Genomic DNA, 57671 nt, shown 5'->3' with positions numbered 1-57671 from the left:
GCGGAGCAGTTGCGGCATCACCTTGGCACCGCCGATCACTGTGATGAAGTTGGCGTCACCACCCCACCGCGGCACGATGTGCTGGTGCAGGTGCTCGGCCAGCGAACCGCCTGCAGCCGCCCCGAGGTTGAGGCCGACATTGAAACCGTGCGGGCTCGACACTCGCTTGATCACGCGAATCATCTTCTGCGTGAACGCCATCAGCTCCGAGCTCTCGGCGGGCGTGAGATCCTCGAGCGCCGCGACACGTCGGTACGGCACGATCATCGTGTGGCCGGGGTTGTACGGGTACAGGTTGAGTACGGCATACACCGATTCGCCGCGCGCGACGACCAGTCCGTCCTCGTCCGTCATCTTCGGGATGTCGGAGAACGGCTCGGTCGACTTCGCCGAACCCTCCGCCGAACCCTGTGGGGCCTCGGCGATGTACGACATCCGATGGGGAGTCCACAATCGCTGCAGCCGATCCGGTTCACCGGCACCGGTGGCGACGATCGACTCGTCGTGTTCTTCCATGTCAGCTCACTCCGGCGGTACTGGTCTGCACGAGTTCGGCGGTCGGTGATGCGTTGTTTCGCGCGGCGATCCACTCGGTGATCACGGTCACGGCCTCCGCCACCGGAACCCCGTTGACCTGAGTGCCGTCCCGGAATCGGAAGCTGACGGCACCTGCTTCGACGTCGCGCTCGCCGGCCAGCAGCATGAACGGGACCTTCTGCGCTGTCTGATTGAAGATCTTCTTCTGCATTCGGTCGTCGCTCGCGTCGACCTCGGCCCTGACTCCGCGCTTCTTCAGTTCCTTCACCACCGCGAAGAGGTGGTCCTGATGCACCTCGGCCACCGGAATTCCGACGACCTGCACGGGCGCCAGCCAGGCCGGGAAAGCACCGGCGTAGTGCTCGGTCAGCACACCGAAGAACCGCTCGATGGATCCGAACAGGGCACGGTGAATCATCACCGGGCGCTCCTTGGTACCACCGGAACCGGTGTACTCGAGCTCGAAACGCTCGGGCAGGTTGAAGTCGAGCTGAATGGTCGACATCTGCCAGGTGCGGCCGAGCGCATCCTTCGCCTGCACCGAGATCTTCGGACCGTAGAACGCGGCACCGCCCGGGTCGGGCACCAGATCGAGACCCGACGCCTCGGCCACCTCGGCGAGGGTGGTGGTCGCCTCCTCCCAAACTTCGTCGCTGCCGACGGACTTCGCCGGATTGCGAGTCGACAGTTCGAGGTAGAAGTCGTCGAGTCCGTAGTCCTTGAGCAGTCCGAGAACGAATTCCAGAGCACGAGTCAGCTCGTCGCGCATCTGGTCGCGAGTGCAGAAGATGTGCGCGTCGTCCTGAGTCATGCCGCGTACTCGGGTCAGACCGTGGATGACGCCGGACTTCTCGTAGCGGTACACCGTTCCGAACTCGAACAGACGCAGCGGCAGTTCGCGGTACGAGCGCCCTCGGGAGCGGAAGATCAGATTGTGCATCGGGCAGTTCATCGGCTTGAGGTAGTAGTCCTGGCCGGGCTTGCGCACGTCGCCGTTCTCGTCGAGTTCGGCGTCCAGGTGCATCGCCGGGAACATGCCGTCCCGGTACCAATCGAGGTGACCGGACACCTCGTACAGATGGCCCTTGGTGATGTGCGGGGTGTTGACGAACTCGTAGCCCTCTTCGATGTGGCGCTGACGTGAGTAGTTCTCGAGTTCGTTGCGGATCACGCCGCCCTTGGGGTGGAACACCGGAAGACCGGAACCCAGTTCGTCGGGAAAGCTGAACAGGTCCAACTCGGAACCGAGCTTGCGGTGATCACGACGTTCGGCTTCGGCGAGCAACTCGAGATGCGCATCGAGCGCCTCGGTGGACTCCCACGCGGTGCCGTAGATGCGTTGCAGATCGGCGTTGTCCTGGTTGCCCCGCCAGTACGCAGCCGAGCTGCGGGTGAGCTTGAACGCCGGCACGTACTTGGTGGTGGGGATGTGCGGGCCGCGGCACAGATCGCCCCAGATGCGTTCACCGGTACGGGGATTGAGGTTGTCGTACGCGGTGAGCTCTCCCCCGCCGACTTCCATGACCTCGGGATCGTCGATCCCGGACTTGTCGTCGATCAGTTCGAGTTTGTAGGGCTCGTTCGCCAACTCTTCACGGGCCTGATCCACCGATTCGTACACCCGACGCGAGAACCGCTGCCCGGCCTTGACGATCTGCTTCATCTTCTTCTCGAGCGCAGTCAGATCCTCTGGGGTGAACGGCTGCTTCACGTCGAAGTCGTAGTAGAAGCCGTCCTTGATGAACGGTCCGATGCCCAGCTTGGCATCGGGGAAGAGTTCCTGAACGGCCTGAGCAAGAACGTGCGCAGCCGAGTGCCTGATGACGCTTCGCCCGTCCTCGGTGTTCGCCGGGACCGGCTCGACCTCGGTATCGCAGTCGGGAGCCCACGACAGGTCACGGAGCTTGCCCTCCGGATCTCGCACGACGACGATCGCGTCGGGACCCTTGTTCGGCAGACCGGTGTCGCGTAGCGCCGTACCTGCGGTCGTTCCTGCCTGCACCGAGATGCGGGCGGGCGAGACGGCGGCGACAACGGGCATGCTCACAGCGATGTACTCCTCGATCGGTTCATCTGGCCAGGAAGGCCTCCGACAGCCTATCGGCAACGGGCCACCGCGCGGCCCTCAGCGCGGCGCGTGCGTCACAAGGGACTCTCGAGCCACGTCCAGTCGAGGCCGAGCCAACCTCCGACCAGCGCGAAAGTACCCAGAAGCCACAGTGTTGCGAGCACGACGACCGTCGTGAACAACACGCCGAGTCCCTTGACGACGATCGACTGCTTCGAGAACCAGGCCATGAACGCGTCGTACCTCTTGCGGACGAAGCGCAGCGCGCCCTTGGCCCACTCGAACTCCGAGGCCAGGATGCCCAGTCCTGCGAACACGATCAGCCAGCCGGGGCCGGGGTACGGAATGGCCAGCACACCCAACGCCAACACCAGAGCTCCGACGACACCGACAGTGATCCGGTAGGCGAGATCGAGCGACTTGTTCTCGGCGATGCGAGACCGAAACCGTCGATGCTTCTTCGCCAGCTGCTCTGCCGGACCACTCGAGTCCGCTGTGCTGGTCTTGCCGTCCGCCTCGCGGGACGTGGATCCGTCGGTGCTCACCGGGTCAGATTACCGGGACAGAACACGAAAAAGCCCGCACCGACAAGCGGTGCGGGCTTTCTTCGTCTGTGGTCCCGGCTGGGATCGAACCAGCGACCTTCCGCGTGTGAAGCGGACGCTCTTCCACTGAGCCACGGGACCGAACGAGGCAAAACATTAACACGAGGTGTCGCAGTGGATCGAATCGCCTGCTCCGACTCGTTCATGTCGCATTCGACGCCTGTGTCGAGCGCAGACCTCACTCCCCCGGACTCGGTCCGACCCCATCTTTCACACGGTTCACAGCCGCCAGAGACCCGAATTCTGGGGCTGACCACGAGATTTGTGAGTTTCACTCCCGTTGGGTTAATGTTTTCCCCGCACCACGGAGACAGCAACTGCCCAGCAGTGATTGCCTCCGGGGTATGCGGATGTGGCGCAGTGGTAGCGCATCACCTTGCCAAGGTGAGGGTCGCGGGTTCGAATCCCGTCATCCGCTCGAGGGTCTCGACCCATGGTGGAGTGGCCGAGTGGTGAGGCAACGGCCTGCAAAGCCGTGCACACGGGTTCGATTCCCGTCTCCACCTCGCTAGTGCATCGGTTGTGAAGGCCGATGCGAGGACATGCGCGATTAGCTCAGCGGGAGAGCGCTTCCCTGACACGGAAGAGGTCACTGGTTCAATCCCAGTATCGCGCACCACAGTCAGATCAAAGGACCCCCTTTCGAGGGGGTCCTTTTTTGTGTCTTACCCAGTCTCGGTGGTGATTCACGCCATAGAAGTGCACAGTGGAGACGACGCACACACTTCGATGGAAGGACACTCACGTGTCGGACGATGCTCGCAGTGCACCCACGGACGAAACACCCACCGACACGGCCGGCCCCGGCAACGCGACCGACAGCGAAGAGCCTCAGGTCGACGACGCCACACTCGAAGAAGCGAAGAAATCGGTCGAGGGACTCGACGACCGATACCGACCCGGCGCTCGGCCCACTGTGGCGCTCCCCGGAACCAACGGCACCGTCGCGGGTACAGCCTTTGCCGACATGGTCGACGACAACGGTGAGATGGTGGATGCCGACGATCAGGATGCATCCGACAGCTCCGAAACAGACAGCACGGACACCGATCACGCTGGCAGCGACGAAAAGGTAACGTCCTCGACCGATGGCTGAACACGACGTTCCCGACGCCCCCGCCGACATCGAACTCGGCGGGGGCGTCGCGTTTCTTCACACGCCGCCGATCCCGTCGCGCGGAGGGCTCGCTCTCACTCACGGTGCGGGCGGCAACTGCGGGTCGGTGCTCCTACAGAACATTGCGTCGGTGTGGGCGGCGGCCGGCTTCACGGTGTTGCGGTTCGACCTCCCGTTCCGAGTCCGCAAGGCCAAGGGTCCTCCGCATCCCTCCCGTTCCGAGGAGGACCGGATGGGGATCGCCGCGGCCGTCGATCGACTACGTGCAGAAACCGACGGGTTCGTCGTGTTCGGCGGGCATTCGTACGGCGGCAGGCAGGGATCGATGATCGCGTCGGAGCAGCCGGGTCTCGTGGACGGTCTGGTGCTGACGTCCTATCCCCTGCACCCACCGGGAAAGCCCGACAAGCTTCGGACCCACCATCTGCCCGACCTATGTACCCCCACTGTTGTGCTGCACGGCACCAAGGATCCGTTCGCTACCACCGAAGAACTCGGGGCGGCGTTCGCTCTGGTTCCCGCGCCCACACTGCTGATCGACATCGACGGTGCAGGCCACGATCTCGCACCGGCGAAGTACGACGCAGCGCAGCGGACTCTCGATGCTGCTGTCTCACTGTTCGAGTCGCTGCCCGCCGATCCGTCGGGCGTCGTCCCGCTCTTCGACCCGTCACGCTGAAGTGGTGTACTGACGTTATGCCGACCTGGGGATGGTTCATCGTTGCGCTGGTCCTCGTCGATACCGCGGTGCTCGCGGCCTGGTTCCTCGCGCGTCGAAAGCCGGACAGATCGCGTGCCACGTCCCAGAGCCTGAAGCTGGTAGGACTGGACGACGGTGCGCGAGCAGAAATTCACCGATTGTTGGCCGCCGACAAGAAGATTCAGGCCATCAAGGTTTTCCGTGATCGAACCGGTGCCGGATTGCTCGATGCCAAGAACGCAATCGAGACGATGCAACGCGGAGCACCGTTTCCTCCCCCGTCGACCATTCTCGATGCAGCGAGTTCGGGTCCCGTGCGATGGGACGACCTCCTCCCCCGACTGACGGCACTCAAATCGGAAGGCAAAGCGATTGCGGCGATCAAGCTGCTGCGCGATCGAACAGGACTGTCGTTGCGGGACGCGAAGAATGCCGTCGATCAGCTGTGAGCGTTCGTGAGGCGGGCCCGGCGGATGCGCACCGAGTCGCCGATCTGGCCGCACTGACCTTCCCCTTGGCCTGCCCACCGGGAACGCAACCCGGCGATATCGAGACTTTCATCTCGAACGTGTTGTCGGCCAAGCACTTCGAGACGTACATCGCCGACCCGAACCGGACCGTACTGCTCGACGAGTCGGCCGAGGCACAGGTACTCGGATACGCGATGCTGGTGTTCGGCACTCCCACCGACTCCGGCATCCGCTCGGCGCTGTCCCACGAGCCGACGGTAGAGATCAGCAAGCTGTACGTCCGACCCACCGAACACGGCGGCGGAGTCGCAGCGCGCCTGATGACGTCGGCGCTGGACAGTGCTCGTCGGCACGGCTGCCGAGGGGCGTGGCTGGGCGTCAACCAACAGAACGTCCGCGCCCAGAAGTTCTATGCCAAGCACGGATTCGAGATAGCCGGCACCAAGACGTTCGTCGTCGGCGACCGGACGCACGACGACTACGTCATGCAGGTGCAGCTCTGAGCCTGCCGCGACCGAAGCAGGTCAGCCGACGGCAGCAAAACGAGACAGCGCGAGCAGACGGGACGTCGCACGGAGGTACTTCTTCCGATAACCACCCGCGAGCATCTCCTCGGTGAAGATCTCGTCGAGCTTGCCACCCGAGGCCGTCACCGGAATACCCGCGTCGTACAGGCGGTCGGCGAGGACGACCAGTCGCAACGCAATTGCCTGATCGGAAGCCGGGTGCACGTTCTTCAGGAACACCGCGGGAATACCGTCCAACAATTTGCCGTAGCGCGACGGGTGCAGCGTGCTCAGGTGCGCCAGCAGGTCGTCGAAGTCGTCCAGGGTCGCGCCCTCGATACCGTCGGCACGCTCGATGAGCTCGCCCTCCGACGTCGGCTCCGGGGCCGGCGGCAGATCGCGGTGCCGGTAATCGGGACCGTCGACGCGGACGGACTCGAAGATCGAACCGAGCTTCTTGATCTCCCGCAGGAAGTCCTCGGCTGCGAAGCGGCCTTCGCCGAGCTGGCCGGGCAGGGTGTTCGACGTCGCCACGATGGACACGCCGCGCTGCGAGAGCTCCGACAGCAGTCGCGAGACCAACATCGTGTCGCCCGGATCGTCGAGCTCGAACTCGTCGATGCACAGAACACTGTGGTTCGAGAGCTCTTCGAGAGCCTTGTTGAAGCCCAATGCACCGACGACGTGCGTCAACTCCACGAACGTGCCGAACGCCTTCGGTTCGGGGACGCTGTGATAGATCGAGGCCAGCAAGTGGGTCTTACCGACGCCGAAGCCGCCGTCGAGGTAGAGCCCCGCACCGGTGGCCGGGGTCTTCTTACCGAACAGTCCGCGCTTGCCCTTGCCGCGAATCTTCTGCACCTTGTTCGCGAATTCCTCGGCTTTCGCGACTGCAGCGGCCTGCGTCGGCTCCTTGGGATCGGGAATGTACGAGGAGAAGCTGACGTCGTCGAACATCGCCGGCGGAACCATCTGCGCGATCAGCTGATCGGAGGGGACCACGGGATTTCGATCGACAAGGCGTGCGGGCATTGATCGAGCGTAACGACGTGGTCTCATGTGACTCATGCAGCTTCTCGATATTGGGACCTACTTCACATCGGAGCAGGCCGCCGCAGCGCTCCCCGCCGTCGGAACCGAAGTGGACGACGACGGTCTGCGATCCCTGTATGCCTACCCGACCGATGTGGGCCGCCCGTGGATCCGTACCAACTTCGTCTCCAGTATCGACGGGTCCGTCACCTCCGACGGTGCCTCTGCCGGGCTGGGTACCCCGGCAGACACACTGTTGTTCGGCATCCTGCGTGAGCTGTGCGATGCGGTGCTCGTCGGTGCCGGCACCGTGCGCGGAGAGAACTACGGCGGGGTCGCCCTGTCTCCCGATGTCATCGCTCGCCGGCAGGCGAACGGTCAGGAATCGGTGCCGACCATCGTGGTCGTCACCGCCTCCGGCTCCATCGATGCGCGGTCTCGCCTACTGACGGACACAGCGGTGATGCCGGTGGTGCTCACGTCCGCCGCGGCGGACCGCTCTGCGGTAGGCGAACTCCGGACGGCCGGGGCGACGGTGCTCGAGGTGTCCGGCGAATCGGTGTCGACCACCGACATTGTCGAGTCTCTGTCCCAGCTCGGGTTCGGTCGCGTGCTGTGCGAGGGCGGACCAGGACTGTTCGGTCAGCTGGTGACCGACGGGGCGGCGGACGACGTGTGCCTGACGATCTCACCGAAGGTGATCAGTGGGCCTGCCGGCCGCATCGCCCATGCCGCACACGCCGCCGATACGTCCATGCAGCGCGCACTCGTGCTCGGCGACACCGACGGCACGCTGTTGACCCGCTGGGTGCGGCCGTGACGAGAGACGCGGGCGCGGCAGCGAAGCAAAAGTAGATAGCCTCGCACCGTGACGCAGAAACGTTCGTTGCTCGCCGCAGTACTCCTCGTCGCCACGGTCTGCGCGGCCTGTGGAGGCGGCCCGTCGATCCGTCCCGAAGTGGCGGTGGAGCAGCGCTCGCCCGGTCAGCCCGCCGAGTCGTCGCCCGCAACCCCGCCCGAACCGGCTGCACTCGATGTTCCGACCACCGACCTCGATTGGTCCGAGTGCACCTCGGCCACTCTCGGGATGTTCGGGCTCACCGCCACCACGCCGGGCCTGATACTCGAATGCGGTGAGTACGAGGCCGATGTCGACGCCAGCGGTCAGATGTTCGGCACCTTCGCCGTCGGGGCGCTTCGGGCCAAACTCGACCGGACACCCGTCGATGCCGGGCCCCTGGTGTTCACGTCCGGTTCGGATCGTTCGTCGATCGCAACCTTGGCCACGATGGCCGCCGGCCCACTCGCCACGCTGCTCGAGGCACATCCGATCGTTGCCGTGGATCGCCGCGGCATCGGACGCTCGACGGCCGTGGACTGCATCGACGACACCCCCCAGGCGCCTACCAAGGCTGCCGTCGATGCCCTGGGACAGTTCACCAGATCCGACTCGGACTCCGTCGACCGCGCGGTCGACGCCGGACGAGACGCCACCATCGAATGCACCGACACCCTGCAGCCGCAGGAACTCGCCTTCGGCACCGGGTACGCCGCGGACGATCTCGATCGGCTTCGACAGCTGTGGGGCGTGGACCGGATCGGCCTGATCGGAGCGGGAAACGGTTCTCTTACCGCCATGGCCTACGCCGCGAAGTTTCCCGACAACGTCGCGCGTCTGATCCTCGATTCGCCGACGGGCGTCAACGCCGACCAGGCTACGCTCGCCGAGCAGCGAACTCAGGGCAAGGAAGCGGCGTTCGCTGCCTTCGCACAGCGTTGCGTCGCGCTGAACTGCTCGCTCGGAAGTGACCCGACGGCCGCAGTGGCACAGTTGATCAAGCGCGCCGCCGGCGGCGAATTCGCACCGCTGTCCACACACGAAATTCTCGACGCGATCACCTTTGCGCTGGCCTCGACCGCGGGAGACGCGTCGACGCGGGCGAGAGATCTGTCCTCGACGCTCTCCGCTGCCGCCGCCTCCGACACGACTGCGCTCGCAGCGCTCGCCGAACGAGGCCGGGCGGCGTACAGCACCGACGGCCAGTTCGTCGCCCGCTGCACGGACGGGCAGCAGTGGCCTTCTCCGCAGGGCGTCCGCGACCTGGCAACGGGGTGGACCGACCGCTACCCGATCTACGGAACCGACGCTGCCCTGACGGCATTGCTGTGCTCGTCCTGGCCGACGGCTCCCTCCGTCCCACTACCCACCTCGCTGGACGTTCCGGTCCTGGTTCTGTCCAACGCCGGCGACCCGATCGTCGGCAACGGCGGCCTGTCCTCGGTCACCGGCCTGATCGGTGCGACGGGTGCCGCCGTCGCCTCCGCCGCCTGGCAGGGCAGCGGGCATCCGAGCATCGGCGGGTCGCAGTGCCTGCAGAGTGCTGCTGTCACTTACGCGCGAGACACGACGCTTCCGACCGACGGCACCGTCTGTCCGGCCTGACTCGACTCCTCGGAGGGCCGCGAAAGACACGGGCCCCGCGGGGTGTCCTGAACGGGCGCACCGACCGTCTCGGGTACCGTTCGCGGGTGTCACTTAGCTTTCTGGAGCCGCGTACCGGGCGGACCACCGCCGAAGTAATCAAGTACGCGCTCTGGCCGATCGCCATCATGACCGTCGTGCATCGGGTGGTGATCAGGGCGGTCAACGGCGATGTCACCAACGACTTCAACCCGGTGTACAACGCAGCTCTCGCGTTCCTCAACCGGCAGCCGGTGTACACCGCGAACTTCGATTCGGTCGATCCTCATTACCTGTACCAGCCGAGCGCGACGATGCTGCTCTCCCCCATCGCCATCATCGACCCGGAGCGCTCTCGCTGGCTGTTCATCCTTGCCAGCACCGTGGCCATCCTCGTCGCGCTGTACATCCTGCTGCGCATCTTCGGCTTCCGGTTGGACTCGGTGGCTGCACCCGCCCTGCTCCTGGCTGCCTTCGTCAGCGAGACGGTGACGAACACACTGGTGTTCACCAACTTCAACGGTTTCGTACTCCTCGGCGAAGTGGCGTTTCTCGGATTCCTGTTGCAGCGCAAGGATTTGTCCGCCGGTGTCGCGATGGGCTTGACCCTGGCGATCAAGCCGATGCTCGCACCACTGCTGCTGCTCCCCCTGATGACGAGACAGTGGAAGGTGTTCATCACCTCGATCGCCATCCCGGTGGTGATGATGGCCATTGCCTGGCCGTTGTCCGTCGATCCCAAAAATTTCATCGATCGGACGCTGCCGTACCTGCTGCAGACGCGTGACTACTTCAACAGCGCTGTCGTTGGCAACGGCCGTTACTACGGAGTGCCCGAGTTCCTGACCCTCGGCATCCGCGCCGTCCTGGGCATCATGGTGTTGGTCTCGCTGTGGTTGCTCTACCGGTACTGCCGAGAAGATCGACTGTTCTTCTTCGCCACCACCTCCGGCCTGATCCTCACCGCGCACTGGCTGCTGGGCTCACTGGGCCAGATGTACTACTCGATGATGCTGTTCCCCTTGCTCATGACGGTCGTGCTCAGGAACTCGCTACTCCGGAACTGGCCGGCCTGGCTCGCGATCTACGGGTTCATGAACGCCGATCGTTGGTTGTCCGGACGGTGGATCGAAACCGGACGGGCCCTCGACTATCTCCGCACCACCTTCGGTTGGGCGCTGCTGATCGTCGTGATCTTCGGAGTGCTCGTCGGACGCTGGTTCGCCGCGAGAACAGAGGGACGGCTCGACGAGGGAATCGAGCCCAACTACCTGTTACCGACCGCGTCACCAGCGAAAACGGCATAACCCGGCAAATCGTATTAGCGTGTCAGCATGAGTTCAGCAACAGACAACAATGCCGCTCCGGCCGTCCAGCTCACCGACGCGCAGTGGCGGGAGAAGCTGACACCCGAGGAGTACGCGGTTCTGCGTCAGGCCGGTACCGAGCGCCCGGGCGTCGGCGAATACACCGACACCACCACCGAAGGCATCTACGAGTGCCGCGCCTGCGGAGCCGAACTGTTCCGCAGCACCGAGAAGTTCGAATCGCATTGCGGATGGCCGTCTTTCTTCGACCCGGCCGACAGCGACGCCGTCATCCTGAAAGAGGACACCACCCTCGGTATGCGCCGCGTCGAGGTCGTCTGCCGCAACTGCCACAGCCACCTCGGCCACGTCTTCGAGGGCGAGGGCTACCCCACCCCGACCGACCAGCGGTACTGCATCAACTCGATTTCTCTGGTGCTCAAGCCTGCATCCTGATCGGTCCGGACATCCCGGGGATCGCCGCGCACTCGGCGAACCTGTGCTGAGGATGCGTCGAAACCGAGCCCGCGAACTTCGGAGATTACCTCTGCTTGACCCGATCGTTAGGGCAGCTTTGGGGTTGTGGCCACGTCGATCAAGACCTTCTGGTGGCGCCAGGTGAAAATCACCGGCGTCACACCCAATTTCGGTGACGAATTGACGCCGGGACTGGTCGGAACATTGTTCGGGCAGAAGTGTTCCTGGCGTCGCGCGAAGCGCTGCGACATGATCGGGGCAGGTTCCACCCTGGAAATGGTCCAGCTCATGCAGGCCCGGAAGGGTCTCAAGGTCTGGGGCTCGGGTTTCATGCTCAGTGACGCCGCCCACGAACGAGACTTCAGCTACCCCGATTTCGACTTCTACGCGGTTCGCGGACATCTGTCGCTGGGACGCATCAAGTCCGAGCGCGAGGTCGCGGTCGGGGACCCCGGGCTGCTGGCGAACAAAGTCTATGCACGCTCCCCACGGGTACCCGGCCGGATCGGCCTCGTCTACCACTGGGTGCACAAGAAGGATCCCGTAGTGCGCTCGCTTGCGCGAGACAAGAGCGTCACGTTGATCGACCCGTCCAGAAAGCCGGCCAAGGTCATCGCCGACATCACTGCATGTGACTTCGTGATGTCCACGAGTCTGCACGGGTTGATCGTCGCAGACTCGTACGGCATCCCCAACGCATGGATAAAGCTGCCGCAAGACATAGGCGGCAACGGATACAAATTCGACGATTATTACTCTGCTTTCGACCGAGAAGCTGTCCAGCATTCGTCGGACCTTGCGCGAGATCACGATCGAATCGCGCAGCTACAGCACGAATATCGGCCGGTCCCGAATCTGAAAGAAATTCAGAACAAACTGATCGGAGCCTTTCCTTTCGCTCCGCCCTACACAGCCTGAATTCGACAGGCCGACACTCGAGCCGGTCATCATTCGCTCCCACATGATCGCTTTCGAGCGCCCTATTGCGACGGTGCATACTGTGAGCATGCGCACTTTCACCTCACCAGAGCAGATCAAGGCGGCCGTCGGCGAAGAACTGGGAACCAGCGACTGGCTCCAGATCACCCAGGAACGGGTGAACACCTTTGCCGACGCCACCGGCGACCACCAGTGGATCCACGTCGACGTCGAACGAGCGAAAAAAGAGAGCCCGTTCGGCGCGCCGATCGCCCACGGATTCCTGAGTCTGTCGCTCGTGTCGATGCTGAACTGGCAGATCTACACCATCGAGAACACCAAACTCGGAATCAACTACGGCTCCAACAAAGTTCGCTTCATCAACCCTGTCAAGGTCGGATCCCATGTCCGGTTGCGGACCACCCTCACCTCTGTCGAGGACGCGTCGGGCGGAGCGTTGCAGATCGTGACGACCGCAACGCTCGAGATCGAAGGCGAGGACAAGCCGGCCTTGGTTGCCGAGATCATCTCGCGGGTGGTGTTCTGACCGATCGTGTCACCGGTGGATCGAACGCAGTGATCGGCGGCAGCGGCGCGTCGTAGCGTTCGATCTCCACCAGCACGTGCTGCCCGGTGCACCCTCGCGAGAGCGACGACGACCCGACGTCGGCGGTGAGAACGTTCACGCTGCCGTGCTTGCACATCGAATCGGGATCAGCCGGATCGAGCGGGTCGTACCAGGCTCCGGTCGACAACTGAACTACCGCTTCGAGCATCGCGTCGTCGACGACCACACCGGCCAGGCACGAACCGCGGTCGTTGAACACTCGCACCACATCGCCGTCCGACACTCCCCTGGCCTCCGCCGCACACGGATGCATTCGAATCGGCTCTCGGCCCTGAACCTTCGAATTCCGGCTCACCGCACCGTGATCGAGCTGACTGTGCAGCCTGGTGCGCGGCTGGTTGGCGATCAAGTGCAGAGGAAACTGCTCGGCCCGCGCCCCGCCGAGCCACTCCTGCGGCTCGAACCACATCGGATGCCCTCGGCAGTCGTCGTAATCGAACCCCGCGACCGTCGCCGAGAAGATCTCGATCTTGCCGCTCGGTGTCCGCAGCGCGTTGCCGATCGGGTCCTGGCGAAAATCCTCCAGAAATGTCAACTCGTCCTCGGTCTTCATCCGGAACGAACCCTCACGCGTGAAGTCGTCGAATTCCGGGGTCTGCACGCCGTCGGCCCGCAGATACTCGCGCCACTGCCCGTACATGTGCTCGAGCCATTGCTGTGACGTGCGCCCCTCGGTGAACTGCTGCCCCACACCGAGTTTCATAGCGAGTTCCGCGAAAGTGTCGTAATCGTCGCGCGAATCGGCGAATCGCTCGGCAGCCGGCGCCATGGCCACGAGCAGTGGATCGTTGCGTGTGCAGCTCAGATCCGACCGTTCCAGCGATGTGGTCGACGGGACTACGACGTCTGCGTGCTTGGCCATCGGCGTCCAGTAGGGATCGTGGACGACGACGGTATCGGGCCTGCCGAGTGCCCGGCGCAATCGTCCCAGATCCTGGTGGTGATGAAACGGGTTGCCGCCCGCCCAATAGACCACTTTGATGTCGGGATAGACCAAACGTCGGCCGTCGTGGTCGAATTCGTGCCCTGGGTTGAGCAGCATGTCCGAGACAGCTGCGACCGGGATCAGATCGGCCACCGGATTGATTCCCTGCGGCAGTGTCGGCAACGGATAGGGCACAGGAGCGAGGCCGGGCTCGTTCATCGAGCCGTATCCGTGTCCGAATCCCCCACCGGGCACGCCGATTTCGCCCAACATCGCTGCCAACGTGATGCCCATCCACGGAGCCTGTTCACCGTGCTGCGTACGTTGCAGGGACCACGTGACGGTCACCATCGTGCGTTTCGACGCCATGTCCCGTGCCAGCTCTGCGATTACGGACGGCTCGATACCGCAGATCTCCGACGCCCACTGCGGGGTCTTGGGAGTGTCGTCCGAGACACCGAGAAGGTAGCGCTCGAACTCGGGGTAACCCTCGCAGTATTTCTCCAGAAACGCTGTGTCGTGCAGTTTTTCGTCGGCCAGGACGTATGCCAGAGCCAGCATCATCGCCACGTCGGTTCCGGGCCGTGGGGCGATCCACCGCGCCTCGCCCGACATGTCGTTGCGCAATGGACCGACGGTGACGATCTGCCCGCCGCGGGCGCGCATCGCGTCGAGCGAACCGACGGTCGGATGATCCGACGTACCACCGTGATTGATGCCGGTGTTCTTGACCGGAACACCGCCGAATGCGACCAGCAGTTCGGTGTGTTCGGCGATCACGGACCAGGATGTGGAGCGGGAGAACATCTTCCAGTGCGCGCCGAGCACGTGCGGCATGATGACGCCGGTCGCACCGAGCGAATAGCTGTGCACGGATCGCGTGTAGCCGCCGATGCAGTTCAGGAAGCGGTGTACCTGACTCTGCGCATGATGAAAGCGGCCGGCACTGGCCCAACCGTACGACCCGCCGTAGATGGCGTTGTTGCCGAATATGTCCACCACGCGGCGCAACTCGCGCGACAACAGGTCGGTGAGCTCGTCCCACGAGACGTCGACGAACTCCTCGCTACCGCGCCTGTCGGTGGGGCCGGGACCGTTCTCGAGCCAGCCCCTGCGTACCGCAGGCGACGTGACGCGGGATCGATGGGTCACCGAACCGACGAGGTTGCCCAGCACCGGGGAAGGATTACTGTCCGTCACCTGAGGATGAATCGCGGTGACGTCACGTCCGTCCGAGTCGGCGCGGAACATCCCCCAGTGGCCCATGTGCTGGACGCCGGTCACTCCGGTCATCGAATCCCGAACGCGCTCAACGCTGCCAGCAGTGCGTCGGGACGCTCGGCCGTCGGCACCGGATCGACGAGTGCGAAACTGCACCCGATCTCCTGTGCCGCGCCGTCGGCCTCGGCACTGTCGCCCACCATCAGCGTCCGCGCGGGCTCGACGCCGAGAGCGGCCACCGCATGTCGGAAGATCTCCGGTTGCGGTTTGACGTGCCCGACCTCGAACGAGAGCACGAATTCGTCGACGTACCGGGCTAGGCCCCGAGCAGTGAACGCAGGACGGATGTCGAAGGCAATGTTGCTCAGCACCCCGACCCGAATCGACCGTCCCGCCAATGTCGACAGTGCCGCTTCCGTGTCGGGATAGGGCGTCCAGGAGTCGGCGTCGATGACTCGTCCGTACACCGATTCGGCCTGTGCCTCGGCGGTGATGCCGGACTGCGCCAGAACGTGCAGATACGCCTGCCGATGCAGGGCCGGATCCAGATCGCGATGACGCCATGCGTGCCGAGTGGCGTCGTCGAACTCGACGGTCTCGCCGACCGGAGCGGTCATGCGTCGCATGAGCTCGGCGGCTCCGGCTCCGTCGACCGGAACGCCGTCGGCATCGTGCACACCGTCGAACCACGACGGCTCCTCTTCCAGTCGGAAGAGTGTGCCGGAGAAGTCGAAGAGAACGGCGTCGACGATGGGTGTGTCCGTCCCCGTCACGGTAGTGATTCGACGAGCGCGTCCACCTCGACCCGAGGGCCGGTGAAGAACGGCGTCTCCTCGCGCACGTGTCGGCGTGCCTCGGTGGCCCGGAGATCGCGCATCAGGTCCACGATGCGGTCGAGCTCGGGTGCCTCGAAAGCCAGGATCCACTCGTAGTCACCGAGCGCGAACGACGGGACGGTGTTGGCGCGCACGTCCTTGTAGTCGCGCGCTGCCTTCCCGTGATCGGCAAGCATCGTCCGACGCTCCTCGTCGGGCAGCAGGTACCAGTCGATCGAGCGGACGAACGGGTACACGCAGATGTACGCACCCGGATCCTCGCCCGCGATGAACGCAGGAACGTGGCTCTTGTTGAACTCGGCGGGGCGGTGCAGAGCAGTGTTGCTCCATACCGGCGTGCTCGCCTTGCCCAGCGCGGTGGTGCGCCGGAAGTCGGAGTACGTCGCCTGCAGGTCCTCGATGCGCTCGGCGTGCGTCCACACCATGAAGTCGGCATCGGCCCGCATGCCGGCGATGTCGTAGACGCCGCGCACGACGACACCCTTGTCCTCACGGCCCTCGAAGAATGCCCGGGCTTCCTTCGCAGCGGCCGCGCGGTCGTCGCCCAGAACCCCGGGTGTGACCTTGTAGACCGAGAACATCAAGTACCGAAGAGTCGAATTGAGCGCTGAGTAATCGAGGCGTGCCATGGCCCCTATCGTGCCACCTCGACCAGACGGGCGGCAGCGGTGGTGGCGGACGCAATACAGGCCGGTACCCCGACGCCGCGCTGCCACGCTCCGGTCACGGCGAGCCCGGCGAGTTCGGACACTCCGGATTCGATGGCGGCGACGCGGTCGAGGTGTCCGGGAGCGTACTGCGGCAATCCGCCCGGCCACCTCTGGACGGTCACTGCGAGCGGCCGAGTGTCGATACCCGCGACCGTCGACAGATCTGCGAGCGCAACGTCGATCGTGTCCTCGTCGGATCGCTGCGCGGCGGTGTCGTCGCCGAAACGCCCGAGCGAGGCTCGCAGCAGTACCGCGTCACGCTCGGCCAGGTGCGGCCACTTTCGACTGGACAGCGTGAACGCCTTCACGTCCAGCCCCGCGTCCGTCGCCACCAGAATTCCCGAATTCTGCGGCAGCTCGGTCGACGTCGGAAACGCCATCGCCACGACCGTCGACGACGCCAGTTCGATCTCACGGGCAGCGCGCGACGCGTCCGGTGCGAGGTCTGCCATGAGATCGGCCAGTATCGGTGCCGGTACCGCCAGCACGACCCCGTCGACCACACCCACCCGATCGACGAACCAGCCGCCCGACTCACGGCGGATCTCGCCGACGCTCGTCTCGCGCAGAACGCGAGCGTCGGTGGCTGTAACCAAAGCGTCGAGCAGCACCGCGTAGCCGTCCCGGAGTCCACCGAACACCGGCCCCGGGGACGGAGTCGGGAGTGCCGTCAGCACAGCCTCGGTCAGGTTCGCCGCGCCGTTGTCCAACGCAGCGGCCAGCGTCGGCAGCGCAGCACGGACACCGATGGAGCTCGCCGAACCGGAGTAGACCCCGCCGAGCAGTGGATCGACCGAACGGCTCACCACCTGGTTCCCGAAACGTGTGCCCACGAGATCGGCCACGCTGGCATCGGAGCCCCGGACCCATCGAAACGGCCGCTCGGTCTCGGTAGCGATGATGTGCAGCTCGGACGGATCGACCAGCTCTCGGACGGACTCCGCCGACGACGGGATACCCATCAGGGTGCCCACCGGAAGTGGATGAGTGCGTCCACCGGAGAAGACGAGCGGTCGCACCGTCGACGGGTGCACCAGCTGATCGGTGAGCCCCAGTTCCGCAAGTAGGGCGGGCACCTCCGGACGGCGCCCGATGAACGCCTCGGCACCGACATCGAGCGACTGATCGCCGACCGAGGTGGTGCGCAGGGTGCCGCCCACCCGGGACGATGCCTCGACCAGAGTGATCTCAGCGTCGGGCCCGCACGCCTGTCGCAGGCGATACGCCGCGACGAGGCCGGAAATTCCGCCGCCCACGACGGCGTAACGCCGGACGGTCACAACGAATGCACCAACGAGACGACGCGAGTCAGGATGTCGGGATCGGTATCGGGAAGCACGCCGTGGCCGAGATTGAACACGTGGCCGCGGGCACCGGCCGCGATCGCACTATCCGCCTCGGCGGCAATGCGTCGGACCTCGGCCTCGACTGCGTCCCAGCCGGCGAACAGCACTGCGGGATCGAGATTGCCTTGCAGGGCCTTGCCGTGGCCCACCCGGTGCACCGCGTCGTCGAGCGGAATCCGCCAGTCGACCCCGACCACGTCGGCACCGGCCTCGCCCATGGCACCGAGCAGTTCTCCGGTGCCGACCCCGAAGTGGATCTTCGGGACGCCGGCCGAGGACACGGCGTCGAACACTCGTGTCGAGTGCGGCAATACGTACTCGCGGTAATCGTCGAGCGAGAGTGCACCCGCCCAGGAGTCGAACACCTGAACGGCGTCGACGCCCGCAGCCAGCTGGGCCTGCAGAAAGGTGATCGTGGTGGAGGCCAATGCGTCGAGCAAGGCGTGCCACGTGGCCGGATCGGACCGCATCAGAGCTTTGGTCTTCTCGTGATTGCGGCTCGGACCACCCTCGACCAGGTACGACGCAAGGGTGAAGGGTGCGCCGGCAAATCCGATCAGCGGGGTGGTTCCCAGCTCACGAGTGAGAATGCGGACGGCGTCGGCCACCGGCTGCACCTGGTCGGAGGTCAGGACGGGCAGAGCCGCGACGTCCGCAGCCGAACGCACCGGATGCGCAACCACCGGTCCGGTACCGGCGACGATGTCGAGATCGATGCCCGCGGCTTTGAGCGGAACCACGATGTCGGAGAAGAGGATCGCTGCGTCGACGTCGTGACGACGTACGGGCTGCAGGGTGATCTCGGCGACCAGATCGGGCCGGAAGCACGAGTCCAACATCCCGATGCCTGCACGGATCTTGCGGTATTCCGGAAGGGACCTGCCGGCCTGACGCATGAACCACACCGGCCGCCTCGACGTCGGTCGACCGTCGATCGCGGCCAGAAACGGCGCCTCCGGAAGTTCTCGTCGGGCGGGGGCTGCGGTGTGCGATTCGGCGTTCATCACCGTCCATGCTGCCACGTGCGAGAACCGCCGCTACCCTCGAGGGCGAGACACTCATCGCAGTTCAGGACACTCGGATCGTTCGACGGACGCTCGGCGCAGTTCGATCACGGCTCGGCGCGCCTCCATCGCAGGACAACGTGACGCGTCTAACGTCCGGTGACGTGACCGAGCACCGATCTGACGCCGAACCTGCGCCTTTCCGCGCCGCCATCGACGCGATGCATCGGGCGCAGGTACACCCGGCGATCGAAATCGGTCCGATTCGGCCGCCGCAGAGACTCGCTCCCTACAGCTATGCGATCGGTGCCGAGGTCAAGCACGCCGACTCCGAGCAGATCGACGAACAGAGCGACGGCGACGCGTTCGGCCGTCTGATCCTGTTGTACGACCCCGACGGTGCCGAGGCCTGGAACGGCACTCACCGCCTGGTCGCGTACATCCAGGCCGACGTGGACGAGTCCCTCGCCGACGATCCACTGCTCCCCGAGGTCGGCTGGAGTTGGCTGGTCGACGCCCTCGAATCGCGATCGGAACCGTTGAACGCGCTCGGCGGCACGGTCACCTCGACCAGCTCGGTTCGGTACGGCGACATCGCCGGCCCGCCGAAGGCTCACCAACTGGAACTTCGCGCGTCCTGGACGGCGACGTCCGAGGATCTCTCGACTCACGTCGAGGCGTTCTGCGAGGTGCTCGCCTACGCCGCGGGCCTGCCGCCCGCGGGCATCACCACCCTCGGGCAGCGCAGTTCCAGTCGGACATAGCAGTTCCAGTCGTACATAGTTGCCGGTCCGTTCGATCCCAGGGCCTAGAGTCACATCTCATGTCAGCCGAGAGTTCCCCGGACGCCGCGTCGGATGTAGAAGCGAACGAGCCTGTCGCCGTTCCGTTGTTGGCCCCCGCTGACGGGGTTCCCGACGTCGTCGACACCGCCGATGCCGTTCGCGCAGCCGCAGAGGCACTCGCCGCAGGCCACGGGCCCCTCGCAGTCGACGCCGAGCGCGCGTCCGGCTTCCGCTACTCCCAACGTGCGTACCTCGTGCAGTTCCGCCGCCGCGGCGCAGGCACCGTGTTGCTCGACCCCATTCCCGTCACCGGCGACCTCGCACCCCTGGCCGAGGTCATCAACCCGCTCGAATGGGTATTGCACTCCGCGGACCAGGACCTGCCCGGTCTCGCCGAACTGGGGCTCGTCCCCGCCACGCTGTACGACACCGAACTCGCCGGCCGCTTGGCCGGATTCGACCGCGTCGGCCTCGGTGCGATAGTCGAGCGAACCCTCGGCCTGGCCCTGCAGAAGGGGCACGGCGCGGCCGACTGGTCTACCCGACCCCTCCCCGACACCTGGCTCAACTACGCCGCCCTCGACGTCGAAGTTCTGCTCGAGCTGCGAGACGCGATGGCCACCGAACTCGAGGCACAGGGCAAAACCGAGTGGGCAGCACAGGAGTTCGCCCACATCCTCGCCCTGGGCCCGCCCAAACCGAAAACCGACAGATGGCGTCGGACATCGGGAATCCATGCGATCAAGTCACCACGAACGTTGGCTGCCGTCCGCGAATTGTGGACCACCCGAGACGAATTGGCGGCCAAACGTGACGTAGCACCGAGCCGGGTCCTGCCCGACTCGGCGATCGTCGCCGCGGCGACGGCCGATCCGAAGTCCTCACGCGAACTCGAACAGCTACCCGTCTTCGGCGGCCCCCGTCAGCGTCGGTCCTCTCGGTTGTGGGCCTCGGCCCTGACCCGAGCACGGGCGCTGCCCACCGCGGAATTGCCGTCGATGGCGGCGTCGTTCGACGGGCCGCCACCGGTCAACCGATGGGCCCGCCGCGATCCGGACGCAGCGGCCCGACTCGCCGACGTGCGAGCGGCGATGACCGAGCTCAGCGAGTCGGTATCGGTGCCGGTCGAGAACCTCCTGATGCCGGACCTGCTACGCCGATTGGTATGGGATTGGCGGACTCCCGACGACGACGCTCTCGATCCAGAAGCTCTCATCGATACTCGCCTGACCGAAGGAGGGGCGCGGCCCTGGCAACGCTCGCTGGTGGTACCGGTTCTGACGAAGGCACTGCACCCTTCCCAAGTTACCGACGGGTAATACCCGCTACAGTGGGTGGCGCGTCCGGGCACCCGGACGAGTCGTCCGCATCTGTCGGGAGGATCGAAAAGCGTGTCTGTACCCCCGTCCACCAGCTCACAGAGGAATGTTGTCTTCGTCGACGGCATCCGTACCCCGTTCGGCAAAGCAGGCCCCAAGGGCATGTACGCCGACACTCGCGCAGACGACCTCGTCGTCAAAGCAATACGCGAGCTTCTCCGCAAGAACCCCAATCTTCCTCCCGAGCGCATCGACGAGGTCGCGATCGCTGCGACCACACAGACCGGCGATCAGGGCCTGACCATCGGCCGGACGTCCGCTCTCCTGGCCGGGCTCCCCCGCAGCGTCCCGGGATTTGCGATCGACCGCATGTGCGCGGGTGCGATGACCTCGGTGACCACCACCGGATCGGGAATCGGATTCGGCCAGTACGACGTCGTCATCGCAGGCGGAGTCGAGCACATGGGCCGCCACCCGATGGGTGAGGGTGTCGACCCCAACCCGCGCTTCCTCGCCGACAAGCTCGTCGATCCCAGTGCACTGGTGATGGGCAACACCGCCGAGAACCTGCACGACCGGTTCCCGAGCATCACCAAGGACCGCACCGACGCCTACGCCGTCGCGAGCCAGAACAAGTACGACGCCGCCAAGAAGGCCGGCTACATCGCCGACACTCTCGTTCCGGTCGCCACGAAATCCGCCGCAGGATGGGGTCTGGCCACCGAAGACGAGCCACCTCGTCCCGGCACCACCGTCGACGATCTCGCCAAGCTCAAGACGCCGTTCCGGCCTGCAGGTCGAGTCACCGCAGGCAATGCTGCCGGTCTCAACGACGGCGCCACCGCGGCGATCCTCGCCGGTGAGGACACCGCGCACGAACTTGGCCTGAACATCGGTATGCGGATGGTCGGCTTCAGCTTCGCCGGTGTCGATCCCGCCGTCATGGGCATCGGCCCGGTCCCCGCAACCGAAAAGCTGCTCGGCCGAACAGGATTGAGCATCGACGACATCGGCCTGTTCGAGATCAACGAGGCCTTCGCCATCCAGGTTCTCGCCTTCCTCGAGCACTACGGCATCGCCGACGACGACCCCCGCGTCAACCAGTGGGGCGGCGCCATCGCGTGTGGCCACCCGCTCGCTTCCTCGGGCGTTCGCCTGATGACGCAGCTCAGCCGTCAGTTCGCCCAGCAACCCGACGTCCGCTACGGCCTGACCACCATGTGCATCGGTCTCGGCATGGGCGGCACCGTCATCTGGGAGAACCCCAACCACGCCGATTACTCAGGAGTCAAGGCATGAGTGACATCACGACGGCGTTCGAGGACGAGGTAGTCACGAACGCGTTCACCAAGATCGTGTCCGTACCGGGGCTCGACGGCTCCATCGCCCTCGTGACCCTCGACAACGGCTTCGATCACACCAAGCCGTCGACCTTCGGTCCCGGCGGACTCGCCAAGTTCGACGCCGCACTCGACGAGGCATTCGCAGCGAACCCGATGGCCATCGCCGTCACCGGCAAGCCGTTCATCTTCGCCGTCGGTGCCGACCTCAACGGTGTGCCGAACATCAAGACCAAGGACGAGGCGCTGCAGATCGGGCAGCTCGGCCACAAGGTCTTCCGCCGCCTGCGCGAGTCGACGGTTCCCACGTTCGCCTTCATCAACGGTGCCGCACTCGGCGGTGGACTCGAAGTGGGACTGCACTCGCACTACCGCACCGTCGCGGAGAACGCTGCCGCGCTCGGCCTGCCCGAGGCCTTCCTCGGCCTGGTACCGGGATGGGGCGGAACTCAGTTGCTGCCCAACATCATCGGTGCCTCGAACGCCGTCACCGTCGTCATCGAGAACGCACTGAACCAGAACCGCGTCCTCAAGCCGAAGCAGGCACTCGACCTCGGCATCGCCGACGCCCTCTTCGGCGGAGCCGACTTCCTCGAGCAGTCTCTCGCGTGGGCCGCTCAGGTCATCAAGGGCGAGATCACCCCTGCTCGTCCCGAGATCGACCGCGGGCAGGCCTGGGACGACGCCATCGCCCGTGCCCGGGGCATCGTGGCCGGCAAGACCGGCAATTTCGCACCGGGACCGGTCGCTGCCGTCGACCTGCTCGAGCTGGCCAAGAACACCGACATCACCGATTCCGCGTCTCTCGACAAGGCCTTCGCGGCCGAGGACGACGCGCTGTCGACGCTGTTGGTCAAGGACGAGTTGCGTGCCGGTTTGTACGCCTTCGACTTGGTTCAGAAGCGCGCGAAGCGTCCCGCCGGTGCGCCCGACAAGTCGCTCGCCCGCAAGATCTCCGGTGTCGGCATCGTCGGTGCCGGTCTGATGGCCAGCCAGCTCGCGTTGCTGTTCGTGCGCCAGCTGAAGGTGCCGGTGATTCTCACCGACATCGATCAGGAGCGCATCGACAAGGGCGTCGGCTACGTTCACAGCGAGATCGACAAGCTGCTCGGCAAGAAGCGCCTGTCCCCCGACGCCGCAAATCGCTTGAAGGCGTTGGTGTCCGGATCGATCGACAAGTCCGCATTCGCGAACACCGACTTCGTTATCGAGGCAGTCTTCGAGAACCTCGACGTGAAGAAGAAGGTGTTCGCCGAGGTCGAGGAATTCGTCTCTGCCGAGACGATTCTCGCGACCAACACCTCGTCGTTGTCGATCACGAAGATGGCGGCCGACCTGAAGCACCCCGAGCGCGTGGTGGGCTTCCACTTCTTCAATCCCGTGGCCGTACTTCCGCTGCTCGAGGTCGTCAAGGGCGAGAAGACCGACGATGCCACTCTCGCAACAGCATTCGCGACGGCGAAGACACTGAAGAAGTCGGCCGTGTTGTCGGCGGATCTCCCCGGATTCGTCTTCAACCGTCTCGTTACTCGCGCGTCCAACGAGATCATCAGCGCGATCGACGAGGGCACCCCGTTCGATGTGGCAGACGGCGCTGTGGGCGAACTCGGCATGCCGATGAGCCCGCTGACGTTGCTGGCACTCGTCGGACCGGCCGTCGCTCTGCACACCGCGGAAACACTGGCCGAGGCGTACCCGGAGCGATTCAAGGACTCCGCCGGATTCCGTGCACTCGTCGAGGCGAAGAAGCCGGGTGTGTGGACCTACGGACCCGAGGGCCAGGTCGTCGACCCTGAGGTGGCCGCACTGTGGCCGCAGGGTGACTCACCGTCGACGGCCGAACAGGTTCTCGAGCGAACCCGTAACGCCTTCGCGGACGAGATCAAGATCATGCTCGACGAAGGGGTCGTTGCCGCGGCCCAGGACATCGATCTCTGCCTGCTGCTGGGCGGAGGCTTCGGATTCTGGAACGGCGGTATCACTCCGTACCTGGATCGCAGCGGCGCGTCCGAGGCCGCCACCGGTCAGCGCTTCCTCGCGCCCGGTGTAGCCAGCGTCTAGCTCTACCTGCCGAGTTCGAGGTTATAGACGGATTTCTTCTGATTTTCGTCCATAACCTCGAACTCGGCTTTTTCGTGTCGGGATAAGGTCTGATCCGATGAACAGCGAACGCAGTCGGTTGATCGGCATCGCCTATCGAATGCTGGGTTCCTACAGCGACGCCGAGGACGCAGCATCGGAAGCGCTGCTCCGCTGGTACCGACTCACCGACGCCGAACGTGACGAAATCGACGTCCCCCGTGCGTGGCTCACCCGCGTCGTCGGCCGCATCTGTCTGGACCTGCTCGGATCCGCCCGCGTACGCCGGGAACACTATGTGGGGCAATGGCTTCCCGAACCCGTCCGAGCCCTTGCGCCCGGCGACGACGGCACATCGGACCCGGCCGACCGCATCGCCCTCCACGAGTCCGTCGGCCTGGCGTTGCTCGTCGTTCTGGACTCACTGAGCCCGGCAGAACGTGTCGCGTTCGTGCTGCACGATGCATTCGCGGTTCCATTCGACGACATCGCGAACGTTCTCGGTCGGACCCCCGCCGCCTGCCGCCAACTGGCCTCGGCCGCCCGGCGACGGGTGCACGACGATCGCCGCGGCCCGAGCGCACCCAACACCCACGACCGCGTCGTCCGCGCTTTCGTGGCTGCCGCCGCCGGCGGAGATCTCGATGCGCTCGTCGCACTGCTCGCCCCCGACATCACCCTCGTCAGTGACGGCGGCGGACGGGTGTCGGCGGCCCGCAACCCGGTTCGCGGGGCCGATCGGGTCGCCCGCTTCGTTCTGGGTATCACCGTCAAGTCCACCGACCTCGACCGGTCGATCGAATCGGTCAACGGCCTGACCGGAGTCGTCCTTCGCCGACAAGGTGTGGTCACCGGTGTGATCGGTTTCCGCACCGATTCCGCCGTGGTCACCGACGTGTGGATCGTGCTCAACCCGGAAAAACTTCGACACTGGTCGTGACGGCCATACATTCTCGTGGGCTACGTCGTCAGTGCAGGTGAGGCCCGAACTTCTCGAGCCGATCGACTCCGAACAGGACAGGTGGACACACGATGAAAATCGCCGTAGCCGGTGGAACAGGAACCGTCGGAACGCATGTCGTCGACGTGGCGCGTGAGCGAGGGCACGAGATCGTCGTGCTGTCGCGGTCGGCCGGTGTCGACCTCGCCGACGGGACCGGCCTGTCCGACGCTCTGGCCGGGGTCGACGCCGTCGTCGATGTCTCGTCGACGCAGACCGTCTCGGCGAAGGAGTCGACAGCGTTCTTCTCCGCCGTCACCCACAACTTGTTGGCGGCCGAGATCGAGGCTGGAATCGGCCATCATCTGGCCCTGTCGATTGTGGGAATAGACAAGGCCCCGCATGCATATTACGCCGGAAAGGTGAAGCAGGAAGGCATCATTCGAGCCGGGACAGTGCCGTGGACGATTCTTCGAGCCACGCAATTCCACGAATTCGCCGGCCAGATTCGCGCTCAGATGTCGTTCGGTCCGGTCAGCGTGATCCCGAAGATGGTCTCGCAACCGATCGCTGCCCGCGAGGTCGCCGATCGATTGATCGATCTGGCCGAGCACTCCCCCGCGGGCCGCGTTGCCGACCTCGGCGGGCCGAGACAAGAACGGATGGCCGAGATGGTGCGGCGCTATGCACGTGCCATCGGTGCCCGTGGTCTGGTGCTCGAAGTTCCCGTCCCGGGGGCGTACGGCCGGGCGATGCGCGACGGAACGTTGGTCACCACGACCGGTTCGGATCACGGTTTCCAGACCTTCGATCAGTGGTCGGCCACCCAGGCGCGATAGCCACCTGCCGCCGAACTCGAAGCTATGGACGACTTACGGCAGTTTTCCGTCCGCAACTTCGAGTTCGACAGCGCGATATCGGACAATTCACCTATTTCGGCAATTGGATTGCTGCACGCCACGAATATCGAGGCGATTTCGCTCCCATTCCGTGTGTGCGAGGACGAAGATGGCGATGACCACCATGGACGCTGTTCACCCGAAAGCTGGTTCATGCCATGACGCAATCGACCGATCGGCACACCGCAAAGGTCATCGGAGTCACCATCGCCGCCGCTGTCGGCGGGTTTCTGTTCGGATTCGATTCGTCCGTCGTCAACGGTGCAGTCGACTCGATCCAGGAAAATTTCGCTCTGTCGTCGTTCGTCACGGGGTTCGCGGTCGCAATCGCGCTACTCGGGTGTGCGGTCGGAGCCTGGTTCGCCGGTCGCCTGGCCGACAGTTGGGGCCGCAAGAAGGTGATGCTGCTGGGCTCTGCGCTGTTCACCATTTCCTCGGTGGGGTCCGGGTTCGCCTTCAGCGTCCCCGATCTGATGTTGTGGAGGGTCCTCGGCGGGCTGGGTATCGGAATTGCGTCGGTGATCGCGCCCGCGTACATCTCGGAGATAGCACCGGTTCGCTATCGCGGTGGATTGGCATCGCTGCAGCAATTGGCAATCACCGTCGGAATCTTTGCCGCGCTGCTCTCGGATGCGGTTCTTCAGAACGCGGCAGGCGGACCGTCGAACGATCTGTGGTTCGGCCTCGAAGCGTGGCGGTGGATGTTCCTGGTCGGCGTCGCGCCCGCATTGGTCTATGGATTTCTCGCGACACTCATTCCAGAATCACCTCGGTACCTGGTGGGTAAACACCTCGACGAGGAAGCTGCACGCATTCTGGGCGACATCACCGGCGAAGTGAACCCCGACGAACGCATCCGGGAAATTCGCCTGACTCTCCGGCGAGAATCCAAATCCTCGTTCGCCGATATCCGAGGACCCAAATTCGGTCTGCAGCCGATCGTGTGGGTCGGTATCACGATGGCGATTCTGCAGCAGTTCGTCGGGATCAACGCGATCTTCTACTACTCGACGACGCTGTGGAAGTCGGTGGGCTTCAGCGAGAATCAATCGTTCGTCACGTCGGTGATCACGTCCGTCATCAATGTGTCGATGACATTCGTCGCAATCTTGTTCGTCGATCGATTCGGTCGCCGAAATCTGTTGATGATCGGCTCGATCGGCATGTTCGTCGGTTTGGTCCTGGCCGCAGTCTCGTTCACGCAAGCCGTCGGAAGCGGCGACCAACTCGAATTGCCGTCGCCTTGGGGCCCGGTCGCGCTCGTCGGCGCAAATCTGTTCGTGGTCTTCTTCGCAGCAACATGGGGACCGATCATGTGGGTGATGCTCGGAGAGATGTTCCCCAATCGAATGCGTGCAGTGGCGTTGGGCATCAGTACCGCCGCGAACTGGATAGCGAATTTCGCCATCACATTGGCATTCCCGCCGTTGTCCGACACCATCGGGCTCGGCTTCATCTACTCGTTCTTCGCGCTGTTCGCTCTCCTTTCCTTCTTCTTCGTCAAATACAAGATCACCGAGACCAAGGGGATGGAACTCGAAGAGATGGGCGTCTGAATCGAGGTTGTCCGAACGACGGCGGGTCCGCGGTTCTCTCGACCGATAAGGCAGGGTGGGGGTGCACTCTGTCGGTCGATCTGCCGTCGAAAGTAGGAGATGAAGCTACGTATCGCATGCGCCGTGGGCGCCGTCGTGGTGTTCGGACTGAGCCTGCGCCTGCTGTTCGGCAGTACCTCGGCGCTCACCTCCGACATCGCCGAGTTCTACTCCGCGAACTCGACATCCATGGCGTTACTGACCACGGGTCCGGTGATCTGCCTCGGTGTATTCGCCGCCACCGCACGCTATTTCGTGCGCCGGGTCCCTGTCACGCACGTTCTTGTGGTGTGCCTGTCCCTGGTGGCCGTCGGCACAGCTGTACGCGCGGTGCCGTCGTGGCCGATCCTCGTGGTCGGCACTCTCGTCGCGGCGGCGGGTATCGCGGTGGCGAATGTGCTGGGTCCGGTTTTCGTCCGTCTGGTGGTGCAGGAGTGGAGCCTGTCGGAACGACCCAGGGGCAGAGAGTGGAGTTCGATAGGTGAACCCGATGCGGCGGCGGGGCGACGACTGGGGTTGTTGACCGGGGTGTTGACCGCTGTGATCAGTGCCAGTGCGGGAGTGGCGTCGGGAGTGTCCGTTCCCTTGGCCGAGGCCTTCGACGGTGGTTGGCGGATTGTTCTGGGGCTGTGGTCGATTCCGGTCGTGTTGGCCGCCGGATGTATGGCGATCTTCGGGCGAACGCTGTCGCGCGGGCGGTCGGTTGCCGGGTCGGCGACACTCCCCGACGACGCTCCTGGGAGTCGCACGGGGGTTCTGACATCGCCCGTGGCGTGGTCGTTGACGGCATTCATGGGTTTGCAGTCGCTGATGGCGTATTCGATGATCGCGTGGTTACCTACAATCTTTCGTGATCGCGGGGTGGACGCGCGTGATGCCGGTCTGCTGTTGACGGCATTGTCGGTCAGCAGCGTGCTGACTGCATTGACGGTTCCGAGCCTCGCGACAAGGTTGGGGAATCAGAGCGCGTTGGCGGTCGCCGTGACGCTACCGACGTGCGTGGGCCTGCTCGGGATAGTGTCGTCGGCCGATTCTTGGGCCCTGGTGTGGGCGGTACTGCTCGGTTTGGGCCAGGGCGGGCAGTTGTCGCTCGCGATGACGTTGATGAATCTGCGGGCCTCGAACGCCCGTGATGCTGCGTCGCTCAGTTCCATGGCGCAGACGGTCGGATACGTGCTGGCTGCTGCCGGTCCGCTGGTGTGCGGGGCCGTTCATTCGGCGACGCAGCGGTGGGAACCGTCGATTGTGTTTCTTCTGTTGGTCACGATTCCCATGGCTGCAGCAGGTGCGGTGGCCGGCCGCCGCGCCGTGGTCGGAAGCGAGGCGGAGCCGGCCGACGCCGTCAGAGGCTCTTGACCCAATGCGAAACTTGCTGCACCACGGTTTCGCAGGTGAGTCCGAACTCGTGGTGCAGTTGCTCCCGAGATGCGTGGTCCAGGAATCGTTGCGGCACACCGAGATCGCGGCAGGGCACGTCGACACCGGCACCGCGCAGCGCGGCCGAGAGCGTCGAACCTATCCCGCCGTGCAGGCCGCTGTCCTCGACGGTGACGACCAACCGGTAATCCTCGGCCATCTTGAGCAGCGACTGCGGGACCGGGAGCACCCAGCGTGGATCCACGACGGCAACCGAAATACCCTCTGCTTCGAGCTTTTTCGCGGCGTCGAGGGCGAGCGACCCGAACACCCCGACGGCAACGATCAGCACGTCGCCGGTGGCCTCGGACGGCTCGGTCAGCACATCGAGTATTCCGTCCAACCTGCGCACCGCAGGCACCGTTTCGGTGACCGCGCCCTTCGGGAAGCGAAGTGCCGTAGGGCCGTCCGAGGTGGCGATCGCCTCGGCCAGCTCCTCTCGAAGAGTGGCGGCGTCTCGTGGCGCTGCCACCTTCATGCCCGGAACGATGCCGAGCAGAGACATGTCCCACATGCCGTTGTGGGACGCGCCGTCGGCACCGGTGACTCCCGCGCGATCCAACACGATGGTGACGGGAAGACCCAACAGGGCGACGTCCATCAGCAGTTGATCGAACGCGCGGTTGAGGAACGTGGAGTAGATGGCGACCACGGGATGCATGCCGCCGAGCGCAAGCCCGGCGGCCGACGTCATCGCATGCTGCTCGGCGATACCCACGTCGAACATTCGGTCCGGAAACCGCACCCCGAACGCCGCGAGCCCGGTGGGCGCGGCCATTGCGGCGGTGATGGCCACGACGTCCTCGTTCTGCTCGCCCTGCTCGATGAGCGCCGCCGAGAACACCGACGTCCAATCCGGAGCCGATTTGGATCGGGCCAGGCCGGTCGCAGGATCGATGACGCCGGTGGCGTGCATCTGGTCGGCTACGTCGTTCTCGGCATGGATGTAGCCCATGCCCTTGCGCGTCACCGCGTGCACGATGACCGGGCCGCCGTACGCCTTGGCTCTGCGCAGTGCCGATTCCATGGCGTGCTGGTCGTGACCGTCCACCGGGCCGAGGTACTTGATGCCGAGATCGGTAAACATGACCTGCGGGCTGATGGCGTCCTTCACTCCGGCTTTCATGCCGTGCAGCATCGTGTAGGCGGCGCGGCCGACGACGGGGATCCGTCGTACGATCCGGCGGCCGTTGTCGAGAATCTTCTCGTATCCCGGCTGCAGTCGCAGAGCTGCCAGGTGATCGGCCAGCCCGCCGATGGTCGGGGCGTACGAACGGCCGTTGTCGTTGACGACGATCACCAGCGACCGGTCTCGGCCGGCGGCGATGTTGTTCAGCGCCTCCCAGCACATACCGCCCGTCAGCGCGCCGTCACCGACAACAGCCACGACATGCCGGTCGGTCTCTCCCTTGAGGGCGAACGCTTTGGCCAACCCGTCGGCATACGACAAGGATGCCGATGCGTGGGAGGACTCGACCCAGTCGTGTTCGCTCTCGACCCGAGACGGATAGCCGGACAGCCCGCCCTGCTTGCGGAGTGTGTCGAACATTCCTGCGCGTCCGGTGAGCATCTTGTGCACGTAGGCCTGGTGGCCCGTGTCGAAGATGACCGGATCACGCGGTGAGTCGAAGGTGCGGTGGATCGCCAGAGTCAGCTCCACCACTCCCAGATTGGGACCGAGGTGGCCCCCTGTTGCCGATACCTTCTCGACCAGGAAGGCGCGGATCTCGCGAGCCAGTTCGGCCAGCTCCGCACTATCGAGGTCGCGCAAGTCCTCGGGCGTCTGAATTCGCGCTAGGACACCCAACGAGATCGCTCCCTCCGGCCGGAAAACATATTCGAAAAACCAGTCTACGGAGTGGCTGCGCCCAGCCGCCCCGTCCAGCATTGTCTCGCCGACACTACCGTCGAGTAGGCAGGTGCCCGGGGTCAGTCGCCCCTAACCTCGAATACGCTCGAAACGGACACCCGACATACAGTGTCGCCCATGAGCAACGTCGTCGATGCCATCCTGACCCGGGTTCACGAACTGTGCCGGGACGACGCGTCGGGACAGGTCGCCGACTACATCCCCGAACTCGCAGCCGTGACGCCGGACGGCTTCGGTATCGCCCTGACGACCACCGACGGCTACGTGTACGAAGTCGGCGACACGAGGATGCCGTTCACCATCCAATCCATCTCCAAGCCCTTCACCTATGCACTCGCGCTGGCCGACCGCGGCCTCGACGTCGTCGCGGGCAAGATCGACGTCGAACCCTCGGGTGAGCCGTTCAACGAGATCAGCCTGGACGCCGTCACCGAGCGGCCCCGAAACCCGATGATCAACGCGGGTGCGATCACGTCCGCGTCGCTCATCGGCGGCCGCACCGCAGAGGAACGATTCGAGCGCATCCGAGCGTCGTATTCCCGGTACGCAGGAAGGTCTCTGAGCTTCAACGACGCGGTGTATCGATCCGAAGCGCGCACCGGACACCGCAATCGCGCCATCGGCTACATGCTGCGGTCCTTCGGCATCATCGACCACGATCCGGAGGCCGCCGTGGACCTGTACTTCCGCCAGTGCTCGATCGACGTCACGGCGGCTGATCTGGCCATGATGGCCGCCACGATGGCCAACAACGGAGTCAATCCCCACACCAAGGAGCGCGCCCTGGCACCCGCACTGGTCGAACGCGTGCTGTCGGTGATGACGACCTGTGGCATGTACGACGGCGCAGGCGACTGGGTGGCGCGGGTGGGTATGCCGGCCAAGAGTGGGGTCGGCGGCGGCATCCTGGCGGTGCTTCCCGGGCAGATGGGCATCGCCGTCTACTCCCCCCGCCTCGATTCGCACGGCAACAGCGTGCGCGGCGTTGCTGCCTGCCGAGAACTCTCCACCAGACTCGAATTGCACTTTCTGCACGTCACTCGGGCCGCGAAATCGTCGATTCGACGTCGGTACGTTCTCACCGAGGCACCGTCGCGAAAACGACGATCCGAGATCGAACAGGCCACACTCGCTGCAGTCGGCGACCGCGCGCGGGTCTACGAGTTGCACGGGGACCTGCTGTTCTCGGGTGCCGAGACAGCGGTCCGCGAGATCGGCAACCTCGACCGGAATCTCGATGCACTCGTCATCGACGTTCGTGGCGTCGACGAGGTGAGCGACATCGCCCGTTCGATGTTCGAGGACCTACGCCGCGATCTCGCCGACCACGGCTGTGTGGTGTGCCTGGTGGATCCCAGAGCCATCATGGGCCACACGACGTCGAGCCTGGACCCGAATGATCCGGCGGGCCGGGTGTACTCGAGTCTGAGCTCGGCCATCCAGTGGGCAGAGAACCTGCTGCTCGATCGGCACTGCTCCGGCGCGCGGCAACCGGCAGAGATCACTCCGGCCGAGCACCCGTTGCTCGCCGGTCTGACCACCGAGCAATTCGACTCGGTGACTCCTTATCTGGAGAAACGTCACTACGCACGGGGCGACGTCATCGTTCACCGTGGTGCGCCGGCAGCGGGTCTGTTCTTGATTCTGCGCGGAGAAGTGACATCGACGGCCGTGTCCGCAGACGGGGGCAAACACCGCATCACGACGCTCTCCCCCGGGATGAGCTTCGGCGAGATGCCGCTGCTGATGTCGGTGCCGTTCCTGCTGGACATGGTGGCCGACACCCCTGTCGATCTGGTGGTCGTGTCGGTATCGCATTTCGAGGCACTGACTCGGGACGCCCCGGAAGTGAAGCTGGCGCTACTGGAAAATCTGGCCAGCGGCGCGTACGGCCAGATGGCGGCCGTCGTCAAGACGCTCGGGCGGTTCGACATCGGCATCTGATCCGACTGTCGAACCGCCCGAGTGGACGTGCTTGGCCCCTGATCAGGCGTCGAGCGTGATCATCGTGAGGACCTCGGTGGGCTGCGCCGAGCCGCCGGCAGGCTCGAGCGAGAACGCGAAGTTGGTCGACGCTCCCATGCCGTCCACCACGGTGCCGTCGCTCGACGTGAGCTGATCCTCGGTGACAACGCCGGCGGAGCGCGGCGCACCGTCGACGAACCACATCTGGTAGACCCGGCCCGAGGGCGGCTCCGGGACACCGTTCAGAGTCACCACGACCGCATCTCGGCTCAGCGAGTACGACACCTTTGCAGTGCCGCCACCCGGGAACTCCGCGGACGCCTCACGAGCGTCGGGCGCTGCGACGATCTGCTCGGCCTGGGAAGGCTGCGGGTCCGAGCCCATGGTCTGCGTGACGACGACTACACCACCGACTGCGACGACGATCGCGGCAGCCGCGGACACCATCGAGTATCGCCACGTCTTGGAGCGCTCACGTCGGTGCCGGTGCAGCGGAGTGACGTTCGGCGGAAGTTCTCGGACCGTCGGCTCCTGATCGCTCGCGGCGACACGCGCGAGCACGGCCTCCCGCACGCGTTCGGGTGCGGGAGTCGCGTCTGCCGCCGCAGCCAACGCCAGCGTTTCGTGAATCTCACCCACGAGGATGTCGAATTGTGCCCGGGTCGTCTCGTCGACGCGGATTCGCTCGGTTTCGATGGCGCGCCGCTCGGACTCGCTCATCGCGTGGAGGGCGTAGACCTCCGCTTCGTCCAGCAGTCGTTGCCGTGACGCTTCACTCATTGCGGGATCACCCCCAGGCATGTCTTCAACTTGATCAATCCATCTCGTATGCGCGATTTGATCGTCGGCACGGCTACCCCGAGCCGTTCGGCAACCTCGCGATAGGTGTACCCGCTGTAATAAGCCATTCGTACCGACTCGCTCTGCGTATCGGTCAGAGTGTCGAGACAGGCCACGACGGCCTCCGATTCGAGCCGCTGGGTCACCGTCTCCAGTACCTCGTCATGCTCGGGCGTGTGACTCACGGCACCGTACGCCGCCTCGCGGTCGGTACCCGACTGTTCGCTACGTACCCGATCGACCGCCCGGCGATGTGCCAGCGTCATGATCCACGCCAGCGGACTCCCCTGGCTCGGATCGTAATTCGGTGCTGCACGCCAGATCTGGAGGAACACCTCCTGCGCGGTCTCCTCGCTGTACCCCGGGTCGCGAAGCACGCGCACCACCATCCCGTACACACGGGAGGACGTGGCGTCGTACAGCTCGGCGAAGGCCGACCGGTCGCCCTGGGCAACGGCGGCCATCAGGCGACGGAGACGGTCCGTCTCCTCGGCACGCAGATTCTTCAGCTGGGGGCTCGGTACTGCGCACACCGCATCCTCGACCGAGGTGCTGTCCTCGGACTCGGGCGGCGTTCGGTCACGGCCGGTGCCCGCAGATCCGGAAGCATCGGAGAACGGCACGCTCATCGGACTGTCGTCCCAGCAGACGGGTTCATGATCGAGTTCATCGATCATGACACTAGTGGTCATGTAGCCCTCATATCGAAACCTCCGCGTTTTCCCGCCGCAGTACATATTCGGAACAAACACCCCGAGGGATGGTCCGCGACCGAAATTCGTTTGCGCAGAATTGGACCGGGCTTCATCCTGGGTGCGAGAATCGGACAAACGCGGGCAATCGGGCGGACAGCTCGATGGAGGGACGGACACGCATGACGGCCATCGAAACCCACGGGCTCGTCAAACATTTCGGCACCACCGCCGCAGTCGACGGCGTGGATCTGTCGATCCCGTCCGGCGGGGTGTACGGCGTACTCGGACCCAACGGGGCCGGGAAAACCACGACCATCCGGATGCTGGCGACACTTCTTCCGATAGACGGCGGCAGCGCACGAGTCCTGGGACACGACGTGGCAACCGAGCCGGAGGCCGTTCGCCGAAAAGTTTCTCTCACGGGTCAATTCGCCTCGCTCGACGAGGATCTTACCGGCACGGAGAATCTCGTTCTGCTGGCGCGGCTGCTCGGCTACTCACGTCCGGCCGCCCGAGCGCGCGCTGATCAACTGTTGACAGCATTCGACATCGCCGACGCCGGACCGCGACAGGTCAAGACCTACTCCGGTGGCATGCGCAGGCGCATCGACATCGCGGCGAGCATCATCGTCACCCCCGAGCTGATCTTTCTCGACGAACCCACCACCGGCCTGGACCCGCGCAGTCGCAATCACGTCTGGGAGATCGTCCGTGCACTGGTGGCAGGCGGCACGACGGTACTGCTGACGACGCAGTATCTCGACGAGGCCGACCACCTGGCCGGGCGCGTGGCGGTGATCGACCACGGCAAAGTCATCGCCGAGGGCACGACGGGCGAGCTGAAGGCATCGGTGGGATCGAACTCACTGCACCTGCGCGTGCTCGATGCCGGGCACCGGAATGCCGCGGCGAGAATCGTTCGAGATCTGGTCGGCAGCACCGTGACCGAGGACGCCGACCCGTTCACCGTGTCCGCACGACTGGACAATCCGGCGCAGGCGGCACCGATCCTTCCTGCTCTCGAATCCGCCGGAATCGCCATCGCATCCTTCACCCTCGGTCAGCCGAGTCTGGACGAGGTGTTCCTGGCGCTGACCGGGCACGACGCGGGAGCGGGAGTGGAGCCGGTGGGTGCGAAAAAAGCTGAAATCGACAACGGGGAGATCGCGTCATGACCACCGAGGCCCAACGATCCGCCCCACAGGCGTCGACGATCATCGATGTTCTCTCAGCCGCAGGTCCGAGGCCGGAGCGTCCGTCGTCGCTGTCGACCTCGCTGAGTTTCGGCTGGCGGGCGTTGCTGAAGATCAAGCACGTACCGGAGCAGTTGTTCGACGTGACGGCGTTTCCGATCATGTTCACGCTGTTGTTCACGTACCTGTTCGGTGGCGCTCTGGCCGGTTCGACCGACGCGTACATCCAGTTTCTGCTGCCGGGCATCCTGGTGCAGACCGTGGTGATGATCACGATGTACACCGGCGTGACGATGAACAAGGACATCGAGAAGGGTGTGTTCGATCGGTTCCGATCGTTGCCGATCTGGCGTCCGTCGCCGCTGGTCGGTGCGTTGCTGGGTGACGTCGTGCGCTACACGTTGGCGTCGGTGATCGTACTGATCTTGGGGCTGATTCTCGGTTTCCGGCCGCAAGGCGGGCTACTCGGTGTGATCGCATCGATCGTGCTGTTGCTCGTGTTCTCGTTCTGTCTGTCCTGGATCTGGACGATGATCGCCATGATCGTGCGCACCGAGGCAGCCGTGATGGGGATGTCGATGTTCATCCTGTTTCCGCTGACGTTCGCGAGCAACATCTTCGTCGACCCCAACACGATGCCGGGGTGGCTTCGTGCGTTCGTCGACGTCAACCCGGTCAGCTTTCTGGTGACGTCACTTCGAGGCCTGATGCAGGGCGATGTCGACACCGGCCAACTCGGAGTGACTCTGGTGCTGTCGGCGGCAATGCTGGCGATCTTCGGACCGATCACGATGCGGCTGTACAACCGCAAGTCCTGATCCGCGCCTTCCGGTGCAAGCGTCAGGATGCGGCGCGGGCTCGGTGTCGGCGGACTGCGTCCCGGTTCGAGCACACGGTTCCGCAGTACCGCTGCCGTCCGGTGCGTGAGGTGTCGGCGAAGGCGGTCGTGCAGTCGGCTGCGGCGCACCGATGGAGTCTGTCCATTCCGCGACCGGTCAAGTGCAGCGCGGTACCGACACCGACCAGTGCCCTGATGACGCCACCCAACGCGATGTTGGGATCGCGATAGTGCATGTGCCAGCCGTCGTCGGCATGGTTGGTCAACCGTGGGTACGCGGATGCCTGTGCAAGGAGGGCGTTCAGGGCCTCGGCCCGCTCCTCGGCTGTCTCTGCATCCACCACGCGAGCCCACTCGCGGAGGAACTCGAGTGTGTCCGCGAGATCGGCGTCGGTGGCAGTCCAGTCGGGAACGAGGCCGGCGTCGATGCAGCGGGCCCCCAATTCGCTCGGCGACGTGGGTGGCCGGTTGAGGAGGTCGATGCCCAGTTTCACGGCATATTCCCCGTAAGGGTTGATGTGCATAAGACCATTACATCACAGTTGATGCATGGACATCGAACACAGCACACACTCCTGGACCACCCGCTCGCTGCACGACACCAGCGAAGGCCTCGTCGGCTACCAGGGCTGCCACTGCGGAGCTCAACGCATCGTCTCGGTACCCGCGCAGACGTTCGCCCCGGTTGCCGAAGTGGATCACCCCAGCACGTTCGCCACCGCAGGCACCACCGTGTCGAGTGCATAGCCGATGGACAGCGCCGAGTTGGTGGCGTAGGACTTCGCGACTTCCGGGTCGTCGAACACGACGTAGCGGCCGTCCGCGACAGCCGGAATCCGTTGGAACAGCGGATTGTCGGTCACCTCGGACGGCGCCTTCTGGATGGGGAAGACGATCAGTACGTCGGCGTCGAGCAGGTCGAGCTCCTCCCCGGAAATCGGAACCGAGAAGCCGCGCGGCGGAAGAGAATCGATGGCCGGGCTGGTGACGAAGCCGAGCTTCTTCATGAACTCGAGTCGACTGTTCGACGAGATGTATGCGCCGTATCCGGTGCCGCTGTAGGCCCCGACCACCGCTGTCTTGCCGGCGAATTCCGGATGGGCAGCGGCCGCTGCATCGAAACGGTCGGCGATTCCTGCGAGCAGCGCGTCCCCTTCGGACTGCTTGCCGAGTGCCGTGGCCACCATCGTGACCTGCTGCTCGAGCGTTGTCAGGTAGTTGTCCGCCCCCGCCGGTATACCCACCGTCGGAGCAATGGCGGACAGCGTGGCGTACCGATCGGCATCACCGGAGCTCTTGGTGTCGAGGATCAGATCCGGCTCGAGCGCCGCGACCTGCTCGAACGACGGCTCCTGCGTCCCGATGATCTGCGGTGGTGCGTCGTAGAGCCCGGCCGCCCACGGACCGACGCCGTCGCCGCCGAAGGCGAGCCAGTCGCTCGCACCGACCGGTGAGACACCGAGCGCGAGTGCGGTTTCCGCGTCGCCCCAGCCGAGCGCGACGACGCGCTGCGGGGCACTGTCGACGGTCACGTCGCCGAACTCGGTATCGATCGTGACAGGGAACGCAGCCGCCGATCCGTCGGACGGCGCCTCCGATCCGGGTCCGTCGTCCCCGCCCGACCCACACGAGACGACGGCGGTCAGGAACAGCAGGGCGACCGACACAGCACCGACGGTGCGACGAATTCTCACCCGAGAAACGGTACGTCAGACTCGCCAAGATTGGTGAGGCAACCCTATTTACGGACGAAGCGGCCGATACATTCGACGTGGCTGGTCAGAGGAAACGCGTCGAACGCGCGCACGTCCGTCAGCTCGTAACCGGCTGCCCGGTAGAGGCTCGCGTCCCGCGCGAACGATGCCGGATCGCAGCCGATGTGGACGATCGTGCGGGGAGACCGCGTCGCGAGACCTTCGATGACGTCGCGTCCGGCACCGGCTCGCGGCGGATCGAGTACCGCCACCGCCACCGATTCCGGCAACGAATCCATCGATCGCTCGACCCGGCCCGGCGCGAACGAGACCTGAGCAAGGTCGTGCAGCGCCGAACGCCCGTCCTCGGCGGCCCGGCGCGAGAACTCGACGCTGGTGACTCGTCCGCTCGATCCCACCCGCTCGGCGAGAGCCGCCGCGAACACGCCGACACCGCCGTAGAGATCCCATGCGCCGTCACCCGGCTCGGCGTCCGCCCAGTCGCGCACGACGTCGGTGTACACCTGGGCCGCTCCCTTGTGCGCCTGCCAGAAGCCGGTGGCATCGAGTGTCCACGGCCGCGCCGAGACGAATTCGGTGACGCGACCCGACCCGATGACAGCCTTTTCCGGCCTGGCCCGGGACGACGCCGCTCGACGCGCCGACGCACCGCGGCGGCCCGGAGACCGGCGTCCGGTTCGCGTCAACTGGGCCGGTGCCACCTCCACCACATGGCGTTCACCCGTACCGTCGAGGACCACCTGCAATTCGGCACCTGCGCGCCACTCACGGCCCGACAATCCGTCGAACGCAACCGGATCCATTTGCGGGCACGACAACTCCGTGACGATCGAACTGCTTCGATAGCGGTGGTAGCCGGGCCGTCCACCCGAATCCACTGCCAGCCGAACACGGGTCCGCCATCCGATGCCGTCGCCGGTGCCCGGCAACTCCTCGACCGGAACGTCCCGCTCGATGCCCGCGACGCGGCGCAGCTGTTCGGCGACGACGGAGGACTTGAGTCGACGACCGGCTTCGGGGGTCGCGTGAGAATAGTCGCAGCATCCCGAACCACCGGGCCCGGAGATGGGGCAGCGAGCGTCGATGCGGTCCGGAGACGCGGTGAGGATCTCGATCGCGTCGGCGCGGCAGAACGACCCACCGCGATCCTCGGTCACCTTGGCCATGACGCGTTCCCCCGGTAGCCCGTGGCGAACGAACACCACTCGACCTTCGTGACGGGCCACGCAGAACCCACCGTGTCCGGGAGCGCCCAGTTCGACGTCGAGCACCAGCCCGAACCAGTTCTCGGTCATTTGCCCGCCGGCGGTTCGTAGCCGCGACGCGATGCACCCGGCGCATTTCCGAGCACCTCGCGCCTGGCCTTCTCCGACGAGCGCAGCTGCCACGGAACGCTGGTGACCATCACGCCGGGTTGAAACAGCAGTCGGGACTTCAATCTCAGCGCACTCTGGTTGTGCAGGACCTGCTCCCACCAGTGACCGACGACGTACTCGGGGATGAAGACGGTCACCACATCACGTGGTGAGTCGCGTCGAACTCGTTTGACGTAGTCCAGAACCGGCTTGGTGACTTCGCGGTAGGGCGATTCGACGACCTTGAGGGGTACCGAGACGTCACTGGCCTCCCATTCACGCACCAATGCTCGGGTGTCCACCTCGTCGACGTTGACGGTGACGGCTTCGAGAGTGTCGGGCCTGGTCGCGCGTGCGTAGGCGAGAGCCCGCAGGGTCGGCATGTGCAGCTTGGACACCAGCACGATCGAGTGCGTGCGGCTGGGTAGTACGCCGTCCCACACCTCGTTCTCGAGCTCGCGCGCCACGGTGTCGTAGTGCTTTCTGATCATCCGCATCAGGCTGAAGATGGCCACCATCGCCACGATCGCGATCCAGGCTCCGGCAGCGAACTTGGTGATCAACACGATCACGAGAACGGTCGCCGTCATGGCCAGACCGACGCTGTTGACCACCCGCGAGCGCTGCATCCTGCCGCGCTGCTCGCCATCGGTCTCGGTTCGGAGCAGGCGGGTCCAGTGCCGGATCATGCCGGTCTGGCTCAGGGTGAACGAGACGAACACACCCACGATGTAGAGCTGGATGAGCTTGGTGACCTCTGCTCCGAACACCACGACGAACACGATGGCTGCACCGGACAGGAACAGGATGCCGTTACTGAAGGCAAGGCGATCGCCGCGCGTGTGCAACTGTCGGGGTAGATACCGGTCCTGAGCGAGCACCGAGCCCAGCACGGGGAAGCCGTTGAATGCCGTGTTCGCGGCGAGTACCAGGATCAACGCCGTCACGGCGGTGATGAAGAAGAACCCAACGGGGAACCCGCTGAACACTGCCTCCGCCAACTGCGCGATCAACGTCTTCTGGTGGTAGCCATCCGGTGCCCCGATCAGCTGCGTCTCCGGGTCCATCGCGTACTTGATGCCGATCTTCTGCGCCAGCACGATGATGCCCATCAACAACGTGATGCCGATACCGCCGAGCAGCAACAGCGTGGTTGCCGCGTTGCGGGACTTGGGTTTCTCGAATGCAGGCACCCCGTTACTGATGGCCTCGACTCCGGTCAGCGCCGCGCAACCCGACGAGAACGCCCGCGCGACGAGGAACGCGAACGCAATCCCGTACAGATGCGAGTCCTCCGCTTTCAGATCGAACGTCGCCGACTCGGCGTGAATGTCGTCTCCGAGCACGTAGACCCGGAACAACCCGTAGCCCAACATCAGGAACATGCCGCCCATGAAGGCGTATGTGGGAATGGCGAACGCGGCACCCGACTCGCGGATACCGCGCAGGTTGATCGACGTGATGAACACGATGGCCACCACCGCGAACAGCACCTTGTGCTGCGCGACGAAGGGTACGGCCGAACCGATGTTCGACGCGGCCGCCGAAATGGAGACCGCCACGGTCAGCACGTAGTCCACCAACAACGCACTACCCACGGTCAGACCCGCCGCAGGACCGAGGTTGGTGGTCGCGACCTCGTAATCACCACCGCCGGACGGGTAGGCGTGCACGTTCTGCCGGTAGCTGGCGACCACCACCGCCATCACGACACAGACCGCGAGACCGATCCACGGAGTGAACGTGAGCGCCGATATCCCGGCCACGGACAACACCAGGAAGATCTCTTCGGGTGCGTACGCAACCGAGGACATGGCGTCCGAGGCGAACACCGGTAGCGCGATTCGCTTGGGTAGCAAGGTATGACCGAGCTTGTCGCTGCGGAACGGCTTACCGAGAACCAGCCGCTTTGCGGCAGTCGAGACCTTGGACACGATCAGAAGCGTAGGCCGTCGGGTCGCCGGCGGCGCAACCACGCGCCCTTTGACTTCCATCCGATGCCCACCCACGGTCGAGCCGGTGACGAATCCCCGATACGTTGGTGCTCGCATGCACACGGTGGCAATGTCGTCGGCAGTGTTGGTCGGCAATCGAGATCGGGACGGAGCTGGGCGTTGTACGTAGTTGTGATGGGGTGTGGCCGTGTCGGCGCATCGCTGGCCGGAGCGCTCGAGCGCATCGGGCACGAGGTGGCGATCATCGACCGCGACGAAACCGCGTTTCTGCGCCTCGACCCCGACTTCGGCGGGCATCGAGTAGTCGGTATGGGATTCGACCGAGATGTGTTGGTGCGCGCCGGAATCGAGAAGGCGGAGGCATTCGCAGCCGTATCCTCCGGTGACAATTCCAACATCATCTCCGCGCGCGTCGCGCGCGAGACGTTCGGCGTCGAGAAGGTCGTCGCCAGGATCTACGACGCCAAACGCGCCGCCGTGTACGAGCGCCTCGGTATTCCGACCGTGGCCACCGTGCCGTGGGCGACCGACCGGTTTCTGCACAATCTTCTGCGGGACGACCCCACCACCAAGTGGCGAGATCCGTCCGGGAGCGTCGCGGTGGTGCTGCTCGACTTCCACGATGCGTGGATCGGCAAGAAATTATCGGTACTCGAGGATGCGACCCGGTCGCGGGCCGCGTTCGTCATCCGTTTCGGCACCGGACTGCTGCCCGACAAGCGCACCGTGATCCAGGCAGGCGACGAGGTGTACGTCGCTGCCGTCTCCGGGACCGTCGCCGAGGCCATCGCATTGGCCGGCAATCCGCCGCCGTCGGACGACTGATGCTCGCCCGTACGTTGTTCTCCTCCCCCATCGACCCGAACGGGAAGCCATGAAAGTCGCCATCGCCGGTGCCGGCGCAGTCGGCAGATCCATTGCACGCGAATTGATCCGAAGTGAGCACGAGGTGATGCTCCTCGAACGCAAACTCGACCACGTCGATCAGACCGCAGTACCCGAGGCCGAATGGGTGCTCGCGGACGCCTGCGAGTTGAGTCTGCTCGAGGCCGCCCATCTCGAGAACTACGACGTGGTGATCGCCGCTACCGGCGACGACAAAGCGAACCTGGTGCTCAGCTTGCTGGCCAAAACCGAGTTCGGCGTGAACCGCGTGGTGGCCCGGGTCAACGACCCCAGAAACGAATGGCTCTTCGATGCGGCCTGGGGTGTCGATGTCGCAGTCTCGACCCCGCGCATGCTGGCGTCACTGGTGGAGGAGGCCGTCTCGGTAGGCGATCTGGTCCACCTGATGACATTCCGCAAGGGACAGGCAAATCTCGTGGAGATCACTCTGCCCGAGAACACGCCCCTGGCGGGCAAGCCGGTACGCAAGCTCCAGCTACCGCGGGACGCAGCACTGGTGACGATTCTTCGCGGTGGCCGTGTCATCGTTCCGCAGCACGACGATCCGCTCGAAGGCGGTGACGAGTTGCTCTTCGTCGCGGCGAAAGAGGTGGAGGACGAACTACGTGCTGCGGTCGGTCTGACCTGACGGCAGCTCGTCGGCCTGTTCGTCGTTCGATGCGAGGTCGAGCGCTCGATCCGCTTGACGCACCGCCCACAGAGTCACCAGTAGGGCTACGCCGGTCAGGGGCCACCCCATCCCGATCCGTGCCACCGCGAGCCAGCCGGTCTGGTCCGAGTCGTAGAGCTGGGACTGAACGATGTAGCGCGCAGCGAACACCGACGCCCAGGCGATGGTGGCCACGTCGTAGTAACGAACCGCAGACCGCTCCCGACGCCACGACGTTCCCTTGCCGTTGAGGTAACCCCAGATGACGCCGACGAGCGGCCACCGGGCGAGTACCGACAGCACGAACGCCCCGCCGTAGACGAGTGATGTATAGATGCCGAACAGGAAGTAGCCCTTGGCGTCCCCGGTGCGGTACGCGATGAAAGCGCAGATGCCGACGCCGAAGAATCCGGAGATGGCCGGTTGTATCGGGCTGCGGCGTACCAGCCGCCACACCAGAACGGCCGCGGCGACACCCAACGCAGCCCACAGAGCGACCGACAGGCCGAAGTAGCTGTTGAACGGGACGAAGACGACCACGGGCAGTGTGGAATATACCAATCCGCTCACACCGCCGAGCTGCTCGAGCACGGTGGGGGCGGCGGTCTTCACGGCGTCCGGCGTCGACGTGTCGGGTACCGGTTCCGGCATGTTCGACGTTCTCGGGTGCGGCACTGCATCGTCGCTGTTCGTCACGAGAACGAGAGTGCCATACCGGGGACGATCAGTTGTCGTCGCGCAGTTCGTAGTACGGGTTGTAGACGATCTTGCGTCCATCGCGTTCGCCGACCCGGCCACGCACCAGGACCGTCTTGCCCGGCTCGATTCCGGCAATCTTGCGCCGGCCGATCCACAGGAGAGTCACTGTGTCGGTGCCGTCGAAGAACTCCGCTTCGATGTTGGCGTTCGCGGCCTTGGAACACGCTTCGACGCTGCGTAGACGACCCAACATCGTGACCTCTTCGCCACGCGAGCAATCGCAGGCGCGTCGGGCTCCGGACGCTTCGGAGGATTCGGCCATCTCCTCGGCGTCGAGCTGATCGATGTCCTCGGTCAACTTTCGCGTCAAACGGCGAAAGTATCCTGCGGCAGCGGGTGCCATTGTGCGCTCCTGCGGGTGGGGGTCGTCTCGCAGCTCCACTCCTGGGAGCAGTTGCGGCGACCTGGGAGTTTCCCTCGTCATAGCTGGTACTTCGCCACTGTAGACCCGATCCGGCGCGCTGACCAACCACCGCCACGCCGTCGAACGGGGGCGTGCACAATCGTCTCGTGCACACCCGATTCAAGACCTCCACCGCGATCGTTCTACCGGGGACGGGATCGGACGCGCAGTTCGCACAGGAGGCATTCGGGCAGGCGTTCGACGTTGTGGGATTGGCCACTGTCGCCGTGGAACCCGACCCGACCGGCGTGGTGGGGAGCTATCTCGGTGCACTCGACGAGGCTGTACGCGCGCACGGTCCCGTCGTGGTCGCCGGAATCTCACTGGGTGCAGCCGTCGCGGCGCACTGGGCCGAACGCAACCGCTCGAGTGTCGTCGCGTTGGCGCTGGCGCTGCCGGCGTGGACGGGCGATCCCACCGGCTCACCGGCTGCACTGAGTGCACGGTTCACGGCTGGGTCGCTTCGCGAACACGGGCTCGACAGCGTCACGGGGACCATGGCCGAGTCGAGCCCAGAATGGCTCGCGCGCACCCTGGCGCGATCCTGGGCGTCGCAGTGGCCGGCGCTCCCCCGCGCGTTGGACGAGGCGGCCTCGTACCGAGGCCCGGAGTTGGACCGTCTCGCGCGGATCGACGCGCCGACCGTCGTGGTCGGCGCGGTGGACGACCCGGTGCATCCGATCGCGGTTGCGGAGCAGTGGGCTCGCGCCCTGCCGAGAGGCGTACTGCGGACCGTGACTTTGACGGACATCGGACTCGACCCGGGGGTCCTGGGCCGAGAAGCCGTCGACGCTCTGACCGCGGCGCACGACGTCTGACGCCGATCAGCCCCCCAGTTGCTGAATCGCCGATCCGGACGCTCCGCGGCGCGGAGCGCGCTCGGCACCGGGTTGTTCGGCGTTCGGTTGCGGAGTCGACTGCTGCTGCGCCGCATCGGTGTTCGCATCAGGGGCGGTGGGCTGCGCCGGCGCGGCCTGCTGCGCTGCTTGCTGCTGCGCGGCAGCCGCCAGTTGCTCGGCCAATACCTGCGGCAGAACCACCGGCAACGGAGTACGCACCGGGTGTGGATCGGTGCCGCGGTCGACGACGGTCTGTCGAAGAATCGAGTGCGCGAGCTGGACCAGGGGCTGGCCCTCCGCCACCGCGCCCGACGGCCCGGCGAGGACGCATCGAACCATCCAGCGATACCCGTCGACACCGATGAAGCGCAGATCGGCGTTGGCGGTGACACCGACCAACTCGCGGCCCCACGGTCCGGTCTCCACGGTCGTCTCGGCCTTGTCGTTACGGAGCGATGTCGCCAGATCGGCCGCCACCTCGCGCCACTGCCCCGGAGACTTCGGGGCAGCGTAGGCGGCGATGGTGATGCGCCCGAACTGGGTGACGATGTGTACTGCCTGCGGGCTGCCCGCCTGAGACATCTCGACCTGCAGTTGCCCGCCCTCGGGGAGAGGGATCAACACAGAGCCGAGATCCAGCCGGTTCGCCGCGACGCTCTCGCGATCCTCGTCCAGATCACCGAGATCGTGGGGCCCCTCGACGGTGGTGTCCGCGGTCGCATCGTCGTTGTCGTCGTCGCGGCCGTCGACGAATGGCTCCGCGCTGGACGCGGAGGCACTGCCGGCGTCGTTCTTCTTACGCCGTCCGAACATGTTCAGCTCTCTTCTTCTCGGTTGCATTCAGTTCGCTGTACACCGACGACCGTCGCGACAGACGCACTACGTAGGACGTCACTGCACCAGACTCGCATGTCCGCCGGTCGAGCCGTGACCGCCGTCCCCTCGAACGGTGTCGTCGAGTCGATCCACTTCGACGAACTCGACCAATTCGACGCGCTGCACCACCAACTGAGCGATTCGATCGCCGCGATCGAGCACGATGGGCGTCCGGAGATCATGGTTGATCAAGCAGACCTTGATCTCCCCGCGGTATCCAGCGTCGATGGTGCCAGGGGTGTTGACGACCGACAGTCCCGATTTGGCCGCCAGGCCCGAGCGCGGGTGGATCAGCCCCACCATCCCGAGGGGCAGGGCCACCGCAATCCCCGTGCCCACGAGAACCCGTTCGCCCGGAGCGATCGTCACTGGCGCGGTGATCCGCAGATCCACACCCGCGTCACCCTCGTGCGCACGCGTGGGAACCGGTAGATCTGGGTCCAACCGGCGAAGTCGAACCTCCCCGGGGCGGTCCGGGGGCACCTCGAGCTGGTCGCCGGAAAGCGTGTTGCGGGACTCGATGACTTCGTCACTCACGTCGAACGAGACTACGCTGATCTGCTTCGCCGTCGGCGCGGCGACTACCCTGGGTGGGGTGACTGCAGATCGACAGGCCGATCGGGCGAACCCCGAGTCCGACGACCCCACCTCGCGTGCCGGTTCCCCCGGCTCGGAGTCGGTGCTCTACGCCGAACGACTGTGGGTACCCCTCTGGTGGTGGGTGGCCGGCGCAGCGCTGGCGGTACTACTCGCAGCGGAGGTACACATGGGTGCCCCCGGTGTTCGCGCCTGGCTGCCCTACGTGTTGCTCCTGCCCCTGGTCGCCTGGGCTCTGGTGGCGTTCAGCAGGTTACGTGTGCAGGTGGTGGCCACCGATCCGAGCTCTGACTCGACCGGGTCGTCGTCCGCCGGCCTCGAACTACGGGTCGGCAAAGCGCATCTGCCTCTCGATGTCGCGTCCAAGGCAGCCGTGGTGCCCGCGACAGCAAAAAGTGCGGCGCTGGGAAGGCAGCTGGACCCGCTTGCCTTCGTACAGCACCGCACCTGGGTGAAACAGATGGTGATCGTCGTACTGGACGACCCGGACGACCCGACGCCCTACTGGTTGATCAGCACCAAGCGGCCGGAGAATCTACTCGCCGTGCTCAGTGCCCACGGCGTGGAAGCCCGCTGACCCAGCCGTCGGACTCTCGCTGCGAAACCTCACTGCCCGGCCGCTCGGCCGGGCATCGGCTGCCCTCGATCAGGGTCTGCCGTCGATCAGGCAGCGCAGTCCCGGCACATGAGGACACCGTTGGCATCGCTGGCCAGTCGACTGCGGTGGTGCACCAGGAAGCAGCTCGAACAGGTGAATTCGTCCGCCTGCTTGGGAACCACCCGGACCGAAAGCTCTTCGCCGGACAGGTCGGCACCCGGGAGCTCGAAGGACTCGGCGGTGTCTGACTCGTCCACATCGACGACTGCGGACTGCGCCTCGTTGCGGCGAGCCTTCAGTTCTTCGAGAGAGTCCTCCGAGACGTCGTCGGATTCTGTTCTTCTCGGAGCGTCGTAATCGGTTGCCATTGTTCTCGTAACCCCTCATCTTCGTGCGTGTGTGTGGTGGAAGCTGCCGGTGTGGTCGGCTTGTGGCCGTCGGCTGTGAAGAGGGCGCTTGCTCGCTCCCACCGATTTGATTCTCGATCGAACAGGTTCACCACGCGGTGCCGGAAACTACACCGGGTAGTTCCCGAATTCCGCCGGTTGAAACTCGATCGAGATTTCGCTCACCTGATCGACGATTCACCGGCAGCTTTCTGTTTCTTAAGCACTGCGGCCGCCAGACAATAGCCGACGCCGACCCCAAAGCCGAAACCGAATCGCCGATCACTTCATTGCCTCCGTGCACGCCGCATCAACACCGAGATCACCGGCTTCATTCCGCAGTCCGCAGAAGCAGTTCTGCTGCTGGTTTTCGCGGTGCAAACGGGTCGCGTGCACTGCTTTCGGCGACCTCGCGGCCGAGTGTGCCGTCGCCGAGGACTGCGGGCATCTACAGTAGGCACGCGTCGGTGTGAACCGACTCCGTGTACCGGTCTCGGCGACTGCCGACGGAAAGGCGAAGAATCACTGTGGTTTCTCTGATCACCGAAGGCCAGCCGGTCGACGACCGCGGCCGTCCGTTCCGTCGACGCCGCGCACTTCCGATCATCGCCGTGTTCGCAGTACTCGCTCTGCTCGCCGTGGTCGTGTGGGTCAAGGTGTTCACCACCACCGAGACGACATCGGCCACTGCCGAATGCAACACCCCGACCACGACCGCTGCCACCGACGGAACGCAGCCGGTTGCCCTCGGCGAGGAAGTCGACCCGACAACACTTCTCGACGTCGAGCCTGCCGCCCTGTCGGCATCGAAGGTACGAGTGTTCAACGCCAACGGCGAACGCGGCCAAGCTGCACACGTGGCGGCCCAGCTCAGTGACTACGGCTTCGCGAGCGCTCCGGACGTGCAGGTGGGCAACGATCCCGTCTATGTCGACCAGAACATGCAGTGCCAAGGCCAGATCCGATTCGGATCCGCGGGCATCGGTGCCGCGAGCGCAGTGTGGCTCCTCGCACCGTGTGCAGAACTCATCGAGGACTCGAGAACCGACGACTCGGTGGATCTGGCACTCGGCACCTATTTCAGCGAGATTCAGCCGAACGACGACGCAGAGGAAGTGCTACGCACGCTGGCGGGCGCAGCCCCCGGTGCCGCGCCGCAGCCCCTCGACCCCGATCTGCTCGCCGCCGCGCGCCAGTCTCGTTGCTGAGTCGATCGCGCTGCTGAGACGGACCAGTCCGTCAGCTCGGAATCGGATCGAGTGCGCCGACGAGTCGTAGGGCGGCAGTCAGGGGTTCGGCGATTCCCGGGGCCATCGCCACGGTGACGACCCCGTCCGCACTCGACGACGTCGCTGCGGGCACATCGACGAGGGCTCCGGCCTCGGCAGCGATCAGCGACCCCGCCGCCCAGTCCCACGGGCTGAGCCCGTGCTCGAAGTGTGCGTCGACGGCACCGGACGCGACCATGCACAGATCCAGTGCTGCAGAACCGATTCGGCGAATATCTCGCACCTTCGGCAGCAGTTCGGCGATGATCGCGCCCTGCGCCGCGCGGCGTCGTGATCCGTACCCGAATCCGGTGGCCAGCAACGTCATCGACAATTCGGTCACACCCGAACACTGCAGCCGTTCGATACGACCGTCTGCGTACCGAGCCGTCGCCCCATGCCCCTGCGCGGCCGAATAGACCACATCGCGGGCCACGTCGACGACGGCCCCTGCCACGCTCACTCCGTCGATCTGCACCGCAACAGAGACCGCGTACGCAGGAATTCCGTACATGAAGTTGACGGTTCCGTCGATCGGATCCAGCACCCATCGAACTCCGGCGACGGATTCGTCCCCGCCACCTTCCTCCTCGCCGAGGACGGCATCGCCGGGACGCAGCTGCGCCAGCAATTCGCGAAGAACACGTTCGGTTTCGGTGTCCACGACGGTGACCGGATCGGTCGGTGTGCTTTTCGTCTGCACGGCCTCTGCCTCCGCGTCGGCACTGTCACCGAACACCTGCGGACGACGCGTTCGGACGTGCTCGGCTGCCTCCGTGGCAACCCGAACGGCAACCCAGCGCAGTACCTCCGCATCACGTGTCGTCGGTTCGGTATCCGACCGTTCTACGGTTGCCGGCGTCTGCGGCAATTGCTCAGTGGCGGTGTGGGTCTGCGTTCCGTCATGTTTCGGCACGCGTACATCGCAACACACTTCGCCGGCGCGGCACCACCGCGGCACTCGGCGGGCCGTCCGCTACAGCGTCGGCGTCACGCCGACGAACGGACGGCACTATTGTTCCGAAGCGACGGCACACACGAATTCGATCAGGCCAGGAGCGGCATCGACATGACACAGCCAGGTTCGGACAACAGCACCGCGGCGACGGCCGAGCGTCACGGGTTCGGCGTCGACGTCGGTGGCAGCGGCATCAAGGGCGGCATCGTCGACCTGAAAACCGGTGAGCTCGTGGGCGATCGCTACAAGATCGAGACGCCTCAGCCTTCGACCCCCGACGCCGTCGCGCGGACCGTGGCCGAGATCGTCTCGCATTTCGAGTGGACCGGGCCGATCGGCGTCACCCTGCCCGCGGTGGTCACCAACGGTGTGGCGCGTTCGGCCGCGAACATCGACAAGAGCTGGATCGACACCGATGCGCGAGCATTGTTCGCGAAGGCCATCGGAAACGAGAACATCACCGTCCTCAACGACGCGGATGCCGCCGGGGTCGCCGAGGACAAGTACGGCGGCGGCAAGGGCAAGGACGGGGTCGTCGTTCTGCTCACGTTCGGCACCGGCATCGGTTCCGCCGTTCTGCACAACGGAGTTCTGCTGCCGAACACCGAATTCGGACACATGGAGATCGGCGGCAAGGAAGCCGAGCATCGCGCGGCGTCCTCGGTGAAGGAGAACAAGGGGCTGTCCTACAAGGAATGGGCCAAAGAGGTCTCCACCGTGCTCGCAACGTTCGAGGCGCTGCTGTGGCCCGACCTGTTCATCGCCGGTGGCGGAATCAGTCGCAAGAGCGAGAAGTGGATTCCCCACCTGACCAACCGAACTCCGGTGGTCCCCGCGACCCTGCTGAACACGGCGGGGATCGTCGGAGCGGCCCTCGCTGCGGACAGTGCCGTCGCGTCCGCCGAGACCGGTACATCGGCTGGATCTCCGCACTGACACGCGGTGTCGCCACCTGCGAAGGACGAGGGTAGGTAACAAACTCCTGAGAGGTCGTTACAATGGTGTGTGCCGGTACGCAGCCGGCCGAATCCGAAGACCTCTCCGCCGGAAACAACTCTGGCGTGACGCCGCACGACTTCGTCACGAAAGGGCGTACGTGGCAGCCACCGATATCCGTCAGACCGTAGATTCCGAACCTGGAACTGCGACACCTGAACCTGCTGTCAAGGCACCCGCCGCGAAGGCACCGGCTAAGAAGGCACCGGCCAAACGCGCCGCCGCCAAGAAGGCACCGGCCAAGAAGGCCGCAGCGAAGAAGACAGCAGCTCCCGCCTCCGGCGATGACGTCGACGAGAGCACCCCGGGAATCGAAGACATCGACATCTCCGAAGGTGATCTTGCCGCCGCAGCGAACGACGTCGTCGAGGTCGTCGCCGCAGGCGACGACACCGAAGAAGACGCAACGAGCGAGCCGACCGCCGAGGACAAGGCGTCGGGCGACTTCGTCTGGGACGAAGAGGAATCCGAAGCCCTGCGTCAGGCCCGCAAGGACGCCGAGCTCACCGCATCAGCGGACTCGGTTCGCGCGTACCTCAAGCAGATCGGCAAGGTCGCCCTCCTCAACGCCGAGGAAGAGGTCGAGCTCGCCAAGCGCATCGAGGCAGGACTGTTCGCCGTCGAGAAGATGCGCGAGTCCGCGGAGAAGGGCGAGAAGCTCCCCGTCGCCCAGCGGCGTGACATGACCTGGATCTGCCGTGACGGCAACCGCGCCAAGAACCACCTGCTCGAGGCAAACCTCCGCCTCGTCGTCTCGCTGGCCAAGCGCTACACGGGCCGCGGCATGGCGTTCCTGGATCTCATCCAGGAGGGCAACCTGGGTCTGATCCGCGCGGTCGAGAAGTTCGACTACACCAAGGGCTACAAGTTCTCGACGTACGCGACCTGGTGGATCCGCCAGGCCATCACCCGTGCCATGGCAGACCAGGCCCGCACCATTCGTATCCCGGTGCACATGGTCGAGGTCATCAACAAGCTCGGACGCATCCAGCGTGAGCTCCTGCAGGATCTGGGCCGCGAGCCCACTCCGGAGGAACTCGCCAAGGAGATGGACATCACGCCCGAGAAGGTGCTGGAGATCCAGCAGTACGCTCGCGAGCCGATTTCCCTCGACCAGACCATCGGTGACGAGGGTGACAGCCAGCTCGGGGACTTCATCGAGGACTCCGAGGCTGTCGTCGCGGTCGACGCGGTGTCGTTCACGCTTCTGCAGGATCAGCTTCAGTCGGTGCTCGAAACGCTCTCCGAGCGCGAAGCAGGCGTAGTTCGCCTCCGCTTCGGCCTCACCGATGGACAGCCCCGCACCCTCGACGAGATCGGGCAGGTGTACGGAGTCACCCGCGAGCGAATTCGTCAGATCGAGTCCAAGACGATGTCGAAGCTGCGGCACCCGTCGCGGTCCCAGGTTCTGCGCGACTACCTGGACTGACAATCTCGAACGACAAGCGACCGTCGATCTTCGGATCGGCGGTCGCTTCTCGTTGCTGGCGACTGCCAGGCTTTCGGTCAGAGCACGGGCGTCCCGAAATCCCCGGCTGGCCCCGGTCGGTACTCGACGGCGGCAGTGACGGCCACGAGCGGTAGCGGTCCGTACAGGTGCGGAAACAGCATCGACTGCGGGTCGGACGGCACACCCGGCTCCCACTGCACCGGCGCACTCAACCGCGCTGGGTCCAGCGCCAGCAGCACCAGATCGGTGCGTCCTGGGAAGAGCCGGTTCGCGGGCAGATGCACCTGCTCGGGCGTGGAGAGGTGAACGAAACCCAGTTCGGCGAACGACTCCGGCGTGTACTCGGTACCGCCCCGGATTCTCGACCACTCCTCCGTGGTGCACAGATGTACGAGGACGTCGGTTCTCTCGGTCACACCGCCATTGTGCCGGGTTCTCGGGGGCTCGTGTCCCACACCCCGCGCGTCCCCGAGCCGTGTCCTCGAAGTCAGGGCGGGGGCAGCGTGGGTGCCCCACCGCGCGTTCGGCCCGGCAGGCCGCCGAGCACCACTGCGGCGATGACGGCAAGGATTCCCAGGGACTCGAGCAGCGTCGGCACCTGGGTCAGCACCACGGCACCGACGACAGTCGCGGTCGCGGGCAGCAACGCCAACAGCAACGCGAAGCGAGCCCGACCCACTCGGACCAGGACGTACTGGTCGAGAACGTACGGAACGACGCTCGACAGCAATCCGACGCCCAGGCCCAGAACCCAGATGCGCCAGTCGCTCAGAACGTCGGTGTGCGCGAATGCGAACGGTGCGAACAGCGGCACGGCGAGAACCACCGATGCGATTCCGAAACCGGCAGCCATGTCGTCGAGCCCCTGCCCGGCGTCGGCCACGGACTTGCCCAGCACGATGTACGCCGCCCACAGAGCCGCCGAACCGAGCGCGAACGCGATTCCGATCAATCCCACCTCGCCGCCCTCGAACTGAGCCGACGCGATGGCAGCAACGCCGGCGACCACCAGAACGACCGCGAGTGCATCGGTGAGCTTCCGAGATCCTGCTGCGGCGACGACGATCGGGCCCAGAAACTCGATGGCGACCGCCGCACCCAGGGGCAGCCGAGCGATGGCCTCGTAGAACATCACGTTCATGCCGATGGTGGCTGCTCCGAACGCGGCAGCGGTCACCGCGCGTCGTACCGTCCATACGGATCCGGCACCGCCGCGTCGACGCCACGGCCTACGCCAGGTGATCAGGACGACAGCGGCACCGAAGCCCCGCAGCCAGGCCACCGCAGCCGGGTTCACCGTGTCGAACAGGAACACTCCGATGGCCGCACCGACGTACATGCATACGGCACCGATCACGAACAGCGACGGGATACCCAGCCTCGAAGCGCCGGACAGCGAGAGAGAAGTCGAAGCCACACCGGGACCCTACTGCCGCCACCCGTCCGATTCCCTATCAGCTGTCAGCGAACAGGATTCACGACGTTCCTGCTCGTAGGACATGTTTCGTGTTAGTGACAACACAAAGAAACGCGCTCGGGAACAACGCGTGACCGCCATACGTCTGACAGAGTGAACGAACCGCGCCATACCGACGCGGCGGACCGGCCCCAGGCGAACGGGACATACCCGCAAGCCAGTACGGAGGAGTCATGCCCGGAACATTGACCAGCCCACAATTGACAGCAGCGGACCGGTGCGACCGGTGCGGTGCAGGGGCTCGCGCGCGTGTCGTGCTCTCGACCGGTGGAGAGCTTCTCTTCTGCGGTCACCACGCCACCGAGCACGAAGCCCGCTTGCGTGAAGTGAACGCAACGGTGATGACCGAATCGGACTCCACGGTGTAACCCACCGACTCGTCGGGGGACGCCAGTTCGCCACAGCTGTACCGATACAACTGCATCAACGCACGATCACAACGACGGACGGTCTCTGGACCGTCCGTCGTTGTCGTGTCACCGACACAGTCCGCCGGCAGCACTCGTCCGTCGGGTGCTACATCTTGCGCAACTGCGCGATTCGCTCACCCAGCTGCTCAGCTGATGCCATCGCCGTCGGCGGCCCACCGCAGATTCGACGCAGATCGCCGTGAATGACGCCGTGCGGCTTCCCCGTCCGGTGGTGGTACACCGCAACCAAACTGTTCAATTCCCGCCTCAGGCCGGCCAACTGGCCGGCACTGGTGGCCCTGTCGTTGACGACGGCAGGCGCGGGGACCGCCGGGCCCGCAGCGGGTTTGTCGATCTGCTCCTGCTGACGCTGGCGAAGCAGGTCGCGCATCTGCGTCGCGTCGAGCAGGCCGGGGAGCCCGAGGTAGTCGGCTTCTTCGTCGCTGCCCGAGAACGTCGCGGTCCCGAACGAGGACCCGTCGTAGATCACCTGATCGAGCTCGGCATCCGCGCCGAGGGAGGTGTACGCCTTCTCTTCCTCGCCCAGCTCGTCCTTCTGCTTGTTGGCGTCGGCCAGCAGCTCGTCGTCGAAGCCGTCCTTCTCGCGGTGGGGCTTGCCGAGAATATGGTCGCGCTGAGCCTCGAGCTGTGAGGCGAGGTCGAGCAGGACCGGTACCGACGGCAGGAAGACGCTCGCCGTCTCGCCCTTACGGCGTGATCGCACGAAACGACCGATTGCCTGCGCGAAGTACAGCGGAGTGGATGCACTGGTGGCGTAGACGCCGACGGCGAGACGCGGAACGTCGACACCCTCGGACACCATGCGAACGGCAACCATCCACCGCTGATCACTCTTGCCGAACTCGGCGATACGAGCCGAGGATGTGGGGTCGTCGGAGAGGACGAGGGTCGGCGTCTCCCCCGTGATCACCTCGATCAGCTTGGCGTAGGCCCGCGCCACCGTCTGGTCGGTCGCGATCACGAGACCACCTGCGTCGGGCATACCGCCCGACCGCAACTGTGCCAATCGTGTGTTCGCAGCCAACAGCACCGCAGGCATCCAGTCGCCCTGCGGGTCGAGGGCGGTACGCCAGGCCCGTGCGGTCTGCTCCGCATTCAGCGGCTCGCCCAACCGAGCGGTGTACTCCTCGCCTGCGCTGTCCCGCCACCGTGCCTCCCCGGAATACGCGAGGAAGACGACCGGGCGAACGACTCCGTCGGCGAGGGCGTCGGAGTAGCCGTACGCGTGATCGGCCTTCGACCGCATCAGGCCGTCCTGATCCGGTTCGTAATTGACGAACGGAATGGGACTGTCGTCGCTGCGGAACGGAGTACCCGTCAACGCAAGGCGTCGGGTGGCGTCGCCGAACGCCTCGCGGATGCCCTCGCCCCAGCTCTTCGCGTCACCACCGTGGTGGATCTCGTCGAGGATCACCAGAGTCTTGCGGGCCTCCGTGCGCACTCGGTGCTTGAACGGATGCGAGGCGATCTGCGCGTAGGTCACCACCACACCGTGGTAGTCACTCGAGGTCTGCCCAGTCGAGTTGGAGAAGCGTGAGTCCAACGCAATGCCCACCCGCGCCGCCGACTCGGCCCACTGATGCTTGAGGTGCTCGGTGGGTGCCACCACCGTCACCTGATCGACGGTGCGGTGCGCGAGCAGTTCGGCGGCGACGCGCAGGGCGAACGTGGTCTTACCTGCACCCGGGGTCGCCACCGCCAGGAAGTCCTTGGGCGAGGCGACGAGATACTTCGTCAGCGCGCGTCGCTGCCAGGCACGTAGAGGTGCCCCGCCGGCGACGGGCGCAGCCGTCTGATCGGTGGATGGTGGTGTGGGATCGAACATGTCAGCGCTCACTGGCCGCCGGTTCCTGGCATCGATGTAAATTCCTCGCGCTCTCGGTAGCCCTGCAGTGTCCGCCGAGGAGCCTATCGCTCCGTACCGACGGATCCCGCATCGCTGGGGTGATGTCGGACGCGACACGGCGCGTCGGTCGTTAGGCGAAGTCGGCATCGGTCAGGAATGCTGGAGGCACCATGAGCGAGTCTGCAGGCCCAACTCCCACGCCGCCGCGATTGTCGGCGAGAAACCCGCTACGTGCGGTGTGGAAAGTGACTCTGCGCACGCTCGGCAAGGCCTGGGACGATTCGATCTTCAGCAAGGCCGCGACCGCCGCCTTCTGGCAGACGCTGTCGCTACCGCCCCTTCTGCTCGGGGTGCTGGGCAGTCTCGGTTTCGTCGGAGGATGGTTCGGCCCCAACACCGTCGACATCATCGAGTCGAAGATCATCACCTTCAGCAACACGCTCTTCAGCAGCAGTGTCGTCGATCAGATCATCGCGCCGACCGTCCGAGACGTCCTCGCACAGGGCAGCGGTGAAATCGTCTCGGTCGGCTTTCTGCTCTCGCTGTGGGCGGGCTCGTCGGCGATCTCGACGTTCGTGGACTCCATCGTCGAAGCACACGGACAGGCCGACGCTCGAAATCCCGTCTGGCAGCGGTTCTTCGCGCTGCTCCTCTACGTCGGCTTCCTGATCATCGCGGTGTTCGTGCTTCCGCTCGTCGCACTCGGACCGGTGTACGTCCAGCAGATATTGCCCGATTCGTGGCTGACCGTCGGCAGCGAACTCGTCGACTTCCTGTACTACCCGGCCGTCGGCTTGTTGCTGATCATCGGACTGACCACGTTGTACAAGCTGGCATTGCACACGTCACTGCCCTGGCATCGTCTGCTCGGTGGAGCACTGCTGGCCGGGGTGTTCTTCATGATTGCCAGCGCCGTACTGCGCCGGTACCTGACCTGGGTCACCAGCACCGGCTACACCTACGGTGCGCTGGCAACTCCGATCGCGTTTCTGCTCTTCACGTTCTTTCTCGGCTTCGCCGTGGTCCTCGGAGCCGAGTTCAACGCGACGATCCAGGAGTTCTGGCCGGCCAGAGCAACCCGAATGGATCAAATGCGTGAGTGGCTCGCTGCTCAGGCAGCGGCGGACGACAAGCCGTCGGGACCGGTGACCGCGGTAGCGCGGCGTCTGGCCACAGGCCCGATCAAAGTGGTCGGCGATCGGCAGCGATCCGACCGGCCCGAACCGTCTCAGTGACGGTCGGGTCCGGCGGGGTCACCGTCGGAGGTGAGCCGTCACTCGCCCTTCTTGAGGCCCTCGTAGACCTTCTTGCAGTCCGGGCACACCGGTGAGCCCGGTTTTGCAGACTTGGTGACCGGAAACACCTCGCCGCACAGCGCTACCACATGGGTACCCATGACGGCGCTTTCGGCGATCTTGTTCTTCTTGACGTAATGGAAGAATTTCGGCCGGTCATCGTCGGTGGTTTCGTCCGGAGCGATGTCGGGACGGTCCTTCGTCTGAGTGCTCATGAACACAGATTAATCCGTCGCCACACTGTGTTCGAACCGGTCGCACAGCTCGTCG

At 65.1% G+C, this 57671-nt stretch carries 57 protein-coding genes and 4 tRNA genes (1 of these 61 cut by a window edge); 34 read left to right on the top strand and 27 right to left on the bottom strand.

The features are described 5' to 3' along the window. The 4 genes from K414_RS0116450 to K414_RS0116435 all read right to left on the bottom strand — a co-directional run. Positions 1 to 516, bottom strand: partial view of an HIT domain-containing protein gene (locus K414_RS0116450; RefSeq protein WP_027496935.1) — the 5' portion only. The gene continues 39 nt to the left of window position 1, outside the view; 516 of the gene's 555 nt are visible here — the first part of the coding sequence; its start codon is at positions 514 to 516; its stop codon lies beyond the left edge, outside the window. Position 517: 1 nt separating this feature from the next. Beyond that, on the bottom strand, positions 518 to 2578 hold the full coding sequence (thrS, locus tag K414_RS0116445) for a threonine--tRNA ligase (protein ID WP_037219326.1): 2061 nt from the start codon (positions 2576 to 2578) through the stop codon (positions 518 to 520). Between the two features lie 101 nt (positions 2579 to 2679). After that, the gene (locus K414_RS0116440) at positions 2680 to 3072 is read right to left on the bottom strand and encodes a TIGR02611 family protein (RefSeq protein WP_027496933.1); all 393 of its coding nucleotides are present in this window, start codon (positions 3070 to 3072) and stop codon (positions 2680 to 2682) included. Positions 3073 to 3219: 147 nt separating this feature from the next. Further along, positions 3220 to 3291: transfer RNA gene (locus K414_RS0116435), tRNA-Val, on the bottom strand. Between the two features lie 265 nt (positions 3292 to 3556). On the opposite strand from K414_RS0116435, the gene K414_RS0116430 reads away from it, so the two are divergent. From K414_RS0116430 to K414_RS0116400, 7 genes are all read left to right on the top strand, one after another. Next, a tRNA-Gly gene (locus tag K414_RS0116430) sits at positions 3557 to 3628 on the top strand. 17 nt (positions 3629 to 3645) lie between these two features. Further along, positions 3646 to 3716, top strand: a tRNA-Cys gene (locus tag K414_RS0116425). 38 nt (positions 3717 to 3754) lie between these two features. Next, positions 3755 to 3829, top strand: a tRNA-Val gene (locus K414_RS0116420). A 126-nt stretch (positions 3830 to 3955) separates the two neighbouring features. Continuing rightward, a complete protein-coding gene (locus K414_RS29430) occupies positions 3956 to 4306 on the top strand; it encodes a hypothetical protein (RefSeq protein ID WP_032370466.1) in 351 nt (116 codons plus the stop codon). Further along, on the top strand, positions 4299 to 5006 hold the full coding sequence (locus tag K414_RS0116410) for an alpha/beta family hydrolase (protein WP_027496932.1): 708 nt from the start codon (positions 4299 to 4301) through the stop codon (positions 5004 to 5006). The genes K414_RS29430 and K414_RS0116410 overlap by 8 nt, the downstream gene beginning before the upstream one ends. Before the next feature lie 17 nt (positions 5007 to 5023). Continuing rightward, a complete protein-coding gene (locus K414_RS29620) occupies positions 5024 to 5476 on the top strand; it encodes a hypothetical protein (protein WP_027496931.1) in 453 nt (150 codons plus the stop codon). After that, complete coding sequence (locus K414_RS0116400) at positions 5473 to 6000, top strand: GNAT family N-acetyltransferase (RefSeq protein ID WP_027496930.1); 528 nt, start codon at positions 5473 to 5475, stop codon at positions 5998 to 6000. The genes K414_RS29620 and K414_RS0116400 overlap by 4 nt, the downstream gene beginning before the upstream one ends. 21 nt (positions 6001 to 6021) lie before the next feature. Here the strand turns inward: K414_RS0116400 and zapE are convergent, their stop codons facing one another. Beyond that, positions 6022 to 7035 (bottom strand): cell division protein ZapE, encoded by a 1014-nt coding sequence (zapE, locus tag K414_RS0116395; protein ID WP_027496929.1) that lies wholly within the window; start codon positions 7033 to 7035, stop codon positions 6022 to 6024. Between the two features lie 34 nt (positions 7036 to 7069). Here zapE and K414_RS0116390 point away from each other — a divergent pair, with 34 nt between their 5' ends. The 6 genes from K414_RS0116390 to K414_RS0116365 all read left to right on the top strand — a co-directional run bounded on the left by K414_RS0116390 (position 7070) and on the right by K414_RS0116365 (position 12745). After that, positions 7070 to 7855: a pyrimidine reductase family protein gene (locus K414_RS0116390; protein ID WP_027496928.1), complete on the top strand. Its 786-nt coding sequence runs from the start codon at positions 7070 to 7072 to the stop codon at positions 7853 to 7855. Between the two features lie 48 nt (positions 7856 to 7903). Beyond that, entirely contained in the window at positions 7904 to 9478 is a 1575-nt protein-coding gene (locus K414_RS0116385; protein ID WP_027496927.1) for an alpha/beta fold hydrolase, read from the top strand. Between the two features lie 86 nt (positions 9479 to 9564). After that, positions 9565 to 10803 (top strand): glycosyltransferase family 87 protein, encoded by a 1239-nt coding sequence (locus K414_RS0116380; protein WP_027496926.1) that lies wholly within the window; start codon positions 9565 to 9567, stop codon positions 10801 to 10803. 27 nt (positions 10804 to 10830) lie between these two features. After that, entirely contained in the window at positions 10831 to 11259 is a 429-nt protein-coding gene (gene msrB, locus K414_RS0116375; RefSeq protein ID WP_027496925.1) for a peptide-methionine (R)-S-oxide reductase MsrB, read from the top strand. 126 nt (positions 11260 to 11385) lie between these two features. Continuing rightward, a complete protein-coding gene (locus K414_RS0116370) occupies positions 11386 to 12198 on the top strand; it encodes a polysaccharide pyruvyl transferase family protein (protein ID WP_027496924.1) in 813 nt (270 codons plus the stop codon). Positions 12199 to 12286: 88 nt separating this feature from the next. Beyond that, positions 12287 to 12745, top strand: a complete 459-nt coding sequence (locus tag K414_RS0116365; protein WP_027496923.1) for a MaoC family dehydratase — start codon at positions 12287 to 12289, stop codon at positions 12743 to 12745. Here the strand turns inward: K414_RS0116365 and K414_RS0116360 are convergent. The 5 genes from K414_RS0116360 to hemE are packed head-to-tail and all read right to left on the bottom strand — an operon-like array spanning position 12723 to position 18868. Then, a complete protein-coding gene (locus K414_RS0116360) occupies positions 12723 to 15044 on the bottom strand; it encodes a molybdopterin-dependent oxidoreductase (RefSeq protein WP_027496922.1) in 2322 nt (773 codons plus the stop codon). The two genes, K414_RS0116365 and K414_RS0116360, sit on opposite strands and share 23 nt — an antisense overlap. Then, positions 15041 to 15745 carry an HAD family hydrolase gene (locus K414_RS0116355; RefSeq protein ID WP_230591903.1) on the bottom strand — a complete coding sequence of 235 codons (705 nt, stop codon included), beginning with the start codon at positions 15743 to 15745 and terminating at the stop codon, positions 15041 to 15043. The genes K414_RS0116360 and K414_RS0116355 overlap by 4 nt, the downstream gene beginning before the upstream one ends. Beyond that, positions 15742 to 16437, bottom strand: coding sequence for a hydrogen peroxide-dependent heme synthase (gene hemQ / locus K414_RS0116350; protein WP_027496920.1), 696 nt, complete (start codon positions 16435 to 16437; stop codon positions 15742 to 15744). Before hemQ ends, K414_RS0116355 begins: the two co-directional genes overlap by 4 nt. Positions 16438 to 16442: 5 nt before the next feature. Beyond that, complete coding sequence (locus K414_RS0116345; protein ID WP_027496919.1) at positions 16443 to 17798, bottom strand: protoporphyrinogen oxidase; 1356 nt, start codon at positions 17796 to 17798, stop codon at positions 16443 to 16445. Beyond that, positions 17795 to 18868, bottom strand: a complete 1074-nt coding sequence (gene hemE / locus K414_RS0116340; RefSeq protein WP_027496918.1) for a uroporphyrinogen decarboxylase — start codon at positions 18866 to 18868, stop codon at positions 17795 to 17797. Before hemE ends, K414_RS0116345 begins: the two co-directional genes overlap by 4 nt. Positions 18869 to 19032: 164 nt before the next feature. Between hemE and K414_RS0116335 the strand changes: the two genes are divergently transcribed. From K414_RS0116335 to K414_RS28615, 8 genes are all read left to right on the top strand, one after another. Beyond that, positions 19033 to 19632, top strand: a complete 600-nt coding sequence (locus K414_RS0116335; protein ID WP_027496917.1) for a DUF3000 domain-containing protein — start codon at positions 19033 to 19035, stop codon at positions 19630 to 19632. Between the two features lie 59 nt (positions 19633 to 19691). Next, positions 19692 to 20972, top strand: coding sequence for a ribonuclease D (locus tag K414_RS0116330; RefSeq protein WP_027496916.1), 1281 nt, complete (start codon positions 19692 to 19694; stop codon positions 20970 to 20972). 72 nt (positions 20973 to 21044) lie between these two features. Further along, entirely contained in the window at positions 21045 to 22271 is a 1227-nt protein-coding gene (locus tag K414_RS0116325) for a thiolase family protein (RefSeq protein ID WP_027496915.1), read from the top strand. Then, positions 22268 to 24373: a 3-hydroxyacyl-CoA dehydrogenase NAD-binding domain-containing protein gene (locus K414_RS0116320; RefSeq protein WP_027496914.1), complete on the top strand. Its 2106-nt coding sequence runs from the start codon at positions 22268 to 22270 to the stop codon at positions 24371 to 24373. Before K414_RS0116325 ends, K414_RS0116320 begins: the two co-directional genes overlap by 4 nt. Before the next feature lie 97 nt (positions 24374 to 24470). Then, entirely contained in the window at positions 24471 to 25331 is an 861-nt protein-coding gene (gene sigJ, locus K414_RS0116315) for an RNA polymerase sigma factor SigJ (protein ID WP_027496913.1), read from the top strand. A gap of 92 nt (positions 25332 to 25423) precedes the next feature. After that, positions 25424 to 26170, top strand: a complete 747-nt coding sequence (locus K414_RS0116310; protein WP_027496912.1) for an SDR family oxidoreductase — start codon at positions 25424 to 25426, stop codon at positions 26168 to 26170. Between the two features lie 218 nt (positions 26171 to 26388). Further along, the gene (locus tag K414_RS0116300; protein ID WP_027496910.1) at positions 26389 to 27786 is read left to right on the top strand and encodes a sugar porter family MFS transporter; all 1398 of its coding nucleotides are present in this window, start codon (positions 26389 to 26391) and stop codon (positions 27784 to 27786) included. A gap of 99 nt (positions 27787 to 27885) precedes the next feature. Then, positions 27886 to 29181 (top strand): MFS transporter, encoded by a 1296-nt coding sequence (locus K414_RS28615; protein ID WP_027496909.1) that lies wholly within the window; start codon positions 27886 to 27888, stop codon positions 29179 to 29181. Here K414_RS28615 and dxs read toward each other — a convergent pair. Beyond that, positions 29168 to 31048 (bottom strand): 1-deoxy-D-xylulose-5-phosphate synthase, encoded by a 1881-nt coding sequence (gene dxs / locus K414_RS0116290; RefSeq protein WP_027496908.1) that lies wholly within the window; start codon positions 31046 to 31048, stop codon positions 29168 to 29170. The two genes, K414_RS28615 and dxs, sit on opposite strands and share 14 nt — an antisense overlap. Positions 31049 to 31228: 180 nt before the next feature. Between dxs and glsA the strand changes: the two genes are divergently transcribed. Further along, the gene (gene glsA, locus K414_RS0116285; RefSeq protein WP_027496907.1) at positions 31229 to 33055 is read left to right on the top strand and encodes a glutaminase A; all 1827 of its coding nucleotides are present in this window, start codon (positions 31229 to 31231) and stop codon (positions 33053 to 33055) included. Between the two features lie 42 nt (positions 33056 to 33097). Here glsA and K414_RS0116280 read toward each other — a convergent pair whose 3' ends face one another. After that, complete coding sequence (locus tag K414_RS0116280; protein WP_027496906.1) at positions 33098 to 33856, bottom strand: anti-sigma factor; 759 nt, start codon at positions 33854 to 33856, stop codon at positions 33098 to 33100. Then, a complete protein-coding gene (locus K414_RS0116275; protein WP_027496905.1) occupies positions 33853 to 34608 on the bottom strand; it encodes a sigma-70 family RNA polymerase sigma factor in 756 nt (251 codons plus the stop codon). The genes K414_RS0116280 and K414_RS0116275 overlap by 4 nt, the downstream gene beginning before the upstream one ends. A 164-nt stretch (positions 34609 to 34772) precedes the next feature. Here K414_RS0116275 and K414_RS27190 point away from each other — a divergent pair, with 164 nt between their 5' ends. After that, positions 34773 to 35786, top strand: coding sequence for a daunorubicin resistance protein DrrA family ABC transporter ATP-binding protein (locus K414_RS27190; RefSeq protein WP_045841783.1), 1014 nt, complete (start codon positions 34773 to 34775; stop codon positions 35784 to 35786). Further along, complete coding sequence (locus K414_RS0116265; protein WP_027496904.1) at positions 35783 to 36622, top strand: ABC transporter permease; 840 nt, start codon at positions 35783 to 35785, stop codon at positions 36620 to 36622. Before K414_RS27190 ends, K414_RS0116265 begins: the two co-directional genes overlap by 4 nt. A 22-nt stretch (positions 36623 to 36644) precedes the next feature. Here K414_RS0116265 and K414_RS0116260 read toward each other — a convergent pair whose 3' ends face one another. Further along, entirely contained in the window at positions 36645 to 37166 is a 522-nt protein-coding gene (locus K414_RS0116260) for a CGNR zinc finger domain-containing protein (protein WP_027496903.1), read from the bottom strand. Between the two features lie 25 nt (positions 37167 to 37191). Between K414_RS0116260 and K414_RS29425 the strand changes: the two genes are divergently transcribed. Continuing rightward, positions 37192 to 37389, top strand: coding sequence for a hypothetical protein (locus K414_RS29425; protein WP_037219315.1), 198 nt, complete (start codon positions 37192 to 37194; stop codon positions 37387 to 37389). Here K414_RS29425 and K414_RS0116250 read toward each other — a convergent pair. The 3 genes from K414_RS0116250 to K414_RS0116240 are packed head-to-tail and all read right to left on the bottom strand — an operon-like array spanning position 37341 to position 41646. Continuing rightward, entirely contained in the window at positions 37341 to 38336 is a 996-nt protein-coding gene (locus tag K414_RS0116250; protein WP_051365141.1) for an ABC transporter substrate-binding protein, read from the bottom strand. The genes K414_RS29425 and K414_RS0116250 overlap by 49 nt on opposite strands. A 44-nt stretch (positions 38337 to 38380) precedes the next feature. Next, positions 38381 to 39652, bottom strand: a complete 1272-nt coding sequence (locus K414_RS0116245) for a TRAM domain-containing protein (RefSeq protein WP_027496901.1) — start codon at positions 39650 to 39652, stop codon at positions 38381 to 38383. After that, positions 39649 to 41646, bottom strand: coding sequence for an APC family permease (locus tag K414_RS0116240; protein WP_027496900.1), 1998 nt, complete (start codon positions 41644 to 41646; stop codon positions 39649 to 39651). Before K414_RS0116240 ends, K414_RS0116245 begins: the two co-directional genes overlap by 4 nt. Positions 41647 to 41826: 180 nt before the next feature. On the opposite strand from K414_RS0116240, the gene K414_RS0116235 reads away from it, so the two are divergent. Continuing rightward, positions 41827 to 42492 carry a TrkA family potassium uptake protein gene (locus K414_RS0116235; RefSeq protein ID WP_027496899.1) on the top strand — a complete coding sequence of 222 codons (666 nt, stop codon included), beginning with the start codon at positions 41827 to 41829 and terminating at the stop codon, positions 42490 to 42492. A 49-nt stretch (positions 42493 to 42541) separates the two neighbouring features. Next, the gene (locus K414_RS0116230) at positions 42542 to 43201 is read left to right on the top strand and encodes a TrkA family potassium uptake protein (RefSeq protein WP_027496898.1); all 660 of its coding nucleotides are present in this window, start codon (positions 42542 to 42544) and stop codon (positions 43199 to 43201) included. Here the strand turns inward: K414_RS0116230 and K414_RS0116225 are convergent. Together K414_RS0116225 and K414_RS0116220 are read right to left on the bottom strand one after the other, a co-directional pair. After that, entirely contained in the window at positions 43175 to 43873 is a 699-nt protein-coding gene (locus tag K414_RS0116225; RefSeq protein WP_051365378.1) for a DUF3159 domain-containing protein, read from the bottom strand. The genes K414_RS0116230 and K414_RS0116225 overlap by 27 nt on opposite strands. Positions 43874 to 43946: 73 nt before the next feature. Further along, positions 43947 to 44324 (bottom strand): OB-fold nucleic acid binding domain-containing protein, encoded by a 378-nt coding sequence (locus K414_RS0116220; protein WP_027496896.1) that lies wholly within the window; start codon positions 44322 to 44324, stop codon positions 43947 to 43949. A gap of 167 nt (positions 44325 to 44491) precedes the next feature. Between K414_RS0116220 and K414_RS0116215 the strand changes: the two genes are divergently transcribed. Beyond that, positions 44492 to 45202 carry an alpha/beta fold hydrolase gene (locus K414_RS0116215; RefSeq protein ID WP_027496895.1) on the top strand — a complete coding sequence of 237 codons (711 nt, stop codon included), beginning with the start codon at positions 44492 to 44494 and terminating at the stop codon, positions 45200 to 45202. A 6-nt stretch (positions 45203 to 45208) separates the two neighbouring features. Here the strand turns inward: K414_RS0116215 and K414_RS0116210 are convergent, their stop codons facing one another. Beyond that, entirely contained in the window at positions 45209 to 46036 is an 828-nt protein-coding gene (locus K414_RS0116210) for a DUF3710 domain-containing protein (RefSeq protein ID WP_027496894.1), read from the bottom strand. A 78-nt stretch (positions 46037 to 46114) separates the two neighbouring features. After that, positions 46115 to 46582, bottom strand: coding sequence for a dUTP diphosphatase (dut, locus tag K414_RS0116205; protein WP_027496893.1), 468 nt, complete (start codon positions 46580 to 46582; stop codon positions 46115 to 46117). A 196-nt stretch (positions 46583 to 46778) separates the two neighbouring features. Here dut and K414_RS0116200 point away from each other — a divergent pair, with 196 nt between their 5' ends. Further along, positions 46779 to 47273, top strand: coding sequence for a DUF3093 domain-containing protein (locus K414_RS0116200; protein WP_027496892.1), 495 nt, complete (start codon positions 46779 to 46781; stop codon positions 47271 to 47273). Positions 47274 to 47359: 86 nt separating this feature from the next. Here K414_RS0116200 and K414_RS0116195 read toward each other — a convergent pair whose 3' ends face one another. Next, a complete protein-coding gene (locus K414_RS0116195) occupies positions 47360 to 47662 on the bottom strand; it encodes a DUF4193 domain-containing protein (RefSeq protein ID WP_027496891.1) in 303 nt (100 codons plus the stop codon). A 545-nt stretch (positions 47663 to 48207) separates the two neighbouring features. On the opposite strand from K414_RS0116195, the gene cei reads away from it, so the two are divergent. Beyond that, positions 48208 to 48888: an envelope integrity protein Cei gene (gene cei / locus K414_RS0116185; protein ID WP_027496890.1), complete on the top strand. Its 681-nt coding sequence runs from the start codon at positions 48208 to 48210 to the stop codon at positions 48886 to 48888. A 31-nt stretch (positions 48889 to 48919) separates the two neighbouring features. Here cei and K414_RS0116180 read toward each other — a convergent pair whose 3' ends face one another. Next, the gene (locus tag K414_RS0116180; protein WP_027496889.1) at positions 48920 to 49753 is read right to left on the bottom strand and encodes an inositol monophosphatase family protein; all 834 of its coding nucleotides are present in this window, start codon (positions 49751 to 49753) and stop codon (positions 48920 to 48922) included. A gap of 264 nt (positions 49754 to 50017) precedes the next feature. Between K414_RS0116180 and K414_RS0116175 the strand changes: the two genes are divergently transcribed. Both K414_RS0116175 and K414_RS0116170 read left to right on the top strand, forming a co-directional pair. Beyond that, the gene (locus K414_RS0116175) at positions 50018 to 50842 is read left to right on the top strand and encodes an ROK family protein (RefSeq protein WP_027496888.1); all 825 of its coding nucleotides are present in this window, start codon (positions 50018 to 50020) and stop codon (positions 50840 to 50842) included. 160 nt (positions 50843 to 51002) lie between these two features. Further along, complete coding sequence (locus K414_RS0116170; RefSeq protein WP_027496887.1) at positions 51003 to 52331, top strand: RNA polymerase sigma factor; 1329 nt, start codon at positions 51003 to 51005, stop codon at positions 52329 to 52331. Between the two features lie 77 nt (positions 52332 to 52408). Here K414_RS0116170 and K414_RS0116165 read toward each other — a convergent pair whose 3' ends face one another. Beyond that, positions 52409 to 52768 carry a DUF952 domain-containing protein gene (locus K414_RS0116165; protein WP_027496886.1) on the bottom strand — a complete coding sequence of 120 codons (360 nt, stop codon included), beginning with the start codon at positions 52766 to 52768 and terminating at the stop codon, positions 52409 to 52411. 71 nt (positions 52769 to 52839) lie between these two features. After that, entirely contained in the window at positions 52840 to 53769 is a 930-nt protein-coding gene (locus tag K414_RS0116160; RefSeq protein ID WP_027496885.1) for an EamA family transporter, read from the bottom strand. 233 nt (positions 53770 to 54002) lie between these two features. On the opposite strand from K414_RS0116160, the gene K414_RS28610 reads away from it, so the two are divergent. Next, complete coding sequence (locus tag K414_RS28610; protein WP_027496884.1) at positions 54003 to 54197, top strand: hypothetical protein; 195 nt, start codon at positions 54003 to 54005, stop codon at positions 54195 to 54197. Between the two features lie 148 nt (positions 54198 to 54345). Here K414_RS28610 and K414_RS0116150 read toward each other — a convergent pair whose 3' ends face one another. Further along, positions 54346 to 56085 carry a DEAD/DEAH box helicase gene (locus K414_RS0116150; protein WP_027496883.1) on the bottom strand — a complete coding sequence of 580 codons (1740 nt, stop codon included), beginning with the start codon at positions 56083 to 56085 and terminating at the stop codon, positions 54346 to 54348. A gap of 191 nt (positions 56086 to 56276) precedes the next feature. Here K414_RS0116150 and K414_RS0116145 point away from each other — a divergent pair, with 191 nt between their 5' ends. After that, on the top strand, positions 56277 to 57341 hold the full coding sequence (locus tag K414_RS0116145; protein WP_045841788.1) for a YihY/virulence factor BrkB family protein: 1065 nt from the start codon (positions 56277 to 56279) through the stop codon (positions 57339 to 57341). 38 nt (positions 57342 to 57379) lie between these two features. Here the strand turns inward: K414_RS0116145 and K414_RS0116140 are convergent, their stop codons facing one another. Beyond that, a complete protein-coding gene (locus tag K414_RS0116140; RefSeq protein WP_027496881.1) occupies positions 57380 to 57616 on the bottom strand; it encodes a DUF3039 domain-containing protein in 237 nt (78 codons plus the stop codon). Between the last annotated feature and the right edge of the window lie 55 nt (positions 57617 to 57671).

The organism is Rhodococcus sp. JG-3, from assembly GCF_000482405.1.
Lineage (GTDB): Bacteria > Actinomycetota > Actinomycetes > Mycobacteriales > Mycobacteriaceae > Rhodococcoides > Rhodococcoides fascians.
The sequence above is the reverse complement of the archived record's forward strand: the minus strand, read 5'-3'. Positions and strand labels throughout refer to the sequence as shown.

Coding starts and splice junctions, on each gene's coding strand:
- K414_RS28615 (WP_027496909.1), top strand. CDS start 27,886: ATGAAGCTACGTATCGCATGCGCCGTGGGCGCCGTCGTGGTGTTCGGA.
- K414_RS27190 (WP_045841783.1), top strand. CDS start 34,773: ATGGAGGGACGGACACGCATGACGGCCATCGAAACCCACGGGCTCGTC.
- K414_RS0116150 (WP_027496883.1), bottom strand. CDS start 56,085: ATGTTCGATCCCACACCACCATCCACCGATCAGACGGCTGCGCCCGTC.
- thrS (WP_037219326.1), bottom strand. CDS start 2,578: ATGCCCGTTGTCGCCGCCGTCTCGCCCGCCCGCATCTCGGTGCAGGCA.
- zapE (WP_027496929.1), bottom strand. CDS start 7,035: ATGCCCGCACGCCTTGTCGATCGAAATCCCGTGGTCCCCTCCGATCAG.
- K414_RS0116230 (WP_027496898.1), top strand. CDS start 42,542: ATGAAAGTCGCCATCGCCGGTGCCGGCGCAGTCGGCAGATCCATTGCA.
- hemE (WP_027496918.1), bottom strand. CDS start 18,868: ATGAACGCCGAATCGCACACCGCAGCCCCCGCCCGACGAGAACTTCCG.
- K414_RS0116310 (WP_027496912.1), top strand. CDS start 25,424: ATGAAAATCGCCGTAGCCGGTGGAACAGGAACCGTCGGAACGCATGTC.
- K414_RS0116220 (WP_027496896.1), bottom strand. CDS start 44,324: ATGGCACCCGCTGCCGCAGGATACTTTCGCCGTTTGACGCGAAAGTTG.
- K414_RS0116275 (WP_027496905.1), bottom strand. CDS start 34,608: ATGACCACTAGTGTCATGATCGATGAACTCGATCATGAACCCGTCTGC.
- K414_RS0116145 (WP_045841788.1), top strand. CDS start 56,277: ATGAGCGAGTCTGCAGGCCCAACTCCCACGCCGCCGCGATTGTCGGCG.
- K414_RS28610 (WP_027496884.1), top strand. CDS start 54,003: ATGCCCGGAACATTGACCAGCCCACAATTGACAGCAGCGGACCGGTGC.
- hemQ (WP_027496920.1), bottom strand. CDS start 16,437: ATGGCACGCCTCGATTACTCAGCGCTCAATTCGACTCTTCGGTACTTG.
- glsA (WP_027496907.1), top strand. CDS start 31,229: ATGAGCAACGTCGTCGATGCCATCCTGACCCGGGTTCACGAACTGTGC.
- K414_RS0116140 (WP_027496881.1), bottom strand. CDS start 57,616: ATGAGCACTCAGACGAAGGACCGTCCCGACATCGCTCCGGACGAAACC.
- msrB (WP_027496925.1), top strand. CDS start 10,831: ATGAGTTCAGCAACAGACAACAATGCCGCTCCGGCCGTCCAGCTCACC.
- K414_RS0116210 (WP_027496894.1), bottom strand. CDS start 46,036: ATGTTCGGACGGCGTAAGAAGAACGACGCCGGCAGTGCCTCCGCGTCC.
- K414_RS0116175 (WP_027496888.1), top strand. CDS start 50,018: ATGACACAGCCAGGTTCGGACAACAGCACCGCGGCGACGGCCGAGCGT.
- K414_RS0116330 (WP_027496916.1), top strand. CDS start 19,692: ATGTCAGCCGAGAGTTCCCCGGACGCCGCGTCGGATGTAGAAGCGAAC.
- K414_RS29620 (WP_027496931.1), top strand. CDS start 5,024: ATGCCGACCTGGGGATGGTTCATCGTTGCGCTGGTCCTCGTCGATACC.
- K414_RS29425 (WP_037219315.1), top strand. CDS start 37,192: ATGGACATCGAACACAGCACACACTCCTGGACCACCCGCTCGCTGCAC.
- K414_RS0116225 (WP_051365378.1), bottom strand. CDS start 43,873: ATGCCGGAACCGGTACCCGACACGTCGACGCCGGACGCCGTGAAGACC.
- K414_RS0116365 (WP_027496923.1), top strand. CDS start 12,287: ATGCGCACTTTCACCTCACCAGAGCAGATCAAGGCGGCCGTCGGCGAA.
- K414_RS0116300 (WP_027496910.1), top strand. CDS start 26,389: ATGACGCAATCGACCGATCGGCACACCGCAAAGGTCATCGGAGTCACC.
- K414_RS0116390 (WP_027496928.1), top strand. CDS start 7,070: ATGCAGCTTCTCGATATTGGGACCTACTTCACATCGGAGCAGGCCGCC.
- K414_RS0116245 (WP_027496901.1), bottom strand. CDS start 39,652: ATGACCGAGAACTGGTTCGGGCTGGTGCTCGACGTCGAACTGGGCGCT.
- K414_RS0116320 (WP_027496914.1), top strand. CDS start 22,268: ATGAGTGACATCACGACGGCGTTCGAGGACGAGGTAGTCACGAACGCG.
- K414_RS0116265 (WP_027496904.1), top strand. CDS start 35,783: ATGACCACCGAGGCCCAACGATCCGCCCCACAGGCGTCGACGATCATC.
- K414_RS0116360 (WP_027496922.1), bottom strand. CDS start 15,044: ATGACCGGAGTGACCGGCGTCCAGCACATGGGCCACTGGGGGATGTTC.
- K414_RS0116195 (WP_027496891.1), bottom strand. CDS start 47,662: ATGGCAACCGATTACGACGCTCCGAGAAGAACAGAATCCGACGACGTC.
- sigJ (WP_027496913.1), top strand. CDS start 24,471: ATGAACAGCGAACGCAGTCGGTTGATCGGCATCGCCTATCGAATGCTG.
- K414_RS0116260 (WP_027496903.1), bottom strand. CDS start 37,166: ATGCACATCAACCCTTACGGGGAATATGCCGTGAAACTGGGCATCGAC.
- K414_RS0116410 (WP_027496932.1), top strand. CDS start 4,299: ATGGCTGAACACGACGTTCCCGACGCCCCCGCCGACATCGAACTCGGC.
- K414_RS0116280 (WP_027496906.1), bottom strand. CDS start 33,856: ATGAGTGAAGCGTCACGGCAACGACTGCTGGACGAAGCGGAGGTCTAC.